The 55654-nt window shown below is 68.2% G+C and carries 59 protein-coding genes (2 of these 59 running past the window's edge); 39 read left to right on the top strand and 20 right to left on the bottom strand.

What is annotated here, in order from left to right; translation table 11 throughout:
* The 6 genes in view from trbE to LG391_RS19110 are tightly spaced (at most 11 nt apart) and all read right to left on the bottom strand, a layout consistent with a single transcriptional unit that may run on beyond the window.
* Positions 1–417 carry the 5' end (the start) of a conjugal transfer protein TrbE gene (gene trbE, locus LG391_RS19135; protein WP_225769630.1) on the bottom strand. The gene continues 2070 nt to the left of window position 1, outside the view, so 417 of the gene's 2487 nt are visible here — the first part of the coding sequence; it begins with the start codon at positions 415–417; its stop codon lies off the left edge, out of view.
* Complete coding sequence (locus tag LG391_RS19130) at positions 411–674, bottom strand: VirB3 family type IV secretion system protein (protein WP_225769629.1); 264 nt, start codon at positions 672–674, stop codon at positions 411–413. The genes trbE and LG391_RS19130 overlap by 7 nt, the downstream gene beginning before the upstream one ends.
* Entirely contained in the window at positions 671–1039 is a 369-nt protein-coding gene (locus LG391_RS19125; RefSeq protein WP_374200751.1) for a TrbC/VirB2 family protein, read from the bottom strand. Before LG391_RS19125 ends, LG391_RS19130 begins: the two co-directional genes overlap by 4 nt.
* Positions 1029–2009 carry a P-type conjugative transfer ATPase TrbB gene (trbB, locus tag LG391_RS19120; RefSeq protein WP_225769627.1) on the bottom strand — a complete coding sequence of 327 codons (981 nt, stop codon included), beginning with the start codon at positions 2007–2009 and terminating at the stop codon, positions 1029–1031. Before trbB ends, LG391_RS19125 begins: the two co-directional genes overlap by 11 nt.
* Positions 2006–2425 (bottom strand): ribbon-helix-helix domain-containing protein, encoded by a 420-nt coding sequence (locus LG391_RS19115; protein ID WP_225769626.1) that lies wholly within the window; start codon positions 2423–2425, stop codon positions 2006–2008. Before LG391_RS19115 ends, trbB begins: the two co-directional genes overlap by 4 nt.
* Positions 2426–2436: 11 nt before the next feature.
* Positions 2437–4485 (bottom strand): conjugal transfer protein TraG, encoded by a 2049-nt coding sequence (locus LG391_RS19110; protein ID WP_225769625.1) that lies wholly within the window; start codon positions 4483–4485, stop codon positions 2437–2439.
* A 385-nt stretch (positions 4486–4870) separates the two neighbouring features.
* Here LG391_RS19110 and LG391_RS19105 point away from each other — a divergent pair, with 385 nt between their 5' ends.
* Both LG391_RS19105 and LG391_RS19100 read left to right on the top strand, forming a co-directional pair.
* Complete coding sequence (locus LG391_RS19105; RefSeq protein WP_225769624.1) at positions 4871–5683, top strand: type IV toxin-antitoxin system AbiEi family antitoxin domain-containing protein; 813 nt, start codon at positions 4871–4873, stop codon at positions 5681–5683.
* 4 nt (positions 5684–5687) lie between these two features.
* Positions 5688–6560 (top strand): nucleotidyl transferase AbiEii/AbiGii toxin family protein, encoded by an 873-nt coding sequence (locus LG391_RS19100; RefSeq protein WP_225769623.1) that lies wholly within the window; start codon positions 5688–5690, stop codon positions 6558–6560.
* 81 nt (positions 6561–6641) lie between these two features.
* Here LG391_RS19100 and rlxS read toward each other — a convergent pair whose 3' ends face one another.
* The 6 genes from rlxS to LG391_RS35050 all read right to left on the bottom strand — a co-directional run bounded on the left by rlxS (position 6642) and on the right by LG391_RS35050 (position 11194).
* Positions 6642–8462 carry a relaxase/mobilization nuclease RlxS gene (gene rlxS, locus LG391_RS19095; protein WP_304608521.1) on the bottom strand — a complete coding sequence of 607 codons (1821 nt, stop codon included), beginning with the start codon at positions 8460–8462 and terminating at the stop codon, positions 6642–6644.
* 248 nt (positions 8463–8710) lie between these two features.
* Complete coding sequence (locus LG391_RS19090) at positions 8711–9313, bottom strand: lytic transglycosylase domain-containing protein (protein WP_225769621.1); 603 nt, start codon at positions 9311–9313, stop codon at positions 8711–8713.
* A gap of 119 nt (positions 9314–9432) precedes the next feature.
* Positions 9433–9954, bottom strand: a complete 522-nt coding sequence (locus LG391_RS19085) for a S26 family signal peptidase (RefSeq protein ID WP_225769620.1) — start codon at positions 9952–9954, stop codon at positions 9433–9435.
* Entirely contained in the window at positions 9947–10198 is a 252-nt protein-coding gene (locus LG391_RS19080) for an AlpA family transcriptional regulator (RefSeq protein ID WP_225769619.1), read from the bottom strand. Before LG391_RS19080 ends, LG391_RS19085 begins: the two co-directional genes overlap by 8 nt.
* A gap of 143 nt (positions 10199–10341) precedes the next feature.
* Positions 10342–10674 carry a DNA -binding domain-containing protein gene (locus LG391_RS19075; protein ID WP_225769618.1) on the bottom strand — a complete coding sequence of 111 codons (333 nt, stop codon included), beginning with the start codon at positions 10672–10674 and terminating at the stop codon, positions 10342–10344.
* Between the two features lie 271 nt (positions 10675–10945).
* Complete coding sequence (locus LG391_RS35050) at positions 10946–11194, bottom strand: transcriptional regulator domain-containing protein (protein ID WP_225769617.1); 249 nt, start codon at positions 11192–11194, stop codon at positions 10946–10948.
* A gap of 239 nt (positions 11195–11433) precedes the next feature.
* On the opposite strand from LG391_RS35050, the gene LG391_RS19065 reads away from it, so the two are divergent.
* From LG391_RS19065 to LG391_RS18985, 17 genes are all read left to right on the top strand, one after another.
* Entirely contained in the window at positions 11434–12390 is a 957-nt protein-coding gene (locus tag LG391_RS19065) for an AraC family transcriptional regulator (protein WP_225769616.1), read from the top strand.
* Complete coding sequence (locus tag LG391_RS19060) at positions 12374–13054, top strand: GntR family transcriptional regulator (protein ID WP_225769615.1); 681 nt, start codon at positions 12374–12376, stop codon at positions 13052–13054. The genes LG391_RS19065 and LG391_RS19060 overlap by 17 nt, the downstream gene beginning before the upstream one ends.
* 120 nt (positions 13055–13174) lie before the next feature.
* Positions 13175–13948 (top strand): MurR/RpiR family transcriptional regulator, encoded by a 774-nt coding sequence (locus tag LG391_RS19055; protein WP_225769614.1) that lies wholly within the window; start codon positions 13175–13177, stop codon positions 13946–13948.
* 201 nt (positions 13949–14149) lie between these two features.
* Positions 14150–15301: an ABC transporter ATP-binding protein gene (locus LG391_RS19050; protein ID WP_225769613.1), complete on the top strand. Its 1152-nt coding sequence runs from the start codon at positions 14150–14152 to the stop codon at positions 15299–15301.
* A gap of 2 nt (positions 15302–15303) precedes the next feature.
* Positions 15304–16236, top strand: coding sequence for a carbohydrate ABC transporter permease (locus tag LG391_RS19045; RefSeq protein ID WP_225769612.1), 933 nt, complete (start codon positions 15304–15306; stop codon positions 16234–16236).
* Positions 16233–17069: a carbohydrate ABC transporter permease gene (locus LG391_RS19040; RefSeq protein ID WP_225769611.1), complete on the top strand. Its 837-nt coding sequence runs from the start codon at positions 16233–16235 to the stop codon at positions 17067–17069. The genes LG391_RS19045 and LG391_RS19040 overlap by 4 nt, the downstream gene beginning before the upstream one ends.
* A gap of 18 nt (positions 17070–17087) precedes the next feature.
* Positions 17088–18344: an ABC transporter substrate-binding protein gene (locus LG391_RS19035; RefSeq protein WP_225769610.1), complete on the top strand. Its 1257-nt coding sequence runs from the start codon at positions 17088–17090 to the stop codon at positions 18342–18344.
* Positions 18345–18376: 32 nt separating this feature from the next.
* Positions 18377–19195, top strand: a complete 819-nt coding sequence (locus tag LG391_RS19030; RefSeq protein WP_225769609.1) for a phosphodiesterase — start codon at positions 18377–18379, stop codon at positions 19193–19195.
* A gap of 10 nt (positions 19196–19205) precedes the next feature.
* Positions 19206–19955, top strand: a complete 750-nt coding sequence (locus LG391_RS19025; RefSeq protein ID WP_225769608.1) for an HAD family phosphatase — start codon at positions 19206–19208, stop codon at positions 19953–19955.
* Positions 19952–21070, top strand: coding sequence for a C45 family peptidase (locus tag LG391_RS19020; RefSeq protein ID WP_225769607.1), 1119 nt, complete (start codon positions 19952–19954; stop codon positions 21068–21070). The genes LG391_RS19025 and LG391_RS19020 overlap by 4 nt, the downstream gene beginning before the upstream one ends.
* 30 nt (positions 21071–21100) lie before the next feature.
* Positions 21101–22150, top strand: coding sequence for an iron-containing alcohol dehydrogenase (locus LG391_RS19015; RefSeq protein ID WP_225769606.1), 1050 nt, complete (start codon positions 21101–21103; stop codon positions 22148–22150).
* The gene (locus tag LG391_RS19010; protein WP_225769605.1) at positions 22147–22866 is read left to right on the top strand and encodes a glucosamine-6-phosphate deaminase; all 720 of its coding nucleotides are present in this window, start codon (positions 22147–22149) and stop codon (positions 22864–22866) included. Before LG391_RS19015 ends, LG391_RS19010 begins: the two co-directional genes overlap by 4 nt.
* 164 nt (positions 22867–23030) lie before the next feature.
* Positions 23031–24338 carry a DegT/DnrJ/EryC1/StrS family aminotransferase gene (locus tag LG391_RS19005; RefSeq protein ID WP_225769604.1) on the top strand — a complete coding sequence of 436 codons (1308 nt, stop codon included), beginning with the start codon at positions 23031–23033 and terminating at the stop codon, positions 24336–24338.
* A gap of 1 nt (position 24339) precedes the next feature.
* Entirely contained in the window at positions 24340–25068 is a 729-nt protein-coding gene (locus tag LG391_RS19000) for a hypothetical protein (RefSeq protein ID WP_225769603.1), read from the top strand.
* Complete coding sequence (locus tag LG391_RS18995; RefSeq protein ID WP_225769602.1) at positions 25065–25910, top strand: nucleoside-diphosphate kinase; 846 nt, start codon at positions 25065–25067, stop codon at positions 25908–25910. The genes LG391_RS19000 and LG391_RS18995 overlap by 4 nt, the downstream gene beginning before the upstream one ends.
* Positions 25907–26446, top strand: coding sequence for a hypothetical protein (locus tag LG391_RS18990; RefSeq protein ID WP_225769601.1), 540 nt, complete (start codon positions 25907–25909; stop codon positions 26444–26446). Before LG391_RS18995 ends, LG391_RS18990 begins: the two co-directional genes overlap by 4 nt.
* Positions 26443–28257, top strand: coding sequence for an IucA/IucC family siderophore biosynthesis protein (locus LG391_RS18985; protein WP_225769600.1), 1815 nt, complete (start codon positions 26443–26445; stop codon positions 28255–28257). Before LG391_RS18990 ends, LG391_RS18985 begins: the two co-directional genes overlap by 4 nt.
* 13 nt (positions 28258–28270) lie before the next feature.
* On the opposite strand, the gene LG391_RS18980 is transcribed toward LG391_RS18985, so the two are convergent.
* Positions 28271–28675: a helix-turn-helix domain-containing protein gene (locus LG391_RS18980; protein WP_225769599.1), complete on the bottom strand. Its 405-nt coding sequence runs from the start codon at positions 28673–28675 to the stop codon at positions 28271–28273.
* Positions 28676–28751: 76 nt separating this feature from the next.
* The gene (locus tag LG391_RS18975) at positions 28752–28985 is read right to left on the bottom strand and encodes a helix-turn-helix domain-containing protein (RefSeq protein WP_225769598.1); all 234 of its coding nucleotides are present in this window, start codon (positions 28983–28985) and stop codon (positions 28752–28754) included.
* A gap of 326 nt (positions 28986–29311) precedes the next feature.
* Here LG391_RS18975 and LG391_RS18970 point away from each other — a divergent pair, with 326 nt between their 5' ends.
* The 14 genes from LG391_RS18970 (at position 29312) to LG391_RS18905 (ending at position 42184) form a co-directional block, all read left to right on the top strand.
* Entirely contained in the window at positions 29312–29962 is a 651-nt protein-coding gene (locus tag LG391_RS18970) for a hypothetical protein (protein ID WP_225769597.1), read from the top strand.
* A 145-nt stretch (positions 29963–30107) separates the two neighbouring features.
* Positions 30108–31217, top strand: a complete 1110-nt coding sequence (gene arsB, locus LG391_RS18965) for an ACR3 family arsenite efflux transporter (RefSeq protein ID WP_304608516.1) — start codon at positions 30108–30110, stop codon at positions 31215–31217.
* Between the two features lie 36 nt (positions 31218–31253).
* Positions 31254–31616 carry a helix-turn-helix transcriptional regulator gene (locus LG391_RS18960; RefSeq protein ID WP_225769596.1) on the top strand — a complete coding sequence of 121 codons (363 nt, stop codon included), beginning with the start codon at positions 31254–31256 and terminating at the stop codon, positions 31614–31616.
* A gap of 28 nt (positions 31617–31644) precedes the next feature.
* Positions 31645–32709: an ArsO family NAD(P)H-dependent flavin-containing monooxygenase gene (locus tag LG391_RS18955; protein WP_225769595.1), complete on the top strand. Its 1065-nt coding sequence runs from the start codon at positions 31645–31647 to the stop codon at positions 32707–32709.
* A gap of 9 nt (positions 32710–32718) precedes the next feature.
* On the top strand, positions 32719–33141 hold the full coding sequence (gene arsC, locus LG391_RS18950; protein WP_225769594.1) for an arsenate reductase (glutaredoxin): 423 nt from the start codon (positions 32719–32721) through the stop codon (positions 33139–33141).
* A 46-nt stretch (positions 33142–33187) separates the two neighbouring features.
* Positions 33188–33934 carry an arsenical resistance protein ArsH gene (gene arsH / locus LG391_RS18945; protein ID WP_225769593.1) on the top strand — a complete coding sequence of 249 codons (747 nt, stop codon included), beginning with the start codon at positions 33188–33190 and terminating at the stop codon, positions 33932–33934.
* Positions 33935–34041: 107 nt separating this feature from the next.
* On the top strand, positions 34042–34377 hold the full coding sequence (locus LG391_RS18940) for a helix-turn-helix transcriptional regulator (protein WP_225769592.1): 336 nt from the start codon (positions 34042–34044) through the stop codon (positions 34375–34377).
* A gap of 45 nt (positions 34378–34422) precedes the next feature.
* Positions 34423–34962, top strand: coding sequence for an arsenate reductase ArsC (locus tag LG391_RS18935; RefSeq protein ID WP_225769591.1), 540 nt, complete (start codon positions 34423–34425; stop codon positions 34960–34962).
* Entirely contained in the window at positions 34962–35984 is a 1023-nt protein-coding gene (locus tag LG391_RS18930; protein ID WP_225769590.1) for an ArsJ-associated glyceraldehyde-3-phosphate dehydrogenase, read from the top strand. The genes LG391_RS18935 and LG391_RS18930 overlap by 1 nt, the downstream gene beginning before the upstream one ends.
* Positions 35981–37249: an organoarsenical effux MFS transporter ArsJ gene (arsJ, locus tag LG391_RS18925; protein ID WP_225769589.1), complete on the top strand. Its 1269-nt coding sequence runs from the start codon at positions 35981–35983 to the stop codon at positions 37247–37249. The genes LG391_RS18930 and arsJ overlap by 4 nt, the downstream gene beginning before the upstream one ends.
* 146 nt (positions 37250–37395) lie before the next feature.
* Positions 37396–38262 carry a PhnD/SsuA/transferrin family substrate-binding protein gene (locus LG391_RS18920; protein ID WP_225769588.1) on the top strand — a complete coding sequence of 289 codons (867 nt, stop codon included), beginning with the start codon at positions 37396–37398 and terminating at the stop codon, positions 38260–38262.
* Positions 38259–39680 (top strand): sensor histidine kinase, encoded by a 1422-nt coding sequence (locus tag LG391_RS18915; RefSeq protein WP_225769587.1) that lies wholly within the window; start codon positions 38259–38261, stop codon positions 39678–39680. The genes LG391_RS18920 and LG391_RS18915 overlap by 4 nt, the downstream gene beginning before the upstream one ends.
* A complete protein-coding gene (locus LG391_RS18910; RefSeq protein ID WP_225769586.1) occupies positions 39667–41001 on the top strand; it encodes a sigma-54 dependent transcriptional regulator in 1335 nt (444 codons plus the stop codon). The genes LG391_RS18915 and LG391_RS18910 overlap by 14 nt, the downstream gene beginning before the upstream one ends.
* A gap of 268 nt (positions 41002–41269) precedes the next feature.
* On the top strand, positions 41270–42184 hold the full coding sequence (locus LG391_RS18905; protein WP_225769585.1) for a DMT family transporter: 915 nt from the start codon (positions 41270–41272) through the stop codon (positions 42182–42184).
* 16 nt (positions 42185–42200) lie between these two features.
* Here the strand turns inward: LG391_RS18905 and LG391_RS18900 are convergent, their stop codons facing one another.
* The gene (locus LG391_RS18900) at positions 42201–43007 is read right to left on the bottom strand and encodes a sulfite exporter TauE/SafE family protein (RefSeq protein WP_225769584.1); all 807 of its coding nucleotides are present in this window, start codon (positions 43005–43007) and stop codon (positions 42201–42203) included.
* Positions 43008–43273: 266 nt separating this feature from the next.
* On the opposite strand from LG391_RS18900, the gene LG391_RS18895 reads away from it, so the two are divergent.
* The 3 genes from LG391_RS18895 to LG391_RS18885 all read left to right on the top strand — a co-directional run bounded on the left by LG391_RS18895 (position 43274) and on the right by LG391_RS18885 (position 46729).
* Positions 43274–43801 carry an arsenate reductase (azurin) small subunit gene (locus LG391_RS18895; RefSeq protein ID WP_225769583.1) on the top strand — a complete coding sequence of 176 codons (528 nt, stop codon included), beginning with the start codon at positions 43274–43276 and terminating at the stop codon, positions 43799–43801.
* Positions 43802–43816: 15 nt separating this feature from the next.
* Positions 43817–46279 carry an arsenate reductase (azurin) large subunit gene (locus LG391_RS18890; RefSeq protein WP_225769582.1) on the top strand — a complete coding sequence of 821 codons (2463 nt, stop codon included), beginning with the start codon at positions 43817–43819 and terminating at the stop codon, positions 46277–46279.
* A 66-nt stretch (positions 46280–46345) separates the two neighbouring features.
* Positions 46346–46729, top strand: a complete 384-nt coding sequence (locus tag LG391_RS18885; RefSeq protein WP_225769581.1) for a cytochrome c family protein — start codon at positions 46346–46348, stop codon at positions 46727–46729.
* Positions 46730–46779: 50 nt separating this feature from the next.
* Here the strand turns inward: LG391_RS18885 and LG391_RS18880 are convergent, their stop codons facing one another.
* The 5 genes from LG391_RS18880 to LG391_RS18860 form a co-directional block, all read right to left on the bottom strand.
* Entirely contained in the window at positions 46780–48078 is a 1299-nt protein-coding gene (locus LG391_RS18880) for an MFS transporter (RefSeq protein ID WP_225769580.1), read from the bottom strand.
* Positions 48015–49439, bottom strand: a complete 1425-nt coding sequence (locus LG391_RS18875; RefSeq protein ID WP_225769579.1) for an NAD(P)-binding protein — start codon at positions 49437–49439, stop codon at positions 48015–48017. The genes LG391_RS18880 and LG391_RS18875 overlap by 64 nt, the downstream gene beginning before the upstream one ends.
* A gap of 61 nt (positions 49440–49500) precedes the next feature.
* Complete coding sequence (locus LG391_RS18870; RefSeq protein ID WP_225769578.1) at positions 49501–49920, bottom strand: PadR family transcriptional regulator; 420 nt, start codon at positions 49918–49920, stop codon at positions 49501–49503.
* Positions 49921–49967: 47 nt separating this feature from the next.
* Positions 49968–50774 (bottom strand): arsenite methyltransferase, encoded by an 807-nt coding sequence (locus tag LG391_RS18865; protein ID WP_225769577.1) that lies wholly within the window; start codon positions 50772–50774, stop codon positions 49968–49970.
* Positions 50775–51161: 387 nt separating this feature from the next.
* Complete coding sequence (locus LG391_RS18860) at positions 51162–53153, bottom strand: PhoX family phosphatase (protein WP_225769576.1); 1992 nt, start codon at positions 53151–53153, stop codon at positions 51162–51164.
* A 339-nt stretch (positions 53154–53492) separates the two neighbouring features.
* On the opposite strand from LG391_RS18860, the gene LG391_RS18855 reads away from it, so the two are divergent.
* The 3 genes from LG391_RS18855 to pstA all read left to right on the top strand — a co-directional run.
* Positions 53493–54482, top strand: coding sequence for a PstS family phosphate ABC transporter substrate-binding protein (locus LG391_RS18855; RefSeq protein ID WP_225769575.1), 990 nt, complete (start codon positions 53493–53495; stop codon positions 54480–54482).
* A 72-nt stretch (positions 54483–54554) separates the two neighbouring features.
* Complete coding sequence (gene pstC / locus LG391_RS18850) at positions 54555–55469, top strand: phosphate ABC transporter permease subunit PstC (protein ID WP_225769574.1); 915 nt, start codon at positions 54555–54557, stop codon at positions 55467–55469.
* Positions 55469–55654, top strand: partial view of a phosphate ABC transporter permease PstA gene (pstA, locus tag LG391_RS18845; protein WP_225769573.1) — the 5' portion only. 747 nt of this gene lie beyond the right edge of the window; only the first 186 of its 933 coding nucleotides appear in the window; the start codon lies at positions 55469–55471; its stop codon lies beyond the right edge, outside the window. The genes pstC and pstA overlap by 1 nt, the downstream gene beginning before the upstream one ends.

Raw genomic sequence — 55654 nt, 5'->3', positions numbered from 1 at the left:
GAGCGTCAGGTGACAGACGCTCTCGAAGTGCCCCCGCCGCGGCAGGAATGCCCCTTCCCGCTCCGCCGCCGGGAGGGCCGCCGTCCCCTCCTCGAAGGCGGCGCGCCGCTCCTCGTCGACGAGCCAGGAGATCGCGTCCGGAAAGAGCGAGGCCGGGTATCCCTGGGCCTCGAAGCGCTCGGCCTCGAAGAAGAGCGCCCAGCCGGAGCCGAAGCGGCGCAATACATTGTTGAGGCGGGCGCAGGTCGCGACCAGCTCGGCTTCGGTCGCGCTCTCGAGGTCGGGGCCCCGGAAGCGGATGGTGCGTTGGAAGCTGCCGTCCTTGTTGAGGACGACGCCGGGGGCGACGAGCGCCGCCCAGGGCAGGTGGTCGGCGAGCCGGTCGGACCTGCGGCGGTACTCTGCGAGGTTCAGCATGAGAGCCAGCTCCGCTGGCGCAGATGGCGGGCAAGCACATCCGCGAAATGAGGGTCCCGCCGCGCCGCGAAGACGGCGAGCGAGTGGCCGAGCGCCCATAAGAGCAGCCCGGCGATCCAGAGCTGCAGGCCGAGGCCGAGCGCCGCCGCCACGGTGCCGTTGACGATCGCGATCCCCCGCGGCGCGCCGGCCAAGAGGATCGGCTCGGTCAGCGACCGGTGCAGCGGCACCTCGAGGCCGTCGATATGCTCCGTCATGCGACCAGCGCTCCGCCGCTGAACGAGAAGAACGACAGGAAGAAGCTCGAGGCGGCGAAGGCAATCGAGATGCCGAAGACGATCTGAATGAGGCGGCGGAAGCCGCCGCCCGTGTCGCCGAAGGCGAGCGTCAGGCCGGTGGTGATGATGATGATCACGGCGATGATCTTGGCGACCGGCCCCTGGACGGAATCGAGGATATTCTGGAGCGGCTCCTCCCACGGCATGTTGGAGCCGGCGGCGTGGGCCTGCACCGGCAGGACCAGCCCCGCTCCCGCAATCCGCAGCGTTGTGGTGAGAGCAGTCGAGCCGAGGAGCCGCGCCTTCAAACGTCGAGACATGGCGTATCTCCTTTCACAGAGCATGGAGCCGGTGGGGGACGAGATCGGCGATCGCGTAGTCGCCGTCGGCATCGAGGCCCGTGACCTCGGCGATGGTCTCGACCCGCCGGCCGGTGCCGCGGCCGCGGAGGAAGACGACGAGGTCGACCGCATCGGCGACAAGGCGCCGCGGCACGGTCACGACCGCCTCCTGGATCAGCTGTTCGAGCCGGTAGAGCGCCCCGCGGGCGGAGTTGGCGTGCACCGTCGCGATCCCGCCGGGATGGCCGGTTCCCCAGGCCTTGAGCAGGTCGAGCGCCTCGCCGCCCCGGACCTCGCCGATGATGATCCGGTCGGGCCGGAGCCGAAGCGTGGAGCGGACGAGATCGCTCAAGCTCGCCACGCCCGGCCGGGTGCGCAGCCTCACGCAATCGGGTGCGGGGCAGTTGAGCTCACGCGTGTCCTCGATCAGGATCACGCGCTCGTCGAGCCGCGCCAGCTCGGCCAGGAGCGCGTTGGCGAGCGTCGTCTTGCCCGAGCTGGTGCCGCCGGCGACGACGATGTTGCGCCGGCTCTCGACGGCTCGGCGCAGGGCCTCGGCCTGAAGGGGCGAGAGGATGCCGTCCGCGACATAGTCCTGGAGCGAGAACACCCGCGCCGCCGGCTTGCGGATCGAGAAGCATGGGGCCGTCGACACCGGCGGCAGGACGCCCTCGAAGCGCTCGCCCGTCTCCGGCAGCTCGGCGCTCACCACCGGACGGCCGGCATGGACCTCGGCACGGACGGATGACGCGACGATGCGGATGATGCGCTCGACCTCGGCCGCGCCGAGCCGAGCTCCTGTATCGATCCTCCCGTCGCCGAGCCGGTCGAGGCGCAGGGCTCCGTCCGGATTGACCATGACCTCGACCACGGCCGGATCGGCGAGCGCGGCGGCGATCGCCGGCCCCATGGCGGTGCGAAGCATGGTACGGCGCCGGTCCTGGGCCTCCGCGCTGCCAAGCACCACGCTCATGACGCGGCCTCCGGCATCGAGGCGCGCGACCGGACGTCCTCGGCGAGGCTGCGGCCGCCGGCGATGCGCCGCCCGACCTGGTCGATGAAGGCCTGGAAACGGTCCTGTCCGACGGCGCGCGCCACGGCCTGCTCGGAGTCCGGCAGAGGCGGCGTGACCGTCAGCTGGTATCGGATGAAGAGGCCGAGGCTCTCCATCACGATCCGCTGGTCGCGTTCGATCCGGTTGAGCTGCGCCGAGATCCGGTCGAGCCGGACGCGCAGGAGATCATCGATCTCGTTGGCGGCGCGACGGGCGAGCCAGGCTCTCAGCGCGTCGGCCACGATCGCCGACTTCGAGCCGCCGGACCGGGAGGCCAGCGCCTCGAGCTGGTCGCTGAGCGCGGCGTCGAAATAAAGATGGTGGCGCGACTTCATGGCGAGCTCCGTCAGAAGGCCGGCAAAAGGTCGTCGTCCGGGTCGCGGCCCCCGCCCTCGCCCTGGTTCATCGCGTGGGCGCGGCCGATCGCGTTCGACTGCCGCAGCCGGTCCATGGCCCGGCCCTGGGCCGGTGCGTCGGCATCGTCGTCGAAGAGGTCGAACTCGGGCGCATGGTCGTGCTCGGCGGGCCGGACGATGCCCTCTTCGGCCAGGCCCGGATGGCGCTGTTGCTGGACACCGCCCTCCTCCTCGGCGAGGCTGGCCTCGCCTTCGGCCGCGGCGAGGCGGTGGTCGAGGCCGCGGCTTCGGCCTCTCCAGTCGTCGGGGCGCGGCGGCGGCCGGTCGCGGTAGCCGTCCGTCGCGAGCTCCGGCGCCGGCAGCACGCGGCCGGCGAAGTTCCGGTCCTCGAAATACCGGAGCTTCTTCGCCCGGATCGGCGCCAGACCCGAGACCAGCACGAGCTCGTCCGAAGCCGGGAGCTGCATCACCTCGCCCGGGGTCAGGAGCGGGCGGGCCGTCTCCTGGCGGGAGACCATGACATGGCTGAGCCAGGGCGCCAGGCGATGGCCGGCATAGTTGCGCTGGGCCCTGAGCTCGGTCGCGGTGCCGAGCGCGTCGGAGATCCTTTTCGCCGTGCGCTCGTCGTTGGAGGAGAACGCGATCCGGACATGGCAGTTGTCGAGGATGGCGTTGGTCTCGCCATAAGCCTTGGAGATCTGATTCAGGGACTGCGCGATCAGATAGGCGCGAATGCCATAGCCGGCCATGAAGGCGAGCGCGGTCTCGAAGAAGTCGAGCCGCCCCAGCGCCGGGAATTCATCGAGCATCATGAGGAGGGCGTGGCGCCGGCGCTTGTCCGGATCGCCCTCGAGCCGCTCGGTCAGGCGCCGGCCGACCTGGTTGAGGACCAGGCGCACCAACGGCTTGGTCCGGGAGATGTCGGACGGCGGGATCACGAGGAACAGCGAGACCGGGCGTTCGGCGTCGACCAGGTCGGCGATGCGCCAGTCGCTCGCCGCCGTGGTCGCCGCGACCGTCGGATCCCGGTAGAGGCCGAGGAAGGACATCGCGGTCGACAGCACGCCGGAGCGCTCGTTCTCCGATTTGTTCAGGACCTCGCGCGCGGCAGAGGCCACGACCGGATGGACGACCGGCGCCTCCTTCGTCCCGAGATGGTTCGTCCCCATCATGGCTCTCAGCGTCGCGGCGAAGGAGCGCTCGGGGTCGGAGAGGAAGGTCGCGACGCGGGCGAGCGTCTTCTCCTTCTCGGCGTAGAGCACATGCAGGATCGCGCCGACCAGGAGCGAGTGGCTCGTCTTCTCCCAGTGGTTCCGGCGCTCGAGCGCCCCTTCCGGATCGACGAGGATATCGGCAATGTTCTGCACGTCGCGGACCTCGTCGGGGCCGCGGCGGACCTCGAGCAGCGGGTTGTAGCGGGCCGAGCGGGGGTCGGTCGGATTGAACAGCAGGCAATGCGAGAAGCGGGAGCGCCAGCCTGCGGTGAGCTGCCAGTTCTCGCCCTTAATGTCGTGGATGACCGCGCTCTCCGTCCAGGTGAGCAGCGTCGGCACGACGAGACCGACCCCCTTGCCGCTGCGGGTCGGTGCGAAGGCCATCACGTGCTCCGGACCGTCGTGCCGGAGATAGCGGCGGCCGAGGCGCCCGAGGAACACGCCGGCCGGCCGGAACAACCCCGCCGCCTGGACCTCAAGGCGTGTCGCCCAGCGCGAGGAGCCGTAGGTCGTAACGACGCGGCTTTGCCTGGCGCGCCACAGCGAGCCCAGGATCGCGACGGCGCAGCCGAGAAGACCGCTCGAGGCGGCAACGACGCCGGCCCGGTCGAAGAGCTGGGGCGCATAGGCGTCGTAGACGTACCACCATTCGAACAGGCGCCACGGGTGGTAGACCGGCCAGGACAGGAGCATGAACCAAGCCGGGCCGAGCCGCGGCTGATGGCCGAGCTCGGCCGCGCACCACTGCGTCGCGGCCCAGAGGCCGGCGAGCACGATCGCGAAGACGACCAGGATCTGGCCGATCAGGACCTTGGTCGGGGTCATGCCCTGCTCCCGGACGGCACGGCGTCATGGCGCCGCTCATGCGGGAGATGGATTCATCATCCGGCCGAAACGCGACACATCGCGTGTCCGCGCCCATGTGCGATCATCGCGCGCGGGCGCAGGTACGGGTGCATAGTCGGGAAGGACGAGCCGCCCCTAGCCGGCTTGGCCTTGGCGACGAGGGCAACAGGGACATATTGGTGTTACGGGTGCCAACGCCGAGCGATGGCAATCTCACCTGTCCGGTGCTATTCGGGCAGGATCTCCGCTAGTTTCCGGTTCATTGACTCCTAATCGCCGGACAGCGCACTCCTAATCGCCGGGTGCCTTACTCCTGTCCACCGGAGACAGGAGAGCTCTTGTACAACGCCTTCTCGAGGGCCGGGTGCGCGAAGCCTTGGCCGAGACACCCGCGGTGCTCGTCATCAGCCCGCGGCGCGCGGGCAAGACCACGCTGCTCCGAACCATAGCCAATGGCCGGGGGCGTAAACGTGCGTTTTCAGGAAAGCCGCAAGGTGATACATATCCTCATCCCTTGGCCTTCAATGTCCGAGCATTTGTATCATCTACGGAGCTTATGGACTCGAGCGTCAAAACCCACCGCGACAGAGTGATCGGGGTGCTCCGCAAGCAGGGCATGGCTCGGCTGGCGGAGCTGATGCGAACCGGCGCCACGGCCACGTCCGTTGCCCGGCTTGAACGCGAAGGCACCATCGTCCGTCTCGCCCGCGGCCTGTATCAACTGCCGGACGCGCCGCTCGAGACGCACCACACACTGGCGGAGGCGGCCAAGCGTGTGCCGCGGGGGGTGGTCTGCCTGGTATCGGCCCTGGCGTTCCACGACCTCACCGACCGGATGCCGCCGAAGGTCTGGATGGCGATCGCGCCGAAGGACTGGGGGCCGCGGGTGACGCAGCCGCCGATCCGGTTCGTGCGATTTCCTTCTGCAGCGCTCAAGGACGGTGTGGAGTCCCATCGGATCGAAGGGGTGACGGTCCGGATCACGAGCCCGGTACGCACCATCGTCGACCTGTTTCGCTACCGACGGGTGCTGGGGCAGGCCGTCGCCGTCGAGGGGCTGCGGGAGGGGCTGCGCCAGCGGAAAGTCGCGCCGGGTGAGATCGCCCGCTGTGCAGCGGCGATGAAGGTCTGGCCGGCTCTCCAACCCTACCTCGAGGCTCTCACGATCGATGGCTAGGTCCGTGCGCAATCCGGGCGCGTCGGTTCGCGCGCGTCTGCTCAACCTCGCCAGGGAGCGCAACCAGCCGTTCGACCTGCTGCTCACGCGGTATGTGCTGGAGCGCCTTCTCGATCGGCTGAGCCGGACGCCCTATCGCGATCGCTTCGTCCTGAAGGGCGCGATGCTCATGGCCACGTGGTTCGCCGACCCGCATCGGCCAACGCGCGATCTCGATCTTCTCGGCTTCGGCGACCCCGATCCTGGAGCCGTGCTTGCGGTGTTCCGTGAGGTCTGCGCCATGCCGGCCGAGGATGGCGTGGCCTTCGACCTCGACAGCCCCAGCGTCGATCGCATCCGTGAGGATGCCGTCTATGGCGGGCTCCGTCTCAAAATGGCCGCCGCTGTCGGTGGAGCTCGTGTGCGTGTCGTCGTCGACATTGGCTTCGGCGACGCGATCGAGCCGGGGCTCGAGGAACTGGCGCTGCCGGTGCTGCTGGATCTGCCGGCTCCCCGGTTGCGCGCCTACGCCCGCGAGACTGTCGTCGCGGAGAAGTTCCAGGCCATGGTGGCGCTCGGCCGGGCGAACACTCGGCTGAAGGACTTCTACGACATCTGGGTGCTGGCACGGGGCTATGAGTTCGCGGACGACCGTCTCGCGCGGGCGATCGCCGCCACGTTCCGGCGTCGTGACACGGCCATTCCAGCTGAACCACCCGAAGCCCTGACGGCCGCCTTCGCCGAAGATCCGCTGAAGCAACGACAATGGCGCGCCTTCCTCGCGGATGTCGCCGTGGATCCGGGGGACCTTCGGGCCGTCCTGCAGGATCTGGCGGAATTCCTGATGCCCCATTGCCGGCGGGCGAGGGCGCTTCCGTCGGACCTTGCCGAACGATGACGGAACGCCGCCTCCGCGGTTGATCTGTCTTCCAGCGAGATCGGCAGCGCCTCTTCCATTCGGCCGAGCCCGCGAAAGGACCTATGAGATCCCCAATCCTCTCTGCCGGCCGATGGTCCAGGAAATCGTCTCTCCCCTCGCGAGGCCGGAGACGGGCCGGCCCAGGCTGCGCTCCAGCACCGGCCGCCACGGCACCAGCGTGAAATCGCGCGACCTCTCGATGAGAGCGAAGCGGCCGCTCGCGAGATCGACCGGACGCCGATAGACGCCCTCGATCCGCTGGCCGGGCCGAGCCTCCGAGAAGGCGAGGCCGAGCTCTCCCGAAAGCTGGCCCGCGACGCGCAGGAGCTCGCGGCGGCGCAGTCGCGCCAGGAGATCGGCGCGGTAGACGACCCGGTCCTCCTCCGCGCGGGCAAGGCCCTCCTCGATCAGCCATTGCCGGCGCCGCGCCAACGCGTCCCGGACCTCCCGCCCGAAACCGGCGCCGCGCGGCGCCTCCGGCTTGTCGGCCATGAGCTCGCGGTCGAGCCAGGTGGCCCCGTCAGCCGTCACCTGCCGCTCGACCGGCCACGCCGAATGCGTCCGCACCACGACCGGCACATCCTTCGCCCGGCCCTGCTCGTAGGCCGCGGCCCGATCGAGATGGTCGGGCGCGATGATCCAGCTCCCGTCCGGCTCCCGCTCCACCAGGCCTGCCTGGCGCCGCATCGCCTCGAGCCGCCGGACATGCGTCTCCACGAACGGAACGCTCGCGGCGGGATCGTGCCGCAGATGGATCTCGGGGCTGTAGCGCCCGCCATGGGCGGCGGCGATCTCGGCGATCACGCGATCGACCGGGCGCGGCTCGCTCCGCTTCGGCGCGATCGCGACGACCGCGCCCTCGGGAATCGGCTCGGTCGCCTCGCCTCGGCCGATTTCGACATAGTGCGTCCGGCCGTCCACCCCGTCGACGATGAGGTAATGGCGGTCCTCGATCTCGTCGGAGACGCCGCGCCGCAGCAGCCGGCCTGTGATCGGGCGGGTGGCCGGGTCGGACGGATCATAGATGGCGTGGTCCGCAGCGGCCCGGGTCAGGCCCTTCTTCGCGAGCTCACGGTGGAGCGTCTTCAAGATGTCGCCGCGCTCGCCCATCCGGCGCAGCACCGGCTCCAGCTCGGGAGCGAGGCGCCATCGTCCAGGCTCCACCTCCTCGGCAAGGTCGAGTCGGCGAAGCTTCTGCAGACGGCCGGCCTTGAGCGCCTGCCGGAACGGATCGGCGTCTCCGGTCCGGACGAGACCTTCCCTGTCCCGCTCGTGCAGGAGCTCTCGGTCGATGCTAGTGAAGCGCTCCTGGTCGACCTCGCGGCGCAGCCGGTCCTCGATCTCGAGATCGGAGCGAGGCCCCAGATCGAGGCGCACGATCTCCGCCGCCCTCTCCCTTATCCCCCGTGTCAGGTATTCCCGGGCGATGACCAGGTCCCGGCCGTCTTCGGTCCGGCCGCGCAGGATGACGTGGCTGTGCGGGTGGCCGGTGTTGTGGTGATCGACCGCGACCCAGTCGAGCTTCGTCCCGAGGTCCTCCTCCATCCGTGTCATCAGGCGCCGGATGAAGGGCGTGAGGTCGTCATAGGCCGTGCCGTCCTCGGCCGAGACGATAAGGCGAAACTGGTGGCGGTCGCCGGCCGACCGCTCGAGGAAGGCCCGGCCGTCCGCCCGGTCCTCTTCGGCGCCGTAAAGCTGCCCGGGCTCGCCGTCGCGGGTGACGCCGTCGCGCTGGATATATCGCAGATGGGCTTGAGCCGCTCCGAGGCCCGCGCGCGAAAGCCTGACAATCCGCGTCTTGACGATGACGCGGCGCTGCCGATGGGCGGCGTAGCGGTCGCGCGAGGCAAGAACGCGGCCGACCCCGGCGCCACGGCCGATGCGGCTGCCGTGAAAGGTGGCGCGCAGGGCCGATCGCCCGCCCGCCCTCGCCCGCCGGCCAGCGCCGCCGCCTGCAGCACCCGCTGCTGGTACCGCCGTCCGCTCCCGAGCGACCGGATCCGGCCGAGCTCGGGCTCGAACTCATCCCGATCCGTCACGCCGGCCACCCTCCGCCCGCCGAACCCGCCCGCCGCGTTCGATCCCTATCCTCCGGCCGCCCGGCGGCCTGTCCGGACGCGCGAACGCCTTCATCGCCCCGGGGCGGGTGCCGCGGTCGAGAGCGGCACGAAGAGCTCGCGCCCGTCGCCTTGCCCGATCAGGACGCGGCGCCGGTCGGGCCCTAATCCAGCAGGACCCGGCGCCGCCCGGTCCTTGAGGAGCGCGCATTCGGCCGGAGCCGCCGGAGCGGCCGACGCCCTGTCCAGACGGACGCCCAGCCGCGCGAGATAGCGGCGCGTCTCCGAGGGCAGCGGCCGTCCCGAGGCCAGATGCTCGGTCAGCCGGGCCGGCCCGGCATGATAAGCGGCGAAGGCGCCTGGGACGCCGAAGCACGACCACATGTCCCTGAGATAGGCGGTCCCGGCGAGGATATTGTCGCGCGGATCCTGGGGATCGGCACCCAGCCCAGGGCGTCTTCGCATCTCCTCATAGGTCTTCGGCATGACCTGCATCAGCCCCATCGCCCCTGCCCGCGAGACGATCGGCCGGCCGTTCCCCGTCGCATGCCCGCCGCTCTCGACGCGCATGACCTCGCGGACCCAATGCTCCGGCACGCCGAAGCGGCGCGACGCCTCCGCGATCAGGGGTCGCCAGCGGTCGATGGCGGGCGCGGGCGACCGGCCGGCCGGCACGGGATCGATTGATCGAGGCGGCGGCTCCAGCTGGCTCGCCGTTACCGGGACATCGACGAGGCTCGGAGGCGGCGCGCACGGCCCCTCGGCCGCCCCAACTCCGCAGAGGAGGAAGAGCGTCACCAGGTCCATAGCGGCACCAGCCTGCCGATGATCGACTGCGCATCGACCGGCCCGAAGTACCGGCCGTCGAAGGACGCGCTCGCGCCCTCGTTGAGAAGGAAGACCTCGGTCGGCCGCAGCGTCCGGCACCCGTCCCAGGACGGCAGTGCCCGTCCTTTCCCGTCTCCCGGAAACCGGATCGCGGCGGGTGCGGCGTTGATCAGCACCAGCTTTCCCTGGCCGCAGATCCGGTCGCCCGCGAGACCTGCGACCCGCTTCACCGCCGGCACCGAGCGGGGCAGATAACCGCGCTCGGCGGCGAGCGCAGCCGCGTCTCTCGGAAGCCGGACGAGCACCACATCGCCGACCCGGAGGGGACGCTTCGCAGCCATGAGATATAAGCCGACGGGAGCGCTGGGGCTTGCATTGTAGGTCAGCCACAGCCTGGATGCGGCGATGGCGGGCAGGCCGGTCGCGAGCACCGCGCCGGCCGCAGCGGCGAGCACAAGCCCGCGACGCCGGCAGGACCGCTCAGCCATCGACACCCCCGCGTCCGCGAGCGGTGCCGGTGGTATCGCCGCTTCGCGCGTCGGACCAATTGTCGAGATCGGCAATGTGATAGCGGACGTGGCGACCGTGCCGGCGGAATTTCGGGCCGCGGCCGAAGCTCCGCATCTTCTCCAGCGTCCGCGACGACAAGCCGATATAGAAGGCGGCCTGATCGGTGTTGAGAAATGGGCTGCCCTTCTTCGCCCGGGCGGCCCGGGCGGTGTCGTCGTCCATGGCAGAGTCTCCTGTTCGCCCGGACGGCGGCGATGGCCGTCGTCCTGGCGAGGAGGCTCGGCAAGAGCGGACGACGCCGGGACGGTCGGAAACGGCACCCCCGGCAAATCGACCCCCACTGGTGGGATGGCCGACGCCGCTCCTCAGCGAGGCGCCGGGCCCGCCTCGGCGGGCGCGACCGGCCGTCCCGACAGCACCTGCCGGTATCCTTCCCGGGTCATGGCTTCGGCGAAGCGGAGCAGCCGCCGCACCCGGCTGCGCATGAAGTCGCTCGGTCCGGCCCAGGCTTCGGCCGCGCTGGGGCGGCCGAAGAGCTCGGAGGCGATGTCCCTCTGCGACGCCCCGGCGCGGGCGAGCTCCAGCGCGCGGAGCGCCGCCGGCCACCGCTCGGCGCGCGGTGGCGGCGGATAGAGCCTGTTGGGAAACCGGTTGAGGCGCCGGAGCGCCAGCAGCCGCTCCAATGCAGCGAGCTTCATATCCAGTCCGTCGAAGCCGGCGAGCTCGTAGCGCAGGCGAACAGCCCCCCCGAGGCCCGTGCCGGACCGGACGACGAGCTGGATGGCCCGCCCGCCGCTGCGCAGCAGGACATGCTCGGCGCCATCCGGTTCCTTCAGGACCGCGACGGCGCAGCCGAGGGCGGTGAGATCGAGCGCGTCGCGTGGCTGCGCTCCGGGCTCCGCCCGGACGGGCAGGACTGCGGGATTCAGCGTCTCGCTCCAGAGTGGAGAGGCTACCTCCGCGCTCCGGTCAGGCTGCTCGAAGAAAAAGCACCCCCCAATGAGCGGCCGCGACGGGCCGGTCCGGCAGGGTCAAGAGCTCGATCTTCGGATCCCGCTGCAGGATCGTGCGCTCCGGCCGCGGAGCAGACGCGGCCTCCCGGCGATAGGCCGGGTTGCGCCGCAGCCATTCCCAGGCCCAGCCCGCGCGATCGATCCGGAGGGCGGTGCCCCCGCCATCTTCAGGCACAGTCTCGGGCGATGTTCGATGCCGGCCCATGCCGCTCCCCCGGAGCCGCCCCATCGGTCCAAGCGCGCTGCGCCCCACGGTTTGCGCCGTCTTGGAGCGAAGCGCACCGGGTTGAGGTGGGACGGCGCGGGAGCTGCGTGTATCGGTTTCTTGGGAGGCATATCTGGTTCTTGGGAAAATCGTCTCTCGGTTGTTTACAGATTCGTGAACTTCGCATTTGATGCGAAAATCGTTCTCATCTCCGGCGAATTCGTGTGGCGAGGCGGGCCATGCGCAAGGCGACAGCGATACCAGAGGAGCGGAAGGCGCAGGAGCTCGTCCACCGTCGAGCCTGCGCGCAGGTCGAGCGGATCAGCCCGGACGAGTGGCGGCAGATCGCCGTCAGCCGCTATCGGATCCGAGCACCCCAGATCGAATTGCCGCCGCTGCCGGTTCCGTCCGTGTCGATCAGCCGCGCCCGCGGCCATCGCATCGAGCGGATCTTGAGGGGTCAGCGGTCCGAAGGCCGGACCGTGCCCGGGCATATCGCCCTATTGCCGTCGGATGCCGGCACGGTCTGGACGCTCGATCGCGATCTCGAGATCGCGCAGATCTATCTCGACTGGAGCCTCCTCCGCCGCGTCATCGAGGAAGAGATCGATCGGGACAGCCGTGGCCTTGAGATCAGGTCCGACTTCCTGTTCCGGGACCATCGGATCGAACAGATCGGACGCAGCCTCCTTGCCGAACTGGAGGCGCCCAGCATCGGCTCGCAATTCCTCGTCGAGAGCCGGACGCTCGATCTCACGGTCCATCTGGTCCGACGCTACTCCAACCTCAAGCTGCGTCGTCCGCCACGGACCTACAGCCTCGCGCCCTGGAAGCTCGCGCGAATCCAGAGCTACATCGAGGCGCATCTCGATCGCAACGTCTCGCTCGACGAGATGGCCGGCGTCGTGGGCATGAGCCGCTTCCACTTCGCCAAATCCTTCGCAGCGGCCGCCGGGCAGCCGCCGCACCGGTTTCTGATCGAACGACGTCTGGAGAGGGCGAGCAGACTCCTACTCGAGACCGAAGATCCGATCGCCAGCGTCGCCCATGCCGTCGGCTTCAACAGCCAGAGCCGCTTCACCGAAGCCTTCGCCCTTCACACGGGCGTGACGCCCGCACGGTTCCGGCTCCACGGACACGGCCAGGACGGCCGGGGATCGAGCGGAGGACCGATCTCGCATGGCCGACGATCGTGACGCCGCCAGGCGCGACACCTGCTACGTCCGCCTGAAGGACATGGCTGTCCATTGCCGCTTCAGGCCCGGCGAGCACCTCAAGGTCGGCCGGCTCTGCGAGAGGCTCAAGGCCAGCAGCACACCGGTGCGCGAGAGCCTCATCCGGCTTCATGCCGAAGGCCTCGTCACCGCCACCTCGCGCGAGGGCTTCTTCGCCCGTGTCCCGGAGACCGAGGAGTTCTCGGAGCTCTATCGGCTGGCTCGCACTCTGCTCTCGGATGCGATGCTTGGCGCGGCAGCGGCCGGCGGAAATGCCCGGGCGGAAGCGGCGGAGATCGCGGTCCAATCCGCCCTCCTCTTCAGCCCGCCGGCGAGGACGAGCGCCTGGGCCGCCATCGAGCAGTTGACCCTCGGCCTGTCCCGCCTTGCCCGCAACCGGGAGGTCACGCGGATCATCGGCAACGTCAACGACCGGGTCCGCTGCATCCGGATGATCGCCTGCTTGGATGCCGGCGCCGTTCAGGGCATGGTGGCCGACACACAACAGCTTGCCGACGCGATCGCGGCCGCCGACGCCGCGGGGGCGACCCGAAGCCTGGAGACGATGTTTGATCGCGATATCCGCCGGCTGCCCGATCTCACAAAAGAACTGCTCGCCCGCGCCCATGCCGGTGGAATCGGCTGACCGGGGACGAGGCACGGGGCCTGAGCTCCGCCGGGGCTCGTCTGCCCCATGAGCAAGCGCCCGCCCTCCGAGCTGACGCCGCGGCTCGGCAAGCCGACCGACCGGGTGTCCGGCGCCGCCATGGGCCCGGTGCTGCCGCTCATCCGGATGTCCATGGACCGCTGGCCCGCCAGCCTGAAGCGGATCGGCAAGTATATCCTCGAGAACCCCGAGGCCGCCGTGCACCTGTCGATCCGCGAGCTCGGCCAGAACACCCGAAGCGGCCAGGCGACGATCATGCGCTTCTGCCGCACCCTCGGCTTCGAGGGGATCCGGGACCTGAAGCTCCACCTTGCCGGCGACCTCGCGAGGCATGAGCGGCCAGGTGCCGCCGGAGCCGAGGATGACAGCCTGCTCGACGCCATGCTGGAAGCCCATGTCCAGGCGCTCCGCGAAACCCGCTCGCTGGTCCAGCCGGAGACGCTCCGCGCCGTGGCCACGCGGCTCAATGCGGCACGGCGCATCGACGTTTTCGGCGCCGGAGTCTCCGGCCTGGTGGCGGAACTCCTGGCCTACCACCTTCTCCTCTCCGGGCTGACCGCGCAGGCCCTGAGCGATCCGACCTACATGCTCGAGATCGCCCATGGCCTCGACCGGGACTGCGTCGCCGTGGCCGTCTCGGCGTCCGGCGTCTCTCAGGACACGCTCGACATGATGAAGCGCGCCCGCGCCGCCGGTGCGTTCACCGTCGCCATCACCAATCGCTCGAAAACCCCGCTCACGGCCGCCGCCGACTGCGTCCTCTCCGCGGTGAGCCAGGAGTCGCCGCTGACCGGCGGCGCCTTCGCGATCGCGACCGGCCATCTTCTGATCATCGACGCCCTCGTCGCGGAGATCGGACGCCTCCGGCGCTGAGTGGCGCCGGGCTGATCCAGGCCCGGCTTTCCACTCGGATAAGAAAGCTCCCCCGCCTCTTCCCCTCCGATGAGAAAAACGCGGCTTGAGGCCGCGGGCGGCCCGCTTTCGCCTTGAGAAAAAGCAAAACTCCCATTCTTAATATATTTATGGAGTTTTGCTTCTGACACGAAAGCGAATGCAACGCCGCACGGGGAGGCCATGTCGGAACCAGCCGGAATCACCTTGACCAGGATCGAGAAGCGCTTCGGGCCAATGGCCGCGCTGCGCGGCATCTCGCTCGACATCCGCCCGGGCGAGTTCCTGACGCTCGTCGGACCGTCGGGATGCGGAAAGTCGACGCTTCTGAGGATCATCGCCGGGCTCGACGTCCAGACCGCAGGCCACGTCGCCATCGGCGGCCGCCCGGTCGACGCGCTCGGCCCCGACCGCCGCGACATCGCCATGGTCTTCCAGAACTATGCCCTCTACCCGCACATGACGGTCGCGGAGAACATCGCCACCCCGCTCCGGCTCCGGCGTTTGGCCGCCTGGCAGCGCTGGCCGGTCATGGGCTCATTCGGCCGAGCGCGCGCGATCCGGGACGACATCGCCCAGGAGGTCTCGGGTGTGGCCGAACTCCTCGGCATCGCGGCTCTCCTCGACCGCAAGCCGGGGCAGCTCTCCGGCGGGCAGAGGCAGCGGGTCGCGCTCGGCCGGGCCCTCGTCCGGCACCCGCGCGTCTTCCTGATGGACGAGCCGCTCTCCAATCTCGACGCCAAGCTCCGCGTCCATATGCGCGCCGAGATCGCCCGCCTGCATCGGCGGCTCGGCGCAACCTTCGTCTATGTCACGCACGACCAGACCGAGGCCATGACCATGTCCGACCGGATCGCCGTGATGCTGGACGGGGAGGTCCGCCAGTTCGACACGCCGGCCGGCATCTACCGAGCCCCTGTCGATCACGATGTCGCCGCCTTCATGGCCCAGCCGCAGCTGAACACGCTGCCGGTCACCGGCGCCGGCGCCGGCGCCGTCGAGGCGTTCGGCACCCACCTCGCGATCCGCGGGCTCGTGCCGGCCGGCACCAGGGCCTCCCTCGCCTTCCGGCCCGAGGAGTGCATCCTCCTCGACGCGTCGGCACCGCAGGGCCTCGCCGCAAGCGTCAGCCATGTCGAGCGGCTCGGCGCCGATGGCTATGCCCACCTCGCGGTCGAGGGCTTCCCGGAGCTGGTCGTCGCCCGGCTCGACGCCGAGCGGCTTGGCCGCATCGAGCGCGGCCAAGCCGTCCGGATCCTGCCCGATCCGGAGCGCGCGCTGTGCTTCGACGAAAGCGGCCGCCGCATCGCGGCCGCCGAGCAGAAGGCGGCATGACGATGACCGTCCTTCCCTTCTCCTCTGCGGGATCCGATGAGCCCGCCGTCGCCGGCCAGCTCCGGCGGCGCCGCGCCAGGGCCGGCCTCACCCTCGCGAGCCCTGCTGCGGTGCTGCTGCTGGTGCTGCTGATCCTGCCGTCGGCGCTGGTGATCCTCTTCTCGCTGACCGATTACGGCTTCGGGGCCGCATCCTGGCGCTTCATCGGCGTCGACAACTATGCCGAGCTCTTCGCCGATCCCGGGGTCCTCCGCGCGCTCGGCAACACCGGGGTCTACATCGCCGTCGTCGTCCCCGGATCGGTCGCGGTCGGCCTCGGCGCCGCGCTCCTGATCGAAGGGCGGCAGGTGCTCCGCCGCTTCTATCGGGTCGCCTTCTTCCTGCCGGTGACGGCGACGCTGGTCGCGCTCGCCACCGCCTGGGAAGTCCTGCTCCATCCGGGCTTCGGCCTCGCCAACCTCCTTCTTGCGGCCGTCGGCCAGCCGAAGCTGCGCTTCCTCGCGGATCCGGACATCGCGATGTTCACGCTATCCGCGATCGGGATCTGGCAGCTCGCCGGCTTCAACATGGTGCTGTTCCTCTCGGGGCTCGCATCGATCCCGCGCGAGCTCTACGACGCGGCCGCGGTGGACGGCGCCGCCCGCGGCCTCGACCGGTTCCGCCTCGTCACTTGGCCGATGCTCGGCCCCACCACGATGTTCGTCGTCGTCATCACCGCGATCCGCGGCCTGCAGGTCTTCGACACCGTCGCCGTGCTCACCCGCGGCGGGCCCGACAAGGCGACAGAGGTGCTGCTCTACGCGATCTATCTCGAGGGCTTCCGCTACTTCCGGATCGGCTACGCCTCGGCGCTCACCGTCGTGTTCCTGGCGCTCGCCACGGCTCTGACGCTCGCCCAGACCCGCCTCATGGACAGAAAGGTGCACTACCAATGACCCGGCGCCTGCTGCCGTCGCTCGGGGGACTCTGCGCACATGCCGTGCTGTTCACCGGTGCGCTTGTCATGCTTGCGCCCTTCCTCTGGATGGCGCTGACCTCCTTCAAGCCCGCCGCCGAGATCTTCACGGGCGAGCTCGCGCTGCTGCCGTCCCGCTTCACGCTTCATAACTATGTCGAGGCGCTGTCGGCCTCGCCGCTCCTGCGCTTCCTCGTCAACGGCGTGCTGGTCTGCGGCGGCATCCTCGTGCTCCAGCTCGCGATCGCCATCCCATGCGGCTATGCGCTCGCGAAGCTCGACTTCCGGGGACGCGAAGCGCTCTTCGGGCTCGTGCTCCTCGGGCTCCTGATCCCGGTCCAGGTCCCGGCGCTGCCGCTCTATCTCGGCCTCGCCCGGCTCGGGCTCCTCGACAGCTTCCCGGCGCTGGTCCTGCCCTGGGCCGCTTCGGCCTTCGCCATCTTCCTCTTCCGCCAGGTGTTCCGGCGCTTTCCCGACGAGATCGTCGACGCTGCCCGGATCGACGGCTTCGGTGAGATCGCGATCGCCTTCCGCATCGCCCTGCCTTCGGCCTGGCCAGCCGTCGCCGCCTTCTCGATCTTCTCGGTGGTCGCGCACTGGAACGACCTCTACTGGCCGATGGTGGTCGTCCCCTCGACCGAGCTCATGACCCCGCCGCTCGGGATCGCCTATTTCCGCGAGGGCGGCGGGGTCGACGGCAATGTCGGCGCCTTGATGGCGGGCGGCGTGATCATCACCGCCCCCCTCGTCGTCGCCTTCCTCTTCGCCCAGCGCCGCTTCGTCCAGGGGCTGGCCTTCACCGGCATCCGGTAATCCCTCGGGAGACATTCGATGAACCGATTCCTGACCGTATCCGCGGTCCTGGCGGCGCTCGCCGCCACCCCGGCCGCCGCCGCCCCCGTCGAGCTCACCGTCTTCTACGCCTGGCCCTCGCATCAGCGCTTCCATGAGCCGATCGCCGCCGCCTTCATGGAGCGCCATCCGGAGATCAAGATCCGCTTCCAGGCGCCGGCATCGAGCTACGACGAGGCCTTCCAGAGCCTGCTGCGGCAGGGCATGACCGGCTCGCTGCCGGACGTGACTTTCGCCGGCTACCAGATGCTCCGGGCCCTGGCCGACCGCGGCCTCGCCCAGGATCTCGGCCCCCTGATCGCGGCCACGCCCGACTGGGGCGGACGCGGCTTCACCGATCCGGTGCTCGCGCTCGGGCGGGCGGCGGGCCGGCAGGTGGCCCTTCCCTTCGTGATGTCGACGCCGATCGTCTACGTCAACGGCGAGCTCGTCGCCCGGGCCGGCGGCGACGACGCGCCCTTCCCCGCCGACTGGGACGGGCTCATCGGCCTCGCCCACAGGGTCGACGGCCTCGGCCCCGACATCGACGGCATGTACTACGGGCTCGGCGTTGACGACTGGACCACCCAGGCCCTGATCCTGAACCAGGGCGGCTCGCTCCTCACGCCGGACGAGACCGACATCGCCTTCGACGGCCCGGAGGGGCTCGCCGCACTCCGCCTGTTCCGCCGGTTCCGCGAAGAAGGCGGACAGCCGGCGATCGGGGACGAGTCCGCCCGGCAGCAATTCGTCGCCGGCAAGCTCGGCATCCTCGTCGCCTCCACCTCCGGCGTCCGCGGCCTGGAGACCGATATCGGCGGCCGGTTCCCCCTCAAGACAGCGAGGCTGCCGCTGGCCGATCGCGGGCGCGGCCGCCTGCCGACCGGGGGGATGGCGGGCGTGATCCTGACCGACGATCCGGACAAGCGTGCCGCGGCCTGGGCCTATCTGCAGTTCGCGAGCGGCCCCGAGGCGCAGACGTTGATGGTGCAGAAGTCCGGCTATACCCCGGTCACCAGCCTGGCGCTCGGCCCGGACCATCTCGGCGACTTCTACCGGGAGCACCCGAACTGGTCGACGAGCATCGAACAGATCCCGGTGTCCGTTCCTTGGACCGCCTGGCCCGGACCGAACGGCGTCGAGATCGCGCAGGCGCTGCTCGATGCGATGGCGGCCCTCGCCCAGGATCGCCTCTCGCCTGACGAGGCGCTCGCCCGCATGGCCTCGGACGCCCGGCGCCTGATCTCCCGCCGATGAACCCTGCCGCCACCCGAGACCGCATTCCGCCCATGAAGATCATCCAGATCACCGACCCCCACCTGGTGGGCCCGGGCGAGCACCTCTACGACCTCGACCCGGCCGAGCGCCTCTCGCGCTGCGTTGCCAGCGTCGTCGCCGAGCACGCGGACGCCGCGCTCTGCGTCTTCACCGGCGACCTCGCCGACCGCGGCGCGCTTCAGGCCTATGGATTGCTGCGCGAGATCCTTCGCCCCCTGCCGATGCCGGTCCGGCTCCTGCTCGGCAACCACGACGACCGACAAGCCTTCCGCGAAGCCTTCCCGGAGACGCCGCTGGATCCGGCCGGCTTCGTCCAATCCGTGCTCGACGTTCCGGCCGGACGGCTCCTCTTCCTCGATACCCTCGAACGCGGCGCCCGCGGGGCCGGTGTCCTCTGCCCCGCCCGCCTCGGCTGGATCGGCGCCCGGCTTGCGGAAGCTCCCGACCGCCCGGTCCACGTCTTCATGCATCACCCGGCGCGGTCGATCGGGGTCCGGCATTTCGAGCAGATGAGCCTCACGGCACCCGACGCCTTCCTCGACCTTGTCCGTGAGCATGGCGGCGTGCGCCATATCTTTTTCGGCCACGTCCATCTGCCGGTCTGGGGTCGTTGGGGCTCCCTCTCCTTCTCGGCGATCCGCGGCACCTGCCAGCACATCGACCTCGAGCTCGACGACCCCGACGTCACCTTCGCCGAGGGCTCGCCCGCCTACGGTGTCATCCTGCTCCACGGCGAGGACGTGATCGTGCACCAGCGGGACTTCCTGGCGCCCGCCCCGCGCTTCGACGCCATGACCGGCCGGCGTCTGTCGGCGCCCCCGACCAACTGAGGAGACCACGATGAGTCCCATCGCCAGGGGGCACGGTCCGGTGTGGCCGCGCCTCGTCATCTTCGACTGCGACGGCGTCCTCGTCGACAGCGAGCCGATCATCGCGGAAGCCGAGGCCGAGGCCCTCGCCTCCGCCGGCTTCGCGATCACCCCCCGCGAGCTCCTCGACCGCTTCACCGGCGTTCCGGCCGCCGACATGTTCCGGACCCTCGCCGATGAGCAGGCACGGCCGCTCGCCGCCGGCTTCTCCGACCGGCTCGAGCGCCGGATCGCCGAGGCCTACCGCGCCCGGCTCGAGCCGCTGCCGGAGGTCGAGGAGACGCTTCGGCGCCTGGACGTCCCCTACTGCGTCGCGTCGTCGAGCGCGCTCGGCCGGCTCAGGCTCGCCCTTCTCGTCACCGGGCTCGACTGGCTCCTGATGGGCCGGATCTTCAGCGCCGAGATGGTCGCGCGCGGGAAGCCGGCGCCGGACCTCTTCCTCCATGCCGCCGACCGGATGGCCGCCGTTCCGGCCGACTGTCTCGTCATCGAGGACAGCGTCGCCGGCGTGACCGCAGCGCAGGCCGCCGGCATGACCGTCTTCGGCTTCACCGGCGGCGGCCATGCCGATGTCGGTCTCGGCGAACGCCTGGCAACGGCGGGCGCCGATCTCGTCTTCAGCCATATGGCCGCCCTGCCGCAGCTCATCCACCGCCTCGACCTGCACCGCGACGGGTCGCCGGCGGAACGGGCGGCGTCCACGGGAGGACGGGCGCGATGACGGTCGAACCCTTTCCCCTGATCGACCTCTCCGGGCCGCCCGAAGCCCGCGGCCGAAGCTACGGCGCCCGTGCCGCCGATCGCATCCGCCGCGGCCTCGGCCACTATCAGGAGCAGTTGGCCCGGCTCGGTCTCGACCGCATGGCGATCCGTCGTGCTGCCCACCGCCAGGTCCGGGCGATCACCGCCTTCGACGACGGCCACTCCGCCGAGATCCGCGGCATCGCCGAGGGCGCGGGCGTCGAGGTCGAGGACATCGTCCTCCTCAACGCCCGCACGGAGATCCTGCGCCAGGCCCGGCGCGGCGCGGAGGCCGCGGCGGACGGCTGCACCGGAGCCGTCCTCCTGCCCGAGGCGACGCGCGACGGCCGCCTTCTGCACGGCCAGAACTGGGACTGGAAGGTCGAGTGCGTCGACACCGCGGTCGTACTCCGGATTCGGCAGGAGCACGGCCCCGACTACCTGACCTTCACCGAGGCGGGAGGCCTCGCCCGCTCGGGCCTTAACGCCGCGGGCATCGGCCTGACCGCCAACAATCTCGAAAGCGACCGCGACGGAACGGCCGAGGGCGTGCCGCTGCCGCTCATTCGTCGCCGGGTCCTCGAGAGCGCAGATCTGGCGCTCGCCATCCATGCCGTCCGGACCACCCCGAAGACCGCCTCGAACAACATGATGCTGAGCCATGCCGAGGGCTTCGCGGTCAGCCTCGAATGCGCCCCCGACGAGAGTTTCGCGCTGCAGCCCCAGGACGGAATCCTGGTCCACGCCAATCACTGGCTCTCGCCGGCGGCGCTTGCCCGCCTGCGCGACACCGGGCTCGATGCCACGCCCGACAGCCTCTACCGCCAGGAACGCGTCCGCTCCCGGCTCGCGACGGGGCGGCCGCTCGACATCACGGATCTCCGGGACGCCCTGTTCGACGAGTTCGGCAGCCCGTGGTCGGTCTGCCGGCCGCCGCGCAAGGGGCTTTCCGGCAACCTCACCGCGACCGTCGCCATGGTGCTGCTGGAGCCCGCCCGCGGAGAGATGCAGATCGCTCCGCTTCCCGCCGTCAATCGCCGCTTCACCTTCTACCGCCTCGACGGCACACCCGCCGAGACGGCGCCGCTCGACTGACCGGCCGGCGCTCTTTCGTTGGAGACCAGCATGCCCCCAGCCCACGGCTTCCAGACCGTCCTCGGCCGCAACCTCGTCGGCGAGCTCCGGAATTTCGTCCACCGCCCGTTCCTCGTCGTCACCATGGAGGATCTCTGGCCCTTGTTCGCGGCGGCGTTCGACGGCGCCGAGTGCGAGCCGTATTTCGTCCGGTCGGTCGACGAGGAGGAGCTGCTGCGGGATCTCAGCATCCTGCCCGACTTCGCCGCCGTGGTCGGGCTCGGCGGCGGCATGGCGATCGACACCGCCAAGTATCTCGCCTGGCGCCGGCGCCGGCCGCTGTTCCAGGTCCAGACCGCCCTCAGCATGAACGCCGCCTGGGGGCAGCGCGCCGGCGTGCGCGTCAATGGTGTCGTGCGCTATGTCGGCTGGGCCGTGCCCGAGGCGGTCTATATCGACCTCGACGTGATCCGGGCCGCGCCGCGGGCGCTCAATCTCTCCGGCATCGGCGACATCCTCTGCGCCCATACGGGCGTGCTCGACTGGAAATACGCCGCGGACCGGGGCCGCTGCGAGCCCAAATGGCCCTTTGACCCCGAGTTGGCGGCCGAAGCCGAGGCCGCGGTGAACAGCGTCCTCGCCCATCTCGACGACATCCGCGACCTCACGGATGCCGGCATCCGCGTGCTCGTCGAGGGCCTGAGCCGCGGCACCACCTACCACAGCCATGGCTGGAACCCGCGGCCGATCGAGGGCATCGACCACTTCTTCTTCTATGCGCTCGAATTCGGCACCGGTCGCAAGTTCATCCACGGCCCCCCGGTCTGCCTCGGCATCACGATCGGATCGCTCCTGCACCAGAGCCGGGCCGAGGAAATGCTGCGGGCCTTTCATCACATCGGCCTCGACATCCGGCCCGAGGCGATGGGCGTCACCTGGGACGACGTCGCCCGAGCGCTCGCCGGGCTCCGGCGCTTCGTCCACGAGGCCGGCCTTTGGCATTCGATCGCCCATGACGTCGAAATCGGGCCGGACTTCGTCGCCCGCCTGCGCCGCGAGGTCGAGGCGCTCTACGGGCCCTGGGTGCCAGCCACACGATGAAGATCGAAATCCTCGCCGACGCCGGAGAGGTGGCGGCCGCGGCGGCCGCCGAGATCCTCGCGGCCATGGCCGCCCGCCCGCGCCTCGTCCTCGGCGTCGCCACCGGCCGGACCATGGAGCCGCTCTACGCCCGCCTCGCCCGCTCCGCATCGGAGGGCGCGGACTGGAGCGGCGTGGAGATCTTCGCGCTCGATGAATATGTCGGGCTGGCCCCCGGCCATCCGGGCTCCTTCCGAAGCTATCTCGAACAGCGCCTGGCCGATCCGCTCCGGATCGCGCCCGAGAGGCTGCACGTGCCCGACGGCGCCAGCATCGATCCTGCGGAGGAAGCCTGCCGGTACGAGGCAAGGATCCAGGCGGCCGGAGGAATCGACCTGCAGCTCCTCGGGCTCGGCCGGAACGGGCACATCGCCTTCAACGAGCCGGGCTCGCCGCTCGACTCCCGCACGCGTGTCGTGCGCCTCGCCCGGTCCACCCGCGAGGACGGCCGCGCCACCCTGCCCCAACGCATGGAGCCACCGCGCGCCGGCATCACGATGGGCATCGGCACGATCCTCGAGGCGAGACGCCTCCTGCTGCTCGCGACCGGCCCCGCGAAAGAGCCCGCCGCCCGCGCGACGCGCTTCGGGCCCGTCTCCGCCGACTGTCCCGCATCGGTGCTCCGGCTCCATCCGGATGCGACCCTCGTCCTCGACCGGGCCGCCGCCGGGCCGTGATCGCAACCGCGGCCGGCACCAGCGCGACAATACAGATAACAATGTTTTCCTGATTATATTCGAAGAAGCTTTTTGACACTTCTGTTACACCAAATAAGACTTGAGATCTCTCCACCAATACTGACGCCCGGGTGCTGTCACCCGGCCTCGCAGGGAGGTCTCTCGTGCCCCGACACGCTGCGCTGCGCCCGGCCAGACCGCGCATCCCGAGTCCGAAGGCGACGCTGGCCGCCTATGGCGGCCGGCCCGTCCTCAGCCCGGAGCGGATCGCGCGCTGGCCTGCACCCTCGCTCGACCACGTCTCCGCGCTGATCGAGGCCGCCCGCAGCGGTCGCTATCACCGCGTGAACCATCCGATCGTCTCGCAGCTCGAAGATGCGCTCGGGCAGTGGAGCGGCGGGCTCAAGGTGCGCGCGGTCGGCTCGGGGACAGCCGCGATCCACATCGCGCTCGACTATCTCCGGGAGCATGGCCCGAAAATCCTGACACCGGCCCTCAACTGGCCCGGCGCTCTGGGTCCGATCCACTTCGCGGGGCTGGAACCGGTCTTCGCCGATGTCTCGCTCGAGGACGGCTGTATTGACGAGAACGAGGCGCTGGCCAAGCTCTCACCCGAAATCGGCGTGCTCCTCCTCTCCCATCTCTTCGGCAACGTCTCCGAGGTTCCGCGCCTGCGGCAGACCGCGCGCACGCTCGACATTGCGATCGTCGACGATTGCGCCCAGGCGATCGGGGCCGTGAGGCCGCAGCCGGACGCGGGCCGGATCGACAGCGATGCCTTTACGCTGTCCGGCAACGGCGCCAAGCATCTCGGTGCGGGCGAACTCGGATTCCTCTGCGGCACCAATGGCGGGCTGATCGAACATGTCGACCGGGTCTCACTGTCGAGCTCGGCCCGCGACGGCGGCCGCGTCTTCGCGCCGATGAGCTACGGGCTCAACTACCGGCCGAACGTGCTGTCGGCCGCGGTCGCGCTCAGCCGGCTGCCGGGCCTCGACGAGCAGCTCGCCGCCCGCGCCGAGAACGCGGCCATCCTCCGCATCGGGCTGTCGGGCCTTCCGGGCCTGCGTATCCTCCACCGCTTCACGGAAGCCCGGAACTCCTACCTCAACTTCGCGCTCCTCCTCGAGGCGGGCGAGCTCGGCCTCCCTGCCGTTCCCGCCACGCGGGATTTCATCGTCGACCTTCTGCTGCAGGAAGGGGTCCCGGTCTGGATCTGGCTGCGCCGCCCGGCATGGGCCTATCTGCCCTTCTGGCCCGAAGAGGCCGAGCGCCCACCTCTCCCGAACACCGAGAAGTTGCTCGCCGGCCTGTTCGACATCGTCGAAATCGCGCCGCCGAACGGCTCCGATGTCATGCGGGCCTATATCGCAGCCTTCGAGAAAGTGTGGACAGCCCTTCCCGAGCTCGCCCCCGACATCCGCAAGGCCGCTGGAGACTCCGATGGGCGGATTCAGGCCGGGCGGGGCTGACATGGCGTCCGCTCTTCCTGGTTTCACCCGTACCGCCATTGACTGCGTCCTCAAGGCGGGCGGCAGCCTGACGCGGAATCTCGACGAGACCGCCCGGCTGATCGGCGCTCTGGCCGGCCTCGCGGCTGAAGGCCATCGGCTTCTGGTGGTCCCGGGCGGCGGACGGCCGGACAAGGCAATCGAGACGATCGACCGGGAGCGGCCGCTCGCGCCCGACACGGCGCACCGGGCCTGCGCGCTCGCCCAGGACCAGACAGGGCTCGTGCTCGCCGACCCCGCGATCGCCCCGGGCACGCGAGCCTGCGCCACGATCGGGGAATGCCTCGGCACTCTCGCGGAGCGTCGGCTTCCGATCCTGCTCCCGTCCGGCCTGATCTTCGCGCTCGAGCCGGTCGAGCGGAGCTGGGACGTCACCTCCGACGCGGTCGGCGCCTGGGTGGCGTGGCTCCTCGAGGCCGATCGCTATGCCGTCCTCACCGATGTCGACGGCGTCTACGCCGCGGGGCGGATCGGCGAGCCGGAGCATCTCCTCCCCGACATCGAGGCGACCGCCCTCGCCGCTATGGGTCACACCTCGGTCGATGCCTGCGCCGCGGCCTTCATCGCGGCTCGAGGCATCGAGGCCGCGGTCCTGAACGGGCGCTTCCCCGACCGCGTGGTCGACTACCTGCAGCGGCGCCCCTGCCGCGGCACACTGATCCGCCCGGCACGACCGGGGCCGGCGCCGTGAGCAGGCCCGCCGAGCAGCCGGTCGCAGGCCGCCCCTGGCTCGCGATGTGCGTCCAGGCGCCCGACGCCCTTGTCTCGGGCCTCTGCCGCAGGATCGACCGCGATATCGCCGCCCGGACCGGGCTCCGGCTGCAGGCCTCGGTGATCCGGGTCCACGACGCGGCGACGATCCGCGCCTTCTACGCGCTGTCGGGCGGCACCGCCGGGCCGCACTGGCCCCTGGTCGAGGCGCTCTATGCCGGCCGGCCCGTCCGGATCACCTGGTGGGCGGGCGACCAGGCGCTCGTCCGCCTCCAGGCCGTGAAGGGCCGGACACAACCGGCGGACAGCGCCCCCGACACGATCCGCGGCCGGCACTGGTGCGACAACCCGGTGACCAATCTCATTCATGTCAGCGACGACGAGGAGGTGATGGCTCGGGAGAGCCGGCTTCTCGCTGCCCTGCCTGCGGGCCGGCCGATCCCGAGAGATACGTCCTCCCGGCGCCCCTGGAGCTGGGCCCGGCATTCCGCGCTCCCGACGCTGGTGCGAATCCTCGCGCCCGTTCTCGGCCGCGAACCCCATCGCGTCCTCGTCCTGCCCCGCTCGGGTGACGCGGCCGAAACCGCTCAACGCTCCATCCGGGCGCTGCGGCGCCTCGCCCTCTCCGCCCCGGACACCGCCGCAGCGCGCCTCATCGGGGCCTATCTCGAAGGCGAGAGCGGACCGCTCGAAGCCTACATCTCTCACGAGCACGTCGGGGACTGGGACACGCTCGTCCTGCGCGCCGGCCTTCACGCCGTCCGCCCGTGGCTGCGCCGGCTGCAGGGATGCTGCGCCGCCTCGGAGGAGCGAACCGCATGAGCCTGACCGTGACACAGGAGATCACGCTCGCCCTGCTGCGGAGCCATCGCTCGCGGCGGAGCTGGGTCGCCGGCAGCACGGTGCTGCACCATCTCCTGCCGCGCAGCCCGGGCGATCTCGATCTTCATCACCCCGATGCCCGGGCGGCTTGGGAGGCCGTGCGGGCCGACCTCGCGACGCTCCTGGATCACGGCTTCGCGCTTGCCGGCAGCGGCTGGCTGGAGACGGAACGCTGGGCCCGGTTTCGGCATGAGAAGGGCCCTGTCGTCCTGAACTGGGTCGTGGCCGCGGCTTCGGAGCATCCGACGCCGCGGCGGCACCCGAGCTTCGGATATGCGATCGGGGTCTCAGACGCGATCGCTGAGAAGGTCAACGCCGCACGCGAGTTCGGCCGCCGGAAGGACCTCGACGATCTCGCGGCCGTGCTCCGGGCCGGCGCTCGCCTTCCCGACGATTTGCGCCGCAGCGTCCAGGCGGTCGTCGCGGCCCGACAGGGAGCGGACGTCCCGGCGCAGCTCCGGCGGACACGGCCATGACGCCGCCTGTCCAACGGTTGTCGATGGACGCCGCCACGGCGCTGGCGCGCCGGCGCAGCTTCGAGCGCCTCCTGCGCTGCGCTCTCTCCGAGCGGCTCCTGGACGCAAACCCGCCCGATCCCGGCGACGACCGCCGGCCGGCCCGCGCTTCGGTCGAGACGCCGGCCGGCGCCATCCGGCTCAAATGCCGGCCGCCGTTCGTCGGCTGGCGCCATGGCGAGATCGAACGCGTGACGATCTCTCCTCCGGGATCGCGATTGGCGCGGAGGATCGAGGACCCGCTCGACCTGCTCGAAATCCTTCGCGGCCTGCATCCGGAGGGGCGGTGGGACCGGCTCTGCGAGGAGATCGAGAACAGCATCACGAACGAGGCCCTCTCGATCGCCACCCGGTCCGAACGCAACGGCGCCATCGCCGAGGCGGCGCGGATTCGCGGCTGCGCGACGCTGATCGACTGGGTTCGCGCCTCGGTGCCCGAGGCCGAGTGGTCGGTGTTCCTCGAGCAGTGGTCCGCCGTCGGCCACCCGCACCACCCATGCGCCAAGACCAGGATCGGCTTCACGGCCAAGGACAGCATCCGCTATGCGCCCGAGTTCGGCGCAGGGATCGACGTGTCCTGGCTTGCCGTTCGCCGGGACCGCCTCGTCCTGGAGACCGCCTCCTCCGATCTCGACCCGTGGGCCTTCCTGGCGCGGCACTTCCCGGCCGCGATCAAGCGCTGGCGCCTGGGGCTCGGCGCCCTGGGCGCCGCTCCTGAAGACTATCTTCCTCTGCCGGTCCATCCGTGGCAGTGGCGGGAGATCGTGACGTCGCGGTTTGCCGATGAGATCGCCCGGGGGGAGATCATCCGGCCGGAAGGAGCCGAAACGCCCTGCCTGGCCACGCTCTCACTGCGGACGCTGACGCCGACCGAGCCCGCCGGGGCACCCTGGCTCAAGCTTCCGCTCTCGATCCAGGTGACGAGCTCGCGACGCGAGCTCGTGCCCGGGGTGGTCGCGGCCGGCCCCTGGATGACCCGGCGCATTGAAGGCATCCTGGCACGGGACGAGACGCTCCGCGGCGCCCTCGCGATCCTCGGGGAGCCGGTCGGCCTCCGCTTCCTGTCCGCCGATCCCGAGGACGGGCGCGCCGGCATGCTGTCCGCTCTTCTCCGCCGGCCGGTGTCGCACGTCCTCCGGCCTGGCGAGATCGCGATCCCGGTCGCGGCGCTTTTCGTGCCCTCGCCCGTCACCGGCAAACCGCTGTTCATCGAGCTCGCGGAGGCGACCAACGGCAACACCCTGTCGGCGTTCGCCGACTATTGCCGCCTCGCCCTGACGGCGTTCCTCCGCCTGTCCCTCCTCTTCGGGATCGCGCTCGAAGCCCACCAGCAGAACACGCTTCTCGTGGTCGACGAGCACGACGCCCTTCGCCGGATCGTCGCGCGCGACTTCGGAGCCCGGGTGCTGGCATCGGCCGATCCGTCCGATCCGGTCCCCGCAGCCGCCCGCGAGATGGAGGTCCCCGATCGCGGCGCGCTCCGGGAGCTGGTCTCCCACGCGGTGTTCGAGAGCCACGTCCGCGAGCTCGTCGCCCTCCTGGCACGCCAGGGCGCAATACGTCCGGAAGGGTGCTGGCGCGTGGTCAGGACCGTCATCGACGAGGTGTTCGCAGGCCTCGGGCACGAGATCGACATCGGGACGGCGAACGCCGAGCGGGGCGCGCTTCTCGGCCGCCCCTGGCGCGCCAAGAGCCTGCTCCGGATGCGCGTCGCCGAGCACCCGGGCGACAGCTTCGTCGACACGGAGAATCCCTTGGCCCGGGCCGGCTGAGTCCGCTCGCGCTTCAGGTCTCGGGCGCCTCGCGATCGGCCCGCGCCAGCGCCTGAAGATGCAGCCTGAGGCTGTGGCGGACGGCCGGATCCGGGATGGCCAGGAGCTCGCGCGCGATCTCCAGCGCCTGTTCCTCGTCGGGATCGCCGACGGCTGCCGAGCCGCTTCCGTTCACCGCGATGCCGATGAGCAGCTTCGCGACCGGTACCTCGAGGACGCCCGCGATCCGGATCAGCATCGATGCCGATATCCGGGTCAGCCCGGTCTCGTATCTCTGGAGCGTCTGGAAGGACAGATCGAGCTGCTGAGCCACCCGTTCGAGACTGATGCCGGCCTGCTGGCGCACGCGTCGGATGTTCCAACCGAGGTCGACGTCGACCGGATCCGGCTTGTCTCGTCTTGGTCGACCCCGCGGCATGGCTCTCGGCCCTTCTTGTCCGGACAGGACGGCGCAGAGGGGACGGATCACATGAGGAACGGGAGGAACCCCGAACTCAGGGCTTGGACTGCCGCCTGGTTCGCTTGGGCGGCGGTTCAAAGAATTCCGAGGGCGCGACGTTCAGCGCCTTGGCCAGCTTGCCCAGCATCTCGACTGATGCGCTGTACTTCCCTTGCTCAAGGTCGCTGATGTAACTGCGGTTGACCTCGGCCCGGAACGCCAATTCCTCCTGGGTCAGTGACCTATCTCCGCGAATACGCCGGAGGTTCCGAGCCACCGCCTGCCGCATGTCTTCCATGCGGGGAGAAGAAGCCGCAGCCCGGCACCTGTCAGTCTGGTATACCCGACAAAATTTCAGCAGAAAAGTTCATATTCCAGACATCAAACTCCATGCGCCTTGCCGTCCGGCCCCGGCAGGCGGCCGAATCGGAGCGAGCCGCGACCGGAAGGGAATGGGTCACGCGCAACCGGCGAAGGACGGATCCCGAAGGCGCTCGAGACCGGATCGGAACGCCCTTTCCGGCGCAACATGCCGAACACAGGACGCTCACCCGATTGACTCGCCTGCGATCCGCGGAATTCTGTCCGGGCGAACGATCGACCACGGAGGCGATCTTGCCGATCGGGACCTGCACCGGCCAGGCGAACAAGGATAGGATCTGCCGGGAATACATCGTCATGCCGGTGCTCCATCTCTGGACGCTGGCCGGAGAGACGAAACAGAGCTGCGCCGGAGGAAGGACGCTCGAGGCGTCATACTACATGTTCGAAGCACAGCATCGGGAGACCAAGCTCATCGAGACATTCTACGCGGGCGAGACCGCGGCGCGAGGGTTCCTCGCGACGATCCCAGCCCCACCGCTGCCCTGCTTCAATCCGCTCCTGCACGGCCCCACGGGCGATGACGACATTGTTGACGTGCCCGGTCGTCCCGAACCGGGACGAGGTCGAGGTGGTCCCGTGCCGCACCGCACGGCTCTGAATCGCGAGCTGTTCCAAGCGACGCGCCTCTTCGTCTGCTGGCTGCCCACCGAGCCTCGAGCCGCTCTGTCGAACGTCATCCGAGAAATCGAGGCTCGCCCGAGCGATGATCGCCTCAAATCCCTCGCCCAGTCCCTCAACACGATGGTGGGGTCCTATGGACGACCGCTCCGGCAGATGATCCTGGACCTCGAGAGGCGCGGAAACCGGATTCGCCCCTTCGCGTTTCCGTATGTCGTCCAGGCCCTCCTGGAACGCGGTCTGCCCAACCACATCGATCCCTGAACGATCGCCGGATCTCACTGGCGTGACGATGCACGAGGCAGGGTGCGACCTGATGTCCGCCGACAATAATTCGACATATCTGGAAAGGTCGATTATATCGATTCTGACTTCTGCGCCTCCGTTAGGGCGCGGCAGAGATGACTCCATGGAGCCGATCGCCATGTCTCCAACAACACCCAGGGGCCGCCTGTCCTTCCTGGATCGCTACCTGACGGTCTGGATCTTCGCGGCCATGGCGCTGGGCGTCATGCTGGGGACGGTGTTCACCGAGCTGCCGCGGCTGCTCGACAGCCTGTCGATCGGCTCGACCAACCTCCCGATCGCGATCGGCCTGATCGTGATGATGTATCCGCCATTGGCAAAGGTCCGATACGAGGAGCTGCCGCAGGTCTTCCGGGACAAGCGCGTTCTCCTGCTCTCGCTGGTCCAGAACTGGCTGGTCGGGCCGGTCCTGATGTTCGCCCTCGCCGTCATCTTCCTGCGCGATCGTCCCGACTACATGACGGGCGTGATCCTGATCGGCCTCGCGCGCTGCATTGCCATGGTCCTGGTCTGGAACCAGCTCGCCTGCGGCAGCAACCAGTACGTGGCGGGGCTCGTCGCCTTCAACTCGATCTTCCAGATCCTCTTCTTCAGCGCCTATGCCTGGTTCTTCCTGGCCGTCCTGCCGCCGGCGTTCGGTCTGGAAGGCAGCATCATCGATGTCAGCTTCTGGACCATTGCCGAAGCGGTCCTGATCTATCTTGGCATCCCGTTCTTCGGCGGCTATCTGACGCGCCGGATCCTCACGCAGACGAAGGGCACGGACTGGTACGAGCGCGCCTACCTGCCGAAGATCGGTCCGCTGACCCTCGTGGCGCTCCTGTTCACCATCGTCGCGATGTTCAGCCTGAAGGGCGGAGCGGTGGTCCATCTCCCGCTCGACGCCCTGCGCATCGCCGTTCCGCTCGCGATTTACTTCCTGGTGATGTTCGTCATCAGCTTCCTGATGGGCAAGCTGATCGAGGTCGATTACCCGCGCACCACCGCCATGGCCTTCACCGCGGCGAGCAACAACTTCGAGCTCGCGATCGCCGTGGCCATCACGACCTTCGGCCTGGCGTCACCTGCCGCGTTCGCCACCGTGATCGGTCCGCTGGTGGAGGTTCCCGTCCTGATCGGGCTGGTCCATGTCGCGCTTTGGATTGGGCGGCGCTACTTCGCGGACACGCACGCGGAGGCAGTCGGAAAACCGGCTACGAACGCGGCGGAGTGACCTCCGCGACACGGGGAGCAAGGGAGTAAGGATGCGATGAATATCGGCGACAGCCTCTCCATGCTGCGGGCCCTGTCGCAGGAAACCCGCCTCGAGATCTTCCGGTTGCTGGTGAAGGCGGGCCTGGACGGGATGGCGGCCGGCGAGATCGCGCGCCGGCTAGGCGCGCCGCAAAACACGATTTCCACCCACCTCTCCACCCTCGAGGACGCGGGCCTGCTCCGATCGAAGCGGGCCGGTCGGTCGATCGCCTATGCCGCCGACCTGCGGAGCATGGGCGATCTGATCCAGTTCCTGGTCGAGGACTGCTGCCAGGGCCTGCCTGAGATCGGCTGCTCCACGCTGCCTGGCTCGCCCGAGACGCCTCGATTCACTGGATCATCGTCGGCGAGGGCTTGAGGTGAACTCACGGGCAAGCCCGCGGACTGTGGGCGTCGTCGTCATCGGCGGTGGCCAGTCGGCGCTGGCCGTCGCCTACTTTCTGCGCCGGGCGGAGATCGATTTCGTCCTCCTCGACGCCGAGGAGGCCCCAGGCGGCGCCTGGCGCCACGCCTGGGATTCGCTCCGCCTGTTCTCGCCCGCCCAGTGGAGCTCTCTGCCCGGATGGATGCTGCCGCGTGCCGGGGACGACTATCCGACGCGCGACCACGTCGTCGCATACTTGGCCGAGTACGAGCGCCGTTATGGCTTCAACATCGAGCGTCCCGTGCGAGTGCACTCCGTCGAGCGGGGCGCGGGTGGATTGCTGGTTCATGCAGACCAGGGCACATGGTCGGCCCGGGCGGTCGTCAGCGCAACCGGAACCTGGGGCAAGCCCTATGTCCCCGCTTATCCCGGCCGGGACAGGTTCATCGGCCACCAGCTTCATTCGAGCGGCTATCGACGCCCCGATGACTTCGCCGGCCAGCGGGTCCTGATCGCCGGCGGAGGAAACTCCGGCGCCCAGATCCTCGCGGAGGTGTCGAAGGCCGCCCAAGCGACCTGGGTCACGATCGAGCCGCCGATGTTCCTGCCCGATGACGTCGACGGCCGCGTCCTGTTCGAGCGTGCGACCGAGCGATGGAAGGCGCAGCAGGCGGGCCGGACTGTCATCGTGCCGAAGGGAGGACTGGGCGATATCGTCATGGTGCCGCCGGTGCAGGAGGCGCGGAACCGCGGGGTGTTGACCGCCGTCCGGCCCTTCGAGCGCTTCGTCGAAGACGGCGTGATCTGGCGGGACGGATCGCACAGCAGGGTCGACACGGTGATCTGGTGTACGGGCTACCGCCCCGCCCTGGACCATCTTGTGCCGCTCGGAGTGATCGAGGACGACGGACGCGTCCGGGTGGAGGGCACGCGATCGCTCCGCGAGCCGCGGCTATGGCTGGTCGGCTACGGGGAATGGACCGGCTACGCCTCGGCGACGCTGATCGGCGTCGCCCGGACGGCGCGCGCCACCGCCGGCGAGATCGCGGCGGCCCTTGAGGCCGAACACAGCATGGCAACGATCTGAGGCAGGGACATGAGCGTGACGATCTATCACAACCCGTCCTGCGGCACGTCGCGGAACGTCCTCGCGATGATCCGCAATGCCGGCATCGAACCGACCATCGTCGAGTACCTGAAGACGCCGCCGTCCCGCGAGACCCTGCGCGACCTGATCGCAAAGGCGGGCCTGTCGGTCCGGGATGCGCTGCGCGAGCGGGGGACGCCCTATCACGAGCTCGGCCTCGGCGATCCCGCCCTGACCGACGATCAGTTCCTCGACGCCATGATGGCGCACCCGATCCTGATCAACCGTCCCTTCGTCGTGACCGAGCGCGGCGTTCGGTTGTGCCGACCTTCCGAGGCGGTCCTCGACATCCTTTCGCAGCCGCAGAAAGGGCCCTTCACTAAGGAGGATGGCGAGGTCGTCGTCGGCGCCCAGGGAAATCGGGTCCGCTGAGGGCCCGTCGCGACATCGCCTCTCTATCCGAAGCAGGAATTTCCCCATGACCGTCTCCGACCGCGACGAGGCGACGAGCTTTCCGGCTCTCGAGGAGCGCTTCCTCGATATCCCGGACCTTTCAAAGCTCCAGCCCGAGCAGACGTCCTCGCACCCGCCCCGCATCCTTCTGCTCTACGGCTCGGTCCGGGACCGGTCCTACAGCCGCTTCCTGACGCAGGAGGCCTCGCGGCTCCTCGAACGCTTCGGGGCCGAGACCCGCATCTTCGATCCGCGCGGCCTGCCGCTGCCCGACAGCGTTCCCGCGGATCATCCGAAGGTCGCGGAACTCCGCGAGCTGTCGACCTGGTCGGAGGGGCAGGTCTGGTGCAGCCCCGAACGCCACGGTGCGATGAGCGCGATCCTGAAGGCCCAGATCGACTGGATTCCGCTGGAGATCGGCGCGGTGCGCCCGACGCAGGGACGGACGCTCGCCGTGATGCAGGTTTCGGGCGGGTCGCAATCCTTCAATGCGGTGAACGCGATGCGCGTGCTGGGTCGCTGGATGCGGATGGTGACCATCCCGAACCAGTCCTCGGTCGCCAAGGCCTATCAGGAATTCGATGAACAGGGGCGCATGAAGCCTTCGCCCTACTACGAGCGGGTCGTGGACGTGATGGAGGAGTTGTACAAGTTCACCCTCCTCGTCCGGGACCGCTCGCCCTATCTGACGAGCCGGTACAGCGAACGGAAGGCGGAGGGCATCGGGGTCGACGCTGCCGCACAGCAGGCCAAGGCTTCGCTCAGCTCCTAGGAATCAAAAGGTCGAGCCCACACACAACTGTAACAGAGGCGCTATAATGACTGGTGCCGCAAGGATGCGGTTGACGAGCCACTCCTGATTTTGACATTGTTGGAAATATGGAAATCAAGCCCGCTGTCGACGCCTTCAGTGCCCTGGGACACGAGACTCGGCTCGCCGCCTTTCGGCTGCTGGTCGAGATCGGTCCATCCGGCCTGCCCGCCGGCGAGATCGCGGCGCGGCTCGGCATCGTCGCCTCGACCCTGTCCTTCCATCTGTCGCAACTCGAGCGGGCGCAGCTGCTGCGCTCGTGGCGGGTGCAGCGGCAGATCTACTACGGCTTGGACATCGAGGGGACGCGCCAGCTGATCGGTTTCCTGGTGGCAGATTGCTGCGGCGGAAACCCGAGTCTCTGTGGAGACCTTGCGACGGTAGCCGACGAAACCTGCTGCTGAACGACGCCGGGCCACCGCCCGGCGGCCCCGGGATGAGGCACGGCCATGTCAGATCGGATCTTCAACGTCCTGTTTCTTTGCACCGGCAATTCGGCTCGCTCGATCCTTGCCGAGGCGATCCTGAACAGCCTCGGCCGAGGGCGCTTCCATGCGTTCAGCGCCGGGAGCCATCCCAAAGGCTATATCGAGCCGATGGCCCTCGATCTTCTGAGGAAGGCCAAGCTGCCGACCCAGAACGCTCGCTCGAAGAGCTGGGAGGAATTTGCCCGCCCGGGGGTCGAGCCGCTCGATTTCGTGTTCACCGTCTGTGACAAGGCGGCCGAGGAGGTGTGCCCGGTCTGGCCTGGCCAGCCGATGTCGGCGCATTGGGGGATCCCCGACCCCGCGGCGGCGACCGGCAACGAAGCCGAGCGGGCCGTCGCTTTCGCCGATGCCTTTCGCATGCTGTACAACCGCATCGGCATCTTCGTGAGCCTGCCGATCCGGTCGCTCGACCGCATCAGCCTGCAACATCGTCTCGACGACATCGGCCGCTCGACGGCCCTGTCCCGCGTCGAATCCCTCGATCCGCACGAGAAGGTCTGATGCCCCGCCTTGGAATCAACGGACTCGGCCGCATCGGCCGGCTGGCGCTTCGCGCCGCCTTCGACACCGAGTACGGCGAACGAGCTTTCGACATCGCCCTGGTCAACGAGATCAAGGGCGGGGTCGAGACCGCGGCCCATCTCCTCGAATTCGACTCCGTGCACGGGCGGTGGAGAGTCCCCGTGGCGGCCCAGGACGGCGCCTTGCGGATCGACGGCGCTTCGATCGCGTTCACGGAGGCGGCCAAGCCGGGCGACATTCCGTGGGGCGATTACGGCGTCGATATCGTGCTGGAGTGCTCCGGCAAGTTCCGCACGCCCGAGACGCTCCAAGGTCATTTCGACCGGGGCGCGAAGACGGTGATCGTGGCGGCCCCGGTCAAGGAAGGCGCGCTCAATCTCGTTGTCGGCGTGAACGACAATCTCTATCGGCCGGGCGAGCATCGCCTCATCACCGCGGCGTCCTGCACGACCAACTGCCTGGCGCCGGTGGTCAAGGTGATCCATGAGGGGCTCGGGATCGAGCATGGCGTCATCACCACCGTGCACGACGTGACCAACACCCAAGTGCTGGTCGACGCCCCTCACAAGGATCTGCGCCGCGCGCGGTCGGCGCTGACTTCGCTGATCCCGACCAGCACCGGCTCCGCGACGGCGATCACGATGATCTACCCGGAGCTCAAGGGGAAGCTGAACGGGATCGCGGTTCGGGTTCCGCTGCTCAACGCGTCGCTGACCGACTGCGTCTTCCAGGTGCAGCGCGACACCACGGTCGAGGAGGTCAACGAGCTTCTGCGCCGGGCCGCCGAGGGGCCGCTGCAGGGCATTCTCGGCTTCGAGGCACGTCCGCTCGTCTCGGTCGATTTCGTGAACGACACCCGGTCCTCGATCGTCGACGGCCCCTCGACCATGGTCGTCGACCACCGGCTCGTGAAGATCTTCGCCTGGTACGACAACGAGATGGGCTATGCCTATCGCATGGTCGACCTGGCGAACACCGCGGCGCGGGGGCTGCGGCGGTGAGCGGCAACAGCGGCCTCAAGGCCTACATCGCGGTCACCGCGGCCTATTGGGGCTTCACCCTGACCGACGGCGCGCTGCGCATGCTGGTGCTGCTGCACTTCAACACGCTCGGCTACAGCCCGCTGCAGCTCGCCATGCTGTTCGTGCTCTACGAGTTCTGCGGCGTTGTCACCAATCTGTTCGGCGGCTGGATCGGGGCGCGGCTCGGGCTGAAGGTGACGCTCTGGTCCGGCCTCCTGATCCAAATCGCAGCACTCATCATGCTGTCGCTGCTGAACCCGGCCTGGACCATCCTGGCATCCGTCGCCTGGGTCATCATCGCGCAAGGGCTGTCGGGAGTTGCCAAGGACCTGACCAAGATGAGCGCGAAGAGCGCCATCAAGACGGTCGTTCCGGAGGGACGCGAAGGCGCGCTGTTCCGGTGGGTCGCCATCCTGACCGGCTCGAAGAACGCGCTGAAGGGCGCGGGCTTCTTTCTCGGCACCCTGCTTCTCGAGATGCTCGGCTTCGACGGCGGCCTCTGGGCGATGGCCGCAGGGCTGGCGGTCGTCCTGGTCGGCTCGATGCTGCTGGTGCCGCCGGACATCGGCAAGGTGAAGGGCAAAATCGGCTTCAGCGCGATCTTCGCCAAGTCCCGGGAGATCAACCTGCTGTCGGCCGCCCGCTTCTTCTTGTTCGGGGCCCGCGACGTCTGGTTCGTGGTCGGCCTCCCGCTGTTCCTCTATGATATCGCCGGCTGGAGCTTCACCGAGGTCGGCGCCTTCATGGCGCTGTGGACGATCGGCTACGGCATCGTGCAGGCGAGCGCCCCCGCCTTCGTCAGGCGCTCTCCGGACGGCCGCACCACCGAGACACGGGCCGCGCGCCTCTGGGCCCTCGTTCTGGCCTTCATCCCGGCGGCAATGGCCGTTCTTCTGCTCGAGCCCGGAACCGGCGTCTCGGCGCAGGCCGTCGTGCTGGTGGGCTTGGGCCTGTTCGGCGTTGTGTTCGCCCTGAACTCGGCGATCCACTCCTATCTCATCCTGGCCTACACCGAAGGCGACAAGGTCGCCCTCAACGTCGGCTTCTACTACATGGCGAATGCCGGCGGCCGGCTGGTCGGCACCCTTCTGTCTGGCTGGATCTACCAGCTCGGCGGGATCGAAGCCTGCCTCGTCGCTGCCGGCGTGATGGTAGCGTCATCCTGGCTGGTCTCGCTATTGCTCCCGGTCACCGTCCCGCCGGGAACGGTCGCCCCTGTCGGAGCCCTGGCGGATGACGGCTGACATCCGCCGTGTTGGGGATTTGAGGACAAGGGACATTTCGGCTATCGTCAAAATGTCAATGTGCGGCCGGTAACGCCGAATGGCGCCGGGCGGCTTGGGAGGCATGGCCAGGGATGCCTGAGGATGGGAGGAGCACCGGTCCCGCGGTGATCCGTCTCGACCGCCGGCTTGCGGTGATCGGCGGCGTGATGTCGCTCGCAGGTCTCGGCGCCGGCCGAGCCCGCGCGCAATCCCTCGACCCGGTTCGGATCGGCATCACGCCCGTCGTCATCGATTCCGATGTCGCGTTCCTCGACCGGTTTTCGACCTATTTCAGCGAGCGGCTCGGCCGCCCCGTGATCATCGAGCAGCGCCGGACCTATCAGGAGATCACGGCGCTGCTGCTCTCCGGCCAGATCGAAGCCGCCTGGATCTGCGGCTATCCATATGTCCAGCACCGCGACCGGCTGCAGCTGATCGCGGTCCCGATCTATCGCGGGGAACCCCTTTATCAATCCTACATGATCGTGGCCGCGGACAATCCGGCCCAATCGCTGGAAGGTCTCCGGGACCAGATTCATGCCTTCAGCGATCCGGACAGCAATTCGGGGTTTCTGGTCACCCGCTGGCTGCTGCACCAGATCCACGAATCTCCGCGATCCTTCTTCAGCTCGTTCTTCTTCACCTATGGCCATCGCAACGTCGTGCGGGCGGTCGCGGCGGACCTGGCGCAATCCGGGAGCGTCGACGGCTATGTCTGGGAGATCCTGCAGCAGATCGAACCGTCCCTGACCGGTGCCACCCGCGTCCTCCATCGGTCCCAGAAACTCGGCTTCCCGCCGATCGCCTGCCTGGCGGCGCGGGCCGAGGAACCGGCCATCGTTCGGCTGAAAAGGCTGCTCTTGGACATGGATGGCGACGCGAGCGGTCGCGCGCTCCTGGCCAGCCTCCATCTGGACCGCTTCGACGAGCAGCCCGACAGTCTCTTTGCCGGAATCGCCTCCCTGTATGAGGCAGTGAGGAGCGACGCATGACCGCCCGGCGGCGCCGCACCCCGCTGACCGTCAAGATTCCGATCCTCGTCGCCGCGCTGATGCTGTCCGCCGGTGTCGCGGCGTCGGCCGTGGTGCTCAAGCGGCTCGAGGCTGACCAGGAGAGCTACCTGAGGAACCTGTCGGCCAGCATGCTCGACGGCGTTGCCCTCGCGGCCGCACCGACCATCATGCGGCGCGACGTGTGGGAGACCTTCGACGTGCTGGACCGGGCGGCCCACGAGGGCGGTCGAGTCCGGCCGACCTGGCTCACGGCCATTCTCCCGGACAACACGGTTCTCGCGAGCTCGCAGCCGCGCCGCTTCCCCGTCGGCACTCACCTCCCATTCGTGGCGCCGGAGTTGAGCATCGATGCGTCGGCGGAGACAGCCCGCCTCGCCCGGACGATCCAGCAGGACGGCACCCTCATCGGCCAGATCAGCGCGGAAATCGACATTGCCGATCTCATCACGGCGCGGCGCCAAACGCTGCGGACCCTGATTATCGTCAACGGGCTTCTCGCATTGGCCTTCGCCGGCCTCGGATATCTCGCGGTCCGGCTGCTGCTGCGCCCCGTGACCAGCCTGACCGCTCATGTCGGCGCGACCGACGGGGGTGTACCACGGCCGATCCCGCAGAAGCTCACTGCCGGCTGGCCGCAGGAATTCCGGGCGCTGGCGGACCGCTACAATCGGATGACCAGCGCGGCTGCGGAGCGGGACGCCTTGGCCGCACAGCTCGCCGAGGAGGAAAAGGTCGCTGTCATCGGGCGTCTGGCATCCGGCATGGCGCATGAGGTGAACAATCCGCTCGGCGGCATGATGACGGCGCTCGATACGCTCAAGGTGCACGGCAACAATCCCGCCGTGCGAGAGCGGAGCATCGCCCTGGTCGAGCGCGGCCTCCTCGGCATTCGCAATGTCGTCCGCTCGGTTTTGCTCTCCTACAAGCAGAGCACGGCGGCCAGAACCCTGGATCCGGCAGATCTCGACGATCTGCAGTTCCTCATCGCCCATGAACGGAGCCGGCGCCAGATCCGGCTTGTCTGGACCAATGCCCTCCAATCGCCCATCGATATCGACGGTGCCGCAGTCCGACAGGTGGCGCTGAACCTGCTGCTCAACGCTTGTGTCGCAACTCCCGTCCGCGGCTCCGTCGCCTTCATAGCGTTGGCGAAGCGCGACCATCTCTATATCGCCGTCCGCGATGAAGGCCCGGGCTTGCCGGCACCGATGGCGAATCTGCTGGTGTCTCAGGACGAACAGCCGCCGGTTGGCTCCCATGGCCTCGGCCTCTGGAGCGCCGCGCGCCTTCTCCGTCGCCTCGGCGGTACCGCGACCGTGAGAACCCACGCTCGCGGCGGAACCAGCATCCGTCTCGTGATCCCAATCGCCCGAAGGACTCTTGATGCTGCAGCATGATCGACGCCGGATCGGCATCATAGAGGACGACCCGATCGTGGGTCAGGCGCTTGCCGACCGTTTTGAGCTGGAAGGCTACGCGGCCTCCTGGTGGTCGACGGCGCAGGACGCCCTGGATCGCTTGGCCGCCGACGCCTTCGACCTGGTGCTGTGCGATATCCAGCTCCCGGACATGAACGGCGAGCAGATCCTGCAGCGCCTCAACGAGGCACCGGGCCGGGCTCCGGTCATATTCGTCACCGCCTTCGCCGAAATCGAGCAGGCCGTCCGCCTGGTGAAGGCCGGAGCCGAGGACTATCTGGCCAAGCCGTTCGACGTTGCCGAGCTGCTCGGGAAGGTCTCCTCGATCCTGGAGCGCAGCGATCGGCCGACCGGAGCGCTCGGCCGCTCCCGGCCGATGCAGCAGGTCGAGGCGCTCCTCCGGCGCATCCTCGACATCGACTCCACGCTGCTGCTGACCGGCGAGAGTGGTGTCGGCAAGGAAGTCGCGGCCCGCTTCGTCCATCAGGCCTCGAAACGCGCCGGCCAGCCTTTCGTGGCCGTCAACTGCGCAGCGGTTCCGTCCGAGCTCATCGAAAGCGAGCTCTTCGGACACGAGAGAGGCGCCTTCACGAACGCCCACGCCCAGCACCGCGGCTATGCCGAGCGGTCGGGAGACGGCATCCTGTTCCTGGACGAGATCGGCGAGCTTCCGCTCGCCGTGCAGCCGAAGCTGCTCCGTCTGGTCCAGGACCGGGTGTTCACCCGGGTCGGTGGCGAGCGGGTTCAGCCCTTTTCCGCCCGGGTCATCTGCGCCACCAACGCCGACCTCGAGCAGCGGGTTCGGGAAGGAAGGTTCCGGGAGGATCTGTTCTTCCGGATCAACGTCATCCCTGTGTCGATCCCTTCCCTCAGGGATCGCCCGGACGACATCGAGGATCTCCTCCGGCTCTACGTCGATCAGTTCGCGACGATGTTCGGCCGCGGCGCCATAGCCCTGACCGACGGCGCCCGCGCCGCCGCCCGCGAGCATGTGTGGCCGGGCAATGTCCGGGAGCTGCGCAACCGCGTCGAACGCGCCATCGCACTGGCCCAGACGACAATGATCACCGAGATCGACCTCTTTCCCGACCTGACCAGCCAAAGCACTTGGTCTGCCGCTGGCCCGACGTCGATCATCCCATTGGCCGACCGCCGGAAGGTCCTGGAACGGCGTCACATCGAAGAGGCGCTCGAGAAGACGGGATGGCAGATCGGTCGGACGGCACAGGTGCTCGGGATCTCCCGCACGACGCTCTGGGAGAAGATGCGAAAGTACGGGTTGGCCGATCGCCCGAGATAGCCGCGACGCGTAGCACGAGCATGCGATTGCCCACGTCCTGGCATCGGGGTGGTGGTCGCTGTCTGCTCGGCCGATATGGCCCAGAGCGGCCCTCGATGGTTGTGGATGTGCTGTTCCCGCCCTTGCGATAAGATGGGGGCGTGTCCAACCAACCTCTCCGCAAGCCTGGATACGACAACTGCGATGGCGATGACTGCGCCAGCCCCGTGCTGCGCGTCACGTTCTCGACGCAGTTTCCTATTCATGCATTTCGACGCGGAGAGTCCTCATGTCGAGCCCGACATTCGGCGCTGCGCCTGCGGCGTCGCTAATTCTGGCGAGCGGCTTCTGGGCTGCCGGTACGGTGATCAGCAAAGCCATGCTGACATCGGTTTCCCCGATCACATTGCTGATCGTTCAGCTCGCGCCCAGCGTCATTGTTCTCTGGTTGATCGCCTACGCGTCCGGCGCACGGTCGGCCTCAACCAGAAGCCTGGTGATCATCATCCTCCTGGGATTCCTCAATCCCGGTCTCGCCTACACGTTCAGCATGCTGGGCTTGGCCCGAACGACGGCCGGCGTCGCCAGCCTGTTGTGGGCGGCCGAGCCCGCGCTGGTGATCGTGATGGCACGCCTGGTCATCGGGGAGCGGCTCCATCTCGGCCTCATCGCAACGGTTGTCGTCGCCTTCGTCGGAGTTCTCCTCGTGGCAGGCCCCACCGGCAACGGCGAGGGAATCGGCTGGGGAAACGGCCTCGTTCTGATGGGAGTGAGCTGCTGCGCGCTCTACACCGTGCTTTCTCGGAAGATCGTCTCGGACATCTCTCCTTTGTTTATTGTGGCGACACAGCAATCCGCTGGCCTAATTTGCGCACTTTGCGTGTGGCCATTCTTCGAAGATGGGCAGTCAAGACGACTGCTCCTGTCACTCTCGGCAGCCCAATGGGTTGGCGCAGTTGCCTCCGGTCTCATGTATTATGGAGCGGCCTTCTGGTTCTATCTGATCGGGCTTCGCTCCGTCCCCGCGAGCGTCGCGGCCGCCTTTCTGAACCTGATCCCTGTGTTCACGATCGCGGCCTCGTATTTGGTTCTCGATGAGCACCTGTCGCTGAGCCAGTGGCTTGGCGCAATCGTCATTCTCATCTCTGTCTGCGCGCTGCTCGTCTGGGGTAAGCGTCAGGTCGCTACGCTGTCGACCGGCTGAATGCGCCCGGGAGGCGTCACCTATGCCGCCAGACTTTCACAGCCGAGATGACGAGGATCGCCGCCAGTACAGGCAGCAGGACCGCACCGGGGGCGATACCGAGGAGCAAGCCGCCGACATAGCTTCCGACGATCGAGCCCACTGCCGTCACCAGCACGAACGATCGATTGCGGCCGAGCACGCTGAAGCTCTGGTCTCGGCTGTAGCGGGTGAAGCCGACCAGCATCGTTGGCAGGCTGACCGCGAGCGACAAGCTCCCGGCAAGCTTGATATCTGCTCCGAACAGCAGAACAAGGGTCGGGATCAGAAGCTCGCCCCCGGCGACGCCGAGGAGCGATGCGAACACCCCGATCCCGAAGCCGGCGATCACCCCAGCGATTGCCTGAGTTGTCCCAGTGAAGATGGCTGCCCCACCGGTGATCTGGTGTTCAAGCAGCAGAACCACAGCAATCACGACCAGCAAGACCGCGATGACCCGATAGAGGGTCTCGGACCGCAGCCGTGTCGCCCAGCCTGCGCCGAACCACGCGCCCACGAGGCTGCCGGCCAACAGATTCACTATGACCGGCCAATGCGCCAGCACGTCCTCGACCGGCACCGCCTTGGTTCGGAAAAGCAACGCCGATGCCACGACCACGAGGCTCATGGCCTTGTTGAGGATGACCGCTTCGAGAGCCACGAAACGGAAGATGCCGATCAGAAGCGGCAGACGAAACTCGGCTCCGCCCAGCCCGATCAGTCCGCCCAAAGTGCCGATAACCCCGCCTCCCACAAAGGCGGCGGATAGGCTGCGGCGATCGGCTGCGGGCTGATGTAAGTTCATCGATGTAGTTATCTGAATATATCGATGTCGCACAAGGGGCGGCAACGGAACTCCGCCCAGATGTCCGCTGATCGCTGCGCGGGCTGGCAATCGGTGCTTCGATTGCCGCGTGAACGGCTGCCGTTCAGCATCTCGAACCTCCTTCCAACGCGATGTTCGGAAAGCCGAACAGTGCGGGGGCTGAAAGTCAGCAGATCTGCGGCTCTCGCGGCTGGCCCCCGTCTTGCTGATCCCCGCTGCACCAAGATCGCGGGGAGACATCTGCCATGAAGAGCTGTTCGCGCCTGGTCGACCTCGGTCGCCGGCAATTTCTTCGGGGCGGCGGTGCCGCCGCCGTCGCGACCGTTGCCGCCGGTGCCGTCGGCGCTCCGGCAAAGGCCGCGGCCCCTCTCGCCCGGGTCGCCTACCCGGCGAACCGGCTGGCCAACGTCAAGGACCTCAAGGTCAACGAGCCACTCGACATCACCTATCCCGATGACAGCAGCCCGGGGGTGCTGATCAAATTGGGTTCCGCGGCTGAAGGCGGCGTGGGGCCCGATGGCGACATCGTGGCGTTCTCGACGCTCTGCCCGCACAAGGGCTATCCGCTGAGCTACGTCGGTAACGACAAGACGCTCGACTGCCCGGGCCACTACTCCCGCTTCGACTGCGAGAAGGGCGGCTTTCAGGTCTGGGGGCACGCCACTCAGAACCTGCCCCAGTTCCAGCTCCGTGTCGACGAGAGGGGCGACATCTATGCCGAGGGCGTGGACGAGCTCATTTACGGGCGCCTCAGCAACGTGCTGACGGCCTGAGGCAGGGAGGAGAGCATGGCCTACAAGCGCTTCGTCGACCGGCTTCCGATCCCGCCTGCGGATGCCAAGATCCACAATGTCACCTGCCACTTCTGCATCGTCGGTTGCGGCTACAAGGCCTACAGCTGGGACGTGAACCGCCAAGGCGGGACGGCGCCGGGCGAAAATGCGTTCGGCGAGGATCTGAGCCAGCAGCAGGGCGCCGACGCGACGGCGTGGTTCTCGCCGTCGATGTACAATGTGGTCAAGCAGGACGGCCGCGACGTCCACATCGTCATCAAGCCGGACGCCGAGTGCGTGGTGAATTCCGGCCTCGGCTCGGTTCGCGGTGCTCGGCTCGGCGAACTGTCCTACTCCGAGGCCCGCGGAACCCAGAAGCAGCGTCTGACCGATCCGCTGGTCTGGCGCTACTCCGGCATGCATCCGACCTCGTGGGACGACGCCCTCGAGCTCGTCGCCGAAGTCACGCGCCGGGTGGTCGAGGAGCAGGGCGAGGATGGGCTCATCGTCTCGGCCTACGACCATGGCGGCGCCGGCGGCGGCTACGAGAACACCTGGGCGACCGGCAAGCTCTATTTCGAGAGCATGAAGGTCAAGAACATCCGCATCCACAACCGGCCGGCCTACAACTCCGAGGTCCATGGCACCCGCGACATGGGCGTCGGTGAGCTTAACAACTGCTACGAGGATGCCGAGCTCGCGGACACCATCTTCGCCGTCGGCACCAACTCGCTCGAAACCCAGACCAATTACTTCCTGAATCACTGGGTTCCGAACCTCCGCGGCACGTCCCTGGCGAAGAAGCAGGAGCAGCTGCCGGACGAACCGCACGAGGCCGGCCGGATCGTCATCGTCGACCCGCGGCGCACGGTGACCGTCAATGCCTGCGAGATCGAGGCCGGCAAGGACAATGTCCTGCACCTGGCCATCAACTCCGGCACCGACCTGATCCTGTTCAACGCGATCATGACGGTGGTCGCCGAGAAGGGCTGGATCGACAAGGCCTTCATCGAGGCCAGCACCAGCGGCTACGACGATATGGTCGCCGCCAACAAGGTCGACTTGGCCGAGGCGGCGAAGGTCACCGGCGTCTCGGTCGAGGACATCCAGAAGGCCGCGGCCTGGATCGCCGAGCCGAAGGGCGGCAAGCGCCGGCGGACGATGTTCGCCTATGAGAAGGGCCTGATCTGGGGCAACGACAACTACCGGACGAACCAGGCGCTGGTGAACATCGCGTTGGCGACCGGCAATGTCGGCCGACCGGGCGGCGGCTGCGTCCGCATGGGCGGCCATCAGGAAGGATATTCCCGCCCCTCGGACTCCCATGTCGGCCGGCCGGCGGCCTATGTGGATCAGTTGATCATCAACGGCAAGGGCGGGATCCATCACATCTGGGGCTGCGATCACTTCAAGACGACGCTGAACGCGTCGGAATTCCGCAACGTCTACAAGCAGCGGACCGACATGGTGAAATACGCCATGGCGAAGGTGCCCTACGGCGACCGCGCCGGGATGATCGAAGCCATCATGGGGGCGATCAAAGCCGGCGGCCTGTTCTCGGTCGACGTCGACATCGTTCCGACAAAGATCGGGGAGGACGCCCACGTCGTGCTGCCCGCGGCGACCGCGGGCGAGGCGAACCTCACCTCGATGAACGGCGAACGCCGGATGCGGCTGACCGAGCGGTACATGGATCCGCCGGGTCAGGCGAAGCCGGATTCCCTGATCGTCGCTGGCCTCGCGCAGAAGCTCGAGGCGGCCTGGCGCAAGGCCGGGAAGCCCGACATCGCCGACCGCTTCAAGGGCTATGACTGGAAGACCGAGGAAGACGCCTTTATGGACGGCTACGCCAAGCATGAGAAGGGCGGCGAGTTCGTCACCTATGCCCGGCTTCGCGCCATGGGCACCAATGGCTTCCAGGAGCCCGCCACCGGGGTCGACGGCGACAAGATCATCGGGACCAAGCGCCTCTTTACCGACGGCAAGTTCAAGACCGATGACGGGAAGGCGCATTTCGCGGCGACCCCGTGGCGCGGGCTGCAAGCCGCGGGCAAGCAGGCCGAGAAAGACAAGTACCCGTTCCTGATCAACAACGGCCGCACAAACCATGTCTGGCAGTCGGCGTATCTCGACCAGAAGGACGAGTTCGTCGTCGACCGGTGGCCCTTGCCCTTCATCGAGCTGAGCGCAGCGGACATGAGCGATCTCGGCCTGAAGGCCGGCGACCTGGTCGAGGTGTTCAACGACAACGGCTCGACGCAGGCCATGGCGTATCCGACGCCGACCGCCAGGCCCAAACAGGCCTTCATGCTGTTCGCGTATCCGACCGGCGTGCAGGGCAACGTGGTTTCGAAGGGGGTGAACGAACTGATCATCCCGAACTACAAGCAGACCTGGGCGAACATCCGGAAGATCGCCGATGCGCCCGAGAGCGTGCGGCACCTGACCTTCAAATCTCAGGAGTATCGGCAGGGCTGAACCTGCCATCGATCGCCAGGGGCGGCCGCGCCCCTGGCGTCCTTTCCGTCTCGATCGAGGACTCTGATGACGTCGAAACACCTCGCCGCCGGCCTGCTGGGCGGCGTTTTCATGTCGCTGTGCATCTCAGCCGCGGCCCGGGCCGCCGATCCGCAAGCTGGTGCGCGTGTCTTCAACCAGTGCAAGGCGTGTCATGCGCTGGAGGCGGGAACCAACAAGGTCGGCCCCAGCCTGCACGGCCTTTTCGGACGCACGGCGGGCACGGTGGACGGCTTCAAATACTCCGACGCCATGAAGGGGTCGGGCCTGGTCTGGGATGAGGAAGCCCTCCATACCTACCTGAGCAACCCTCGCGGCGCGGTCCCCGGAACCAAGATGGTGTTCCCGGGCATCAAGAATCCGCAGCAACTGGACGACCTCGTCGCCTACCTCAAGGAGGCAACGAAGTAGCCTCTCGAGCCGGGATGCCCGGTGCTGCCGGCCCGCCGTGCTGGTCATCATCATGCCGGCGTGGCGGGCGCCCGGCCGCGACTACGGTGCAGCACCATCAGAAGCACGGCGGAGGCGACGTTCGCCGCTGCCAGAACCCAGACGATGGCGAGCATCGCCGACGGGCCGAGCCGGTCAATCAGCAGCGCCCCGATGAAGGGCGCGACTGCCTGGACCAGGAGCCCCGGCACGGCGAGCTTGCCCATCAGCGTGGCGTAGCCCTCGCTGCCGAACAGCGCGAGCGGAAGAGTGCCCTTTGCGATCGACTCGAGGCCGATGCCACCACCGTAAAGGATCAGGGCCACGGCCACGACCGGTGCGCCGGCAACGAGAAGGCCCAGGCCGAGCACGACCAGCACCGTCGCCACGATCATCGTCCAGATGGGGTGATGGAACCGGCCGATGACCATCTCGATGGCGCGAGAGGCCACCTGCGACGGCCCCACCAGCGCCCCGAGCGCGACGGCCGCGCCGAGAGCGATTCCTTGGGATTGCAAGATCGTCAGCAGGTGAACCGACATCACCGCCGGCACGGCGGACGCCAGCGTGAACGTCACTGCGAGCAGGACGAAGAGGAGAAAGGACGGAGACCCTGCGGTCAGCGCGTCGTCGGCGGCGCCTGGCTGCGGTATGGACGGTGCCGGTTTCGAGCGCTCCTCGCGCGGAAGCACGGCCATTTGCAGCGGAAGCGCTGCACAGAGATGGATCGCGGCATAGACCAGGCACGTGCCGCGCCATCCAACCTGGTCAACCAGGAAGGCGCTGAACGGCCAGCAGATCGTGCTGGCGAAGCCGCCCCAGAGCGTCAGGGCCGTGATCGCGCCGCGGGCGCCGGCGCCGTAGAGGCGCCCGAGAGACGCAAATACCGCATCGTAGAGCCCGCCCCCCATGCCCAGCCCGATGACGGCCCAGGCCAGGAAGAACATCGGCAGGTTGGGCGCCGCACCGAGCATTGCCAAGCCGCAGGCCAGGAGGACGGCGCTCGCGGCGATAACTGGCCGACCGCCGCGACGATCGATGGTGCGGCCGACGATCGGCGAGACCACGCCGGATACCAGCCAGCCCAGCGACAAGCCCCCGACGATCCAGGCGAGCGGCCATCCCGTGTCGACGGATATCGGCTTCGCCAGAACCGCCGGAAGATAGTAGGTCGATCCGTAGGCGAGGATTTCGGTCACGCCGAGCACGGCGATGACCGATTGCTTCGGCCGCCCCCGGGCAGGCGCGGCCGAGCTCGGGACCAGGCTCACGCCACGGCGCCGCAGCAGGACGTCGCCCGGGGCTCCGTGGTAATCTTCGGCCCGCAGCATTCAGCCTCGGTTTCCGCCGGGGCCGTGCCGGGTCGAGCGCCCGAGCCGCTGCAAACGCCTGTCTCCGGCAGCACCAACTCGATGCGGCGCGCGCCCTCCTCGTCGCCGGCGAGCTTGGCCACGACCGACCGGGCCTGCTCGTAGCCCGTGGCGAGGAGGAAAGTCGGAGCCCGGCCGTAGCTCTTCATGCCGATCAGATAGAGCCCGGGCTCGGGTTGCGCGAGCTCCGCCGCGCCGTGCGGCCGGACCGTCCCGCAGGAGTGCACATTCGGGTCGATCAACGGTGCCAACGCCCGCGAGCATTCCAACGCCGGATCGAGGTCGAGGCGAAGCTCCCCGAGGAAACTCAGATCAGGACGCAATCCGGTCGCCACGATCATTTCGTCGACTTCGACGCTTCGCGTCCCGCCGTCGCTGATTCCGGCGACGACCAGGGTCCCGCCGGCGCCTCGGGTGATCTCGTCCAGCGCGAAGGGAGTGAGGATCTCGATCGCGCCCTGGTCGACCAGAGCGCGCACGCGCCGGCCCAGCGCACCGCGCCTCGGCAGTTGATCGGCCGAGCCGCCGCCGTAGATCCGGACCATGTCAGTGCCGCGGATCGCCCAAAGAATCCGTGTGCCCGGGCTCAACTCAGCCAGGGCCGCGAGGTCGATCAGGGTCCCGATCGCCGAGTGGCCGCTGCCGACGACCAGGACCCGCTTACCGACATAGCGGTCTCGCTCGGCACCGAGCACGTCGGGCATGCCGTAGCGCACGCGATCCGCCGCCGACCGTTCGCCGATGGCGGGAAGCCCGTTGGCGCCGCCGGGACTCGGGTTGGACCAGGTCCCGGAGGCATCGATCACCGCACGGGCGAAGAGGCGGTGTTCCCGTCCGGAGGCGTCCCCGTAACGAACCTCGAAAGGTTGCACCTCGCGCCCTTCGGTTCGGAGCTTGCCGAGCTGGCTGCGCGCCATGCCGATGACGCGCGAGTTCAGGCGCAGGCGGGCTGAGATCTCCGGCGTGGCAGACAGAGGATCGAGGTACCGCTCGGCGAGCTCGCGTCCGGTCGGATAGACCCGATCGTCGGGCCGGTCCCAGCCCGCCTTCTCCAGCAATCCGACCGCCGCCCGGTCGAGGTTGAACTCCCATTCGGAGAACATCGGCACGTGGCCCCAGGCCCGGACAGCGGCGCCGACCCGATCCCCGGCTTCGAGGATCACCGGTTCGAGGCCGCGCGCGAGGCACTGGGCGGCCGCGGCGAGCCCGACGGGGCCGCCGCCGATGATCGCGATCGGCAGATCGGCCGTCGATCCGGTCGCATGCATGGCGCTCATCGCTGCAGCGTCTGGCCGGGGAATCGAGGAGGAGATCGAGGTCATTACGGCGCTCCGCTCATGAGGTCTATGCATTGATGATCAAGGGCCGAACACAAAAAAGGGTTCAGGTGCAGCAGCCGCCCTTCCCGGCCCGCTCGACGAGCGTGCCCGTCTCGACCAGCGCGGCCGTCACCTCCATCCAGGCTTCGACGCCGACGCGGAAGGCATCTCGCCCCTTGTCCGTCAGGGTGTAGGTCTTCCGCTGTCGTCCACACACCAGTTCGGTCTCCGACGTCACGTAGCCACCCTCCTCGAAGTCCCGGAGGACCGGATAGATCGTCCCCTCCGTGGGCGAGCAGCAGCCGTTGGTCGTCAGCTCGACGGCGCGGGCGATGTCGTAGCCGTGCATCGGCCGGTCATGCAGAACGCGCAGGATGAAAAACTTCGACAGCGACATCTTGATCGTGCCGCTCCAGTACGACCGGCTGGTGTATTCAGGGGCCTGACGGGGAACGACCTCAAGGGGCTTGGCGGGCTTGGACATGAACGTCGCTCGGGATTGCCTTTTGCGGGAGAGGGTTGGCCGTCGACCTACGCGCCGGCCTGAGTGATGGGCTTGACCGCTTCGAGCGTCGCGGACGCGACATACGTCTCGACGGCTCGCTCCGGCGCCCAGTCTGACACGAGCTCGCGACTATCCGACTTGACCCGAATCGCGATCTCGGCGAAGCCGGCCGCCTGAAGCCAGCCCTCGACCGCGCTCGGTGCTGCAGCCCCTGCGACACAGCCGCAGATCAGCGCCTCGTCGGCGGCCAGATCGGCCGGCAGCGGACGGATGTTCACCATGTCGGTGATCGCCAGGCGCCCACCCGGCTTCAGAACCCGGAATGCCTCGCGGAAGACCTGGGCCTGGTCGGGCACGAGGTTGATCACGCAGTTCGACACGATCACGTCGGCAGTGTTGTCGGGAACCGGGAGGTGCTCGATCTCTCCGAGCCGGAATTCGACATTCCTCGCACCAGCCCGTGCCGCATTCTCACGCGCCTTGGCCAGCATCTCGTGGGTCATGTCGATCCCGATTACCCGCCCCTCCGGGCCGACTTGCCGTGCCGCCAGAAGGCAATCGAACCCGGCGCCGCTCCCGAGATCGACCACGACCTCGCCCGGCTTCAAACCGGCGATGGCCTGGGGATTGCCACAGCCGAGGCCCAGATTGGCTCCGTCCGGGACGGCCCGAAGCTCGGCCTCGGAGTAGCCCATCCGGGCTGCTTTGGCATCGACGCCTCGATCGGAACCGCAGCAGGCGGAGCCGGAGGCAGGACCGCAGCAGGATCCACCGGCGGTGGCGATCCCCGCATACCGATCCCGCACCAGTTTCCTGGTCTCGGACGTGTTCATCGCAGCCTCCACGGTTGGACGGTCCGGCGGTCGCCGTCGTCGGGGCTGGCGCCGAAGCCGCCGATGTCACGCTGGAGATGGACGCTGAGGGATTCAGGCGACGGCGAATGCGGCGGCCTGGACGAGAAGGTATGTCTCAGTTCGCTCCAGATCGTCAGGACGACAGAAAACGAAGGGCGCAGCGCACGCCTCTCTGTAACGCTCGACATTGCGCATCTCCTCCACCACTCGTGCAGAGCAGTTCTCGGGATCGATGCATTGAAGAGCAATGCATAGAGGTAGCGTATCCCTAGAGCCTCGATGCGTCAATGGCTGTCTGTAGCGAAATGGGAGGGCAACTGCCCTCCCATCACGATCTCGTCAGGACGTCACCGTCTCGGCGGGGCCTCAGCTGGCGATCTTGCCGCCACCCTGCTTGGTGACGACCACGACGGAGGGCCTCGGCGGCATCCCGCCCTTGAAGTCCGGCCAGCGGGTCGCCGGGTCAGCGAAGGTCGACGCGCGACCGAACTCCGGCCAGGTCTCGCCATCCTCGCCCGGGTGCTGGATCGCAAGGAACAGCGCCGTCTGGTCCGGCGTGAACACCGGCCCGCACATCTCCGCCCCGGCCGGGCAGCGGAAGAACTGCTTGCTCGTGCCGCGCCCCTCGCCTTCTGACTCCAGCCCGAACAGGCCGTCGGCGGTCCCAGTGGACTTCGCGTTCATGCCGTCGGTGCCGATCCAGAGGCGGCCATCCGCGTCGACCGCGCACATGTCCGGCATGCCGAACCAGCCGTTCGGGGAGGTCGCGGCATTCCACTTCGCTCCCACCTCGGCTACAGACGGGTCACCACATTGCACCAGGATGTCCCAGGTCGCCGTCTCGGCGCCGTGGCCCGCGGCGGCCGGCGTGATCTCGACGATTTGGCCGAACTTGTTGTCAGCCCGCGGGTTCGGGCCATCCAGTTGGTCCGGCTTGCGCCTCGTGTTGTTGGTCAGCATCACGTAGACCTTGCCGGTCACTCGGTTCGGCTCCACATCCTCGGGCCGATCCATCGGCGTGGCCTTGACCACATCGGCGGCGCGCCGCGTCTCGATCAGGACGTCGGCCTGGCTCGCGAAACCGTTCTCCGCCGTCAGGCCGTTCTGGCCGTGGACCAGCGGCAGCCAGGTCACTGCGCCATCGGCATTGAAGCGCGCGACGTAGAGCGTGCCCTCGTCGAGAAGGTCCGCATTGGCGGCACGATCGTTCGGATTGAACTTCCCGGCCGTGACGAACTTGTAGACATATTCGAAGCGCTCGTCGTCGCCCATGTAGAAGACGACCCTGCCGTCATCGAGAAGCACCGGCTCGACGCCTTCATGCTTGAAGCGGCCAAGAGCCGTACGCTTCTTCGGAGTCGAGGTCGGATCGGTCGGATCGATCTCGACCACCCAGCCGAAACGATTGGCCTCGTTCGGCTCCTTGGTCACGTCGTAGCGCTCGTGCACCGTCCCCCAGTTGTACCAGTTGCCCGGGACACCGTACCGCTTGTGATTGGCGGCCTCGCGATGCTCCTCCGGCATCTTGCCCCAGAAATAGCCATGGAAGTTCTCTTCGCCGGACAGGTAGGTACCCCACGGCGTCACGCCGCCGGCGCAGTTGTTGACCATGCCGATCATCTTGGTCCCGCTCGGATCGGCCTTGGTCTTCATCCGCGCGTCGCCGGCGGCAGGGCCGGTGATGGCGACCTCGGTCGAACGCGTCGAGATCCGGCGGTTGTACTTGCTGTCGGCCACAACCCGCCACTTGCCCCCGGTGCGTTCGATCTCAAGGACAGACGCGCCATGCGCCGCCATCTCGATCTCGATCCGCTCCGGCGTCATGTCCTTGAACTGGGCGTCCTTGCTGTCCTGCGGCCCGCTGAGGCCGGGGAACATCAGCTCCTCCGACGTGTACTCGTGGTTGACGCAGAGCAGCGCCCGATCCGCGGCCCCTTCCAGCGGGATCACCGCGATGTAGTCGTTGTTGTAGCCGAACTGCTTTTCCTGGGCGTCCGCGGTCTGGTTGTGGGGGTCGAAGGCAGGAGCGCCCTTCACCACCGGATCGCCCCAGCGGATGAGGATATCCGCGTCGTAGCCGGGAGCGACATGATGGGTCGCGTCGACCCCGTGCGGGACCTCATCGAAGACGAACCGGGACGTGCCCGCGGCTGATGCCGGGCGTCCGTCGAGAATGGCCGGCCCTGCGATCGCAGTGATCGCGGATGCGGCCAGGGCACCTCGCAGCATGTCGCGGCGGCCGAAGCGCTGATTGACGACGTCCCCGATGGTCGGCTGACGCGACGGGTTGCGTCCCTCGTCCTCCGAGAGCTCATAGGCAACGGCCCGTGGCAGGCCGAGAGTGTTCCGGCGATCCATTTTGCATCCCCCTTCGTGAACGGAGCCCTGGCAGACCCGGCGAGCGCCACGCTCGTTCAGAGGGGCGGTCGCTGCCCCACTGATAGCCGCCGATCGTTACGGAGATGTGACACGAATCCGAGATTCGAGAGTTCTCAAATCGTCTCTGATCGTTGCGTACGGCCGATCTCCTATGATTCCAACATTTTAGAAGAATCGCATTGTCATCAAAGCTTCATCAGATTGACTCAGAAGTGCAACCGGCCGTCCATAGCCTTTATGCAACCGGACGGATCAGCCGCCGGTCTGCTCGCGGGCCCGCCCTGCGGCTCCCAAAAATCTACCGACGAGGTTCCAGTCATGATGCGAACCCTCACCTTGGCAACCCTCGCCGTGGTGGCGTCCGCCGGTGCGGCCCATGCGCAGGAGCGGATCACGCTTGACGGGTCCAGCACCGTCTATCCCGTCAGCGAAGCCGTCTCCGAAGAGTTCCAGAAGGCCAAGGGCGGCGCCGTCCAGATCACCGTCGGGATCTCGGGCACCGGCGGCGGCTTCAAGAAGTTCTGCCGCGGCGAGACCGACATATCGAACGCTTCGCGTCCGATCCTGAAGGAGGAGATGGAGGCCTGCCGGGCGGCCGGGGTCGAGTACATCGAGCTGCCGATCGCCTTCGACGCCCTGACCGTCGCCGTGAGCCCGAGCAACAGCTGGATCAAGCAGCTCACGATCGCCGACCTCAAGAAGTTCTGGGAGCCGGGCGCCCAGGGCAAGATCACCCACTGGAATCAGGTCAACCCGGAGTGGCCGAACGAGCCGGTGCATCTGTTCGGCGCGGGCTCCGACTCCGGCACCTTCGACTACTTCACGGAGGCCGTCGTCGGGAAAGCGAAGTCGAGCCGCGGCGACTACACCGCCAGCGAGGACGACAACGTCCTGGTGCAGGGCATCCAGAACGACAAGAACGCCCTCGGCTACCTGCCCTACGCCTACTACTCCGAGAACGAGAAGGCGATGAAGGCGGTGCCGATCGTCAATCCGAAGGGCGAAGCGGTCCTGCCGAGCCGCGAGGCGGTCCAGTCCGGGACCTATGTGCCGCTCGCCCGGCCGTTGTTCATCTATGTCAACACCAAGGCGGCGGCGCGGCCGATCATCAAGGAATACATCAAGTACTACATGTCGGAGGAGGGCCAGGCCCTGATCGACGAGGTGGCCTATGTGCCGCTGCCGGCGGCCGCCTACGAGATCGCCGACAAGAAGCTCGACGACGCGGTCGTCGGCACGGCCTTCGGCGGCGTGCCGGAGGTGGGGCTCCCGATCGAAGAGATCCTGAATCGCGAGACCGTCAAGTAATGCTCCAAGGGCTGCAGCCGACCGGCTGCAGCCCGTTTTTCCCGTGCCACGCCCTTCCTGAAAGGCGCTGCCATGGCCCTGCCTGAGACAGCACGCGCGACGCTCCAGCGACAGAAGCGGATCGAACGCGTCATCGAGACTTTCCTGCTGATCGCAGCGCTGTCGTCGGTGTTCGTGACGACCGCCATCGTGTTCGTTCTGGTGAGCGAATCTCTGGTGTTCTTCAACGAGGTGTCGGTCGTCACCTTCCTGACTGACACGATGTGGACGCCGCTCTTCGCCGAGCCGCGCTTCGGCATCCTGCCGCTGCTCGTGGGAACGCTCTTGAGCACGACGGTCGCGGTGGTCGTCGCCTTTCCGCTGGGCCTTGCGATCGCGATCTATCTCAGCGAATACGCGCCACCGGCCGTCCGCGAATCCGTAAAGCCGGTGCTCGAGGTGCTGGCGGGCATCCCGACCGTCATCTACGGCTACTTCGCGCTGCTGTTCGTGACGCCGCTCCTGCAGGCGACGATCCTGCCCGGGCTGCCCGGCTTCAACGTCCTGAGCGCCGGCATCGTGATCGGCATCATGATCGTGCCCTACATCAGCTCGGTCAGCGAAGATGCGATGCGGGCGGTGCCTTTGCCTCTGCGCGAGGGCTCCTACGCGATGGGCTCCACCCGCTTCCAGACAGCCATCCGTGTCGTGGTGCCGGCGGCCATCTCCGGAATCGCGGCCGCCGCCGTGCTCGGCATCTCCCGCGCGGTCGGCGAGACGATGATCGTGGCGATCGCGGCCGGGCTGGTCCCGACGCTGAGCTTCAATCCTATGGAGCCGGCGGCGACGATCACGGCCTACATCGTCCAGGTCGCGCTCGGCGACCTGCCGCACGGAAGCATCGGCTACCAGACGATCTTCGCCGCCGGCCTGCTGCTGCTCCTCATCACTCTCGTCTTCAACCTGGCGGCCTATTTCCTGCGGCGCCGGTACCGGGAGATCTACTGATGACTTCCGTATCCGAGGTCCTGGGTGAGCCCATCAAGGCCAATGTCGCCCGGCGCCGCCGCTGGGACGTGATCTTCGTCGGCATCGGCGTGATCGCCCTCGGGATCGCGCTCCTGACGCTGGTCGCCCTGATCTTCCAGCTCGTCGTCGCGGGCGCACCGCGGCTCGACGGCGAGTTCTTCCTC

Origin of the sequence: Inquilinus sp. Marseille-Q2685, assembly GCF_916619195.1 — a bacterium.
Classification (GTDB): Bacteria; Pseudomonadota; Alphaproteobacteria; order DSM-16000; family Inquilinaceae; genus Inquilinus.
The sequence above is the reverse complement of the archived record's forward strand: the minus strand, read 5'-3'. Positions and strand labels throughout refer to the sequence as shown.

Excerpts from the sequence above, each read along its gene's own strand:
- LG391_RS19130 (WP_225769629.1), bottom strand. The coding sequence starts at position 674 with ATGACGGAGCATATCGACGGCCTCGAGGTGCCGCTGCACCGGTCGCTG.
- LG391_RS19125 (WP_374200751.1), bottom strand. The coding sequence starts at position 1,039 with ATGCTCTGTGAAAGGAGATACGCCATGTCTCGACGTTTGAAGGCGCGG.
- trbB (WP_225769627.1), bottom strand. The coding sequence starts at position 2,009 with ATGAGCGTGGTGCTTGGCAGCGCGGAGGCCCAGGACCGGCGCCGTACC.
- LG391_RS19115 (WP_225769626.1), bottom strand. The coding sequence starts at position 2,425 with ATGAAGTCGCGCCACCATCTTTATTTCGACGCCGCGCTCAGCGACCAG.
- LG391_RS19110 (WP_225769625.1), bottom strand. The coding sequence starts at position 4,485 with ATGACCCCGACCAAGGTCCTGATCGGCCAGATCCTGGTCGTCTTCGCG.
- LG391_RS19085 (WP_225769620.1), bottom strand. The coding sequence starts at position 9,954 with ATGGCTGAGCGGTCCTGCCGGCGTCGCGGGCTTGTGCTCGCCGCTGCG.
- LG391_RS19080 (WP_225769619.1), bottom strand. The coding sequence starts at position 10,198 with ATGGACGACGACACCGCCCGGGCCGCCCGGGCGAAGAAGGGCAGCCCA.
- LG391_RS19075 (WP_225769618.1), bottom strand. The coding sequence starts at position 10,674 with ATGAAGCTCGCTGCATTGGAGCGGCTGCTGGCGCTCCGGCGCCTCAAC.
- LG391_RS35050 (WP_225769617.1), bottom strand. The coding sequence starts at position 11,194 with ATGGGCCGGCATCGAACATCGCCCGAGACTGTGCCTGAAGATGGCGGG.
- LG391_RS19065 (WP_225769616.1), top strand. The coding sequence starts at position 11,434 with ATGCGCAAGGCGACAGCGATACCAGAGGAGCGGAAGGCGCAGGAGCTC.
- LG391_RS19060 (WP_225769615.1), top strand. The coding sequence starts at position 12,374 with ATGGCCGACGATCGTGACGCCGCCAGGCGCGACACCTGCTACGTCCGC.
- LG391_RS19055 (WP_225769614.1), top strand. The coding sequence starts at position 13,175 with ATGGGCCCGGTGCTGCCGCTCATCCGGATGTCCATGGACCGCTGGCCC.
- LG391_RS19050 (WP_225769613.1), top strand. The coding sequence starts at position 14,150 with ATGTCGGAACCAGCCGGAATCACCTTGACCAGGATCGAGAAGCGCTTC.
- LG391_RS19045 (WP_225769612.1), top strand. The coding sequence starts at position 15,304 with ATGACCGTCCTTCCCTTCTCCTCTGCGGGATCCGATGAGCCCGCCGTC.
- LG391_RS19040 (WP_225769611.1), top strand. The coding sequence starts at position 16,233 with ATGACCCGGCGCCTGCTGCCGTCGCTCGGGGGACTCTGCGCACATGCC.
- LG391_RS19035 (WP_225769610.1), top strand. The coding sequence starts at position 17,088 with ATGAACCGATTCCTGACCGTATCCGCGGTCCTGGCGGCGCTCGCCGCC.
- LG391_RS19030 (WP_225769609.1), top strand. The coding sequence starts at position 18,377 with ATGAAGATCATCCAGATCACCGACCCCCACCTGGTGGGCCCGGGCGAG.
- LG391_RS19025 (WP_225769608.1), top strand. The coding sequence starts at position 19,206 with ATGAGTCCCATCGCCAGGGGGCACGGTCCGGTGTGGCCGCGCCTCGTC.
- LG391_RS19020 (WP_225769607.1), top strand. The coding sequence starts at position 19,952 with ATGACGGTCGAACCCTTTCCCCTGATCGACCTCTCCGGGCCGCCCGAA.
- LG391_RS19015 (WP_225769606.1), top strand. The coding sequence starts at position 21,101 with ATGCCCCCAGCCCACGGCTTCCAGACCGTCCTCGGCCGCAACCTCGTC.
- LG391_RS19010 (WP_225769605.1), top strand. The coding sequence starts at position 22,147 with ATGAAGATCGAAATCCTCGCCGACGCCGGAGAGGTGGCGGCCGCGGCG.
- LG391_RS19000 (WP_225769603.1), top strand. The coding sequence starts at position 24,340 with ATGGCGTCCGCTCTTCCTGGTTTCACCCGTACCGCCATTGACTGCGTC.
- LG391_RS18990 (WP_225769601.1), top strand. The coding sequence starts at position 25,907 with ATGAGCCTGACCGTGACACAGGAGATCACGCTCGCCCTGCTGCGGAGC.
- LG391_RS18985 (WP_225769600.1), top strand. The coding sequence starts at position 26,443 with ATGACGCCGCCTGTCCAACGGTTGTCGATGGACGCCGCCACGGCGCTG.
- LG391_RS18980 (WP_225769599.1), bottom strand. The coding sequence starts at position 28,675 with ATGCCGCGGGGTCGACCAAGACGAGACAAGCCGGATCCGGTCGACGTC.
- LG391_RS18975 (WP_225769598.1), bottom strand. The coding sequence starts at position 28,985 with ATGCGGCAGGCGGTGGCTCGGAACCTCCGGCGTATTCGCGGAGATAGG.
- arsB (WP_304608516.1), top strand. The coding sequence starts at position 30,108 with ATGGAGCCGATCGCCATGTCTCCAACAACACCCAGGGGCCGCCTGTCC.
- LG391_RS18960 (WP_225769596.1), top strand. The coding sequence starts at position 31,254 with ATGAATATCGGCGACAGCCTCTCCATGCTGCGGGCCCTGTCGCAGGAA.
- arsC (WP_225769594.1), top strand. The coding sequence starts at position 32,719 with ATGAGCGTGACGATCTATCACAACCCGTCCTGCGGCACGTCGCGGAAC.
- arsH (WP_225769593.1), top strand. The coding sequence starts at position 33,188 with ATGACCGTCTCCGACCGCGACGAGGCGACGAGCTTTCCGGCTCTCGAG.
- LG391_RS18940 (WP_225769592.1), top strand. The coding sequence starts at position 34,042 with ATGGAAATCAAGCCCGCTGTCGACGCCTTCAGTGCCCTGGGACACGAG.
- LG391_RS18935 (WP_225769591.1), top strand. The coding sequence starts at position 34,423 with ATGTCAGATCGGATCTTCAACGTCCTGTTTCTTTGCACCGGCAATTCG.
- LG391_RS18930 (WP_225769590.1), top strand. The coding sequence starts at position 34,962 with ATGCCCCGCCTTGGAATCAACGGACTCGGCCGCATCGGCCGGCTGGCG.
- LG391_RS18915 (WP_225769587.1), top strand. The coding sequence starts at position 38,259 with ATGACCGCCCGGCGGCGCCGCACCCCGCTGACCGTCAAGATTCCGATC.
- LG391_RS18910 (WP_225769586.1), top strand. The coding sequence starts at position 39,667 with ATGCTGCAGCATGATCGACGCCGGATCGGCATCATAGAGGACGACCCG.
- LG391_RS18905 (WP_225769585.1), top strand. The coding sequence starts at position 41,270 with ATGTCGAGCCCGACATTCGGCGCTGCGCCTGCGGCGTCGCTAATTCTG.
- LG391_RS18900 (WP_225769584.1), bottom strand. The coding sequence starts at position 43,007 with ATGAACTTACATCAGCCCGCAGCCGATCGCCGCAGCCTATCCGCCGCC.
- LG391_RS18895 (WP_225769583.1), top strand. The coding sequence starts at position 43,274 with ATGAAGAGCTGTTCGCGCCTGGTCGACCTCGGTCGCCGGCAATTTCTT.
- LG391_RS18890 (WP_225769582.1), top strand. The coding sequence starts at position 43,817 with ATGGCCTACAAGCGCTTCGTCGACCGGCTTCCGATCCCGCCTGCGGAT.
- LG391_RS18885 (WP_225769581.1), top strand. The coding sequence starts at position 46,346 with ATGACGTCGAAACACCTCGCCGCCGGCCTGCTGGGCGGCGTTTTCATG.
- LG391_RS18880 (WP_225769580.1), bottom strand. The coding sequence starts at position 48,078 with ATGCTGCGGGCCGAAGATTACCACGGAGCCCCGGGCGACGTCCTGCTG.
- LG391_RS18875 (WP_225769579.1), bottom strand. The coding sequence starts at position 49,439 with ATGACCTCGATCTCCTCCTCGATTCCCCGGCCAGACGCTGCAGCGATG.
- LG391_RS18870 (WP_225769578.1), bottom strand. The coding sequence starts at position 49,920 with ATGTCCAAGCCCGCCAAGCCCCTTGAGGTCGTTCCCCGTCAGGCCCCT.
- LG391_RS18865 (WP_225769577.1), bottom strand. The coding sequence starts at position 50,774 with ATGAACACGTCCGAGACCAGGAAACTGGTGCGGGATCGGTATGCGGGG.
- LG391_RS18860 (WP_225769576.1), bottom strand. The coding sequence starts at position 53,153 with ATGGATCGCCGGAACACTCTCGGCCTGCCACGGGCCGTTGCCTATGAG.
- LG391_RS18855 (WP_225769575.1), top strand. The coding sequence starts at position 53,493 with ATGATGCGAACCCTCACCTTGGCAACCCTCGCCGTGGTGGCGTCCGCC.
- pstC (WP_225769574.1), top strand. The coding sequence starts at position 54,555 with ATGGCCCTGCCTGAGACAGCACGCGCGACGCTCCAGCGACAGAAGCGG.